Here is a 57,671-nt window from a genome sequence, read left to right as displayed (position 1 = left end):
GCCCGTCGTCCATGAGGAATCAGACGGCGCAGACACGGCGGCATGGCTGCGGCAACAGCCCTGGTTCGCCGGCAACCTAGCCACACTGGGGGGGTCCTACTTCGGCTTCACACAGTGGGCGCTGCTGATGGACCCGCCGCCGGAGCTTGTCACCTCCGTCATTTGGGCAGGTCCAGCCGACTTCAGGCGAGCCCTGTACGCCCAAGGCGCGTTCAACCTTGAGCTAGCCCTGACATGGAGCGAGCAGCTCGCACATCAGGAAGACTTCTCAACGTTGCGCTCAATGGTCCGGGGTTCGCGCGTCGAGCGCCGTGTCACGCCCGCACTTTCGACCCTGCCCCTAAAGGAGGCGGCGGACGAGATCACGGGACACCGCTGGTCCTGGTTTAGCGAGTGGGCGACCCGGCGCGATCCGGACGACTCGTTCTGGTCCAGTTACAACGTAAACAGTGCGCTAGACCGGGTCTCCACTCCCGTGATGCTCGCCGGCGGATGGCAGGACCTCTTCATAACCGACACCCTCGAGCAGTACCAACACTTGCGTCGCCGAGGTGTCGATGTGGCTATGACGGTGGGTCCCTGGACTCACGGTGAGATGGGCACCAAAGGGGTGGCCCGCTTGTTGGGCGAGGCTTTGGACTGGTTGGACAAACACATGATCGGAGCTACCTCGTCGCGTCCCAGCCCAGTGAGCATCTGCGTCGCCGGGGACAACACGTGGCGCAATCTGGAAGCGTGGCCGCCTCCGACGACCGCACACGTTGTGCACCCGCACGCAGACGGAGCCTTGGCGCTCACGCCAGCGGCCGCCGGCGAAGGCGCCACGTTCTGCTATGACCCATCGGACCCGACCCCCGCTCTGGGCGGCAGGATGCTCACGCCGTCTCGCTCGGGTTACCAGGACGACAGTGCCCTTGCGATGCGCGATGACACGGTCTCGTTCACTGGCGCGCCCCTGGACTCGGCCCTCGAAGTCATCGGAACACCGTACCTCGAGGTCAACCACACGAGCGACAACCCACACTGCGACCTCTTCGTCCGGGTGAGTGACGTGTCACCCGACGGCAAATCACGCAACGTCACCGATGGATTCGTCCGATTGGACCGACTCCCCAACCATCCGTTGGTCCTTCACCTCGACCCCACGGCCTACCGCTTCGAGGTTGGCCACCGACTACGCCTCCACATGGCAGGAGGGGCCTTTCCCCACTACGAGCGACACCTAGGCACCGCTGAGTCGCTCGGATCAAGCACCACGCTGGTGGCCACCCACCACACCATCGATCTTGCATCGGCCCGCCTCGTCCTGCCCGCCGTCCCGAGCAAGCCCGGCGGGTCCGACGACTCCCACGTTGCATAATCGTGGCACCCTGAAGGGGATTACTTGTGCTCAGACTTCCGTCTTCTTGGACCTGGGACTTCTGGTTGATCCGAGACGAGTCGACCTACCATCTGTTCTTTTTAAAAGCATCGCGCGCCCTGCATGATCCCGACCGTCGGCATCTGCGCGCAACCATCGGGCACGCGATCAGCGAAGACCTTCGCTCATGGACGGAAGTCGCGGACGCACTCGTCCCATCCGACGCTCCGGCAGCAGACGACCTCGCCGTTTGGACGGGTTCGGTCATCCGGGACGACCAAGGCGGATGGTGGATGTTCTACACCGGCGTGGCCCGGCGCGAGCACGGTCTCGTCCAAAAGATCCTGGCCGCCACCTCGACCGACCTGATGACATGGCACAAACGTCCCGGCCTGGTGCTCGAGGCCGATGCCCGTTGGTACGAGAAACTCGATGACGACGGGTGGCACGAGGAGGCGTTCCGCGACCCTTGGGTTGCGCGCACCTCTACCGACGGACCCTGGCAGATGCTGATCACGGCGCGCGACAAGGACGGAGCGCCCGACAATCGAGGCGTGGTGGGGGTCGCAACCTCTTCCGACCTGAGGAGCTGGCAACAACAAGCCCCGCTCACTCTGCCCGGCGCCGGCTTCGGACACCTCGAAGTGCTCCAAGCTGAGGTCGTCAACGGCCGAGCAGTCCTCATCTTCTCGTGTCCCACAGCAGCCCTGAGCGGTGAACGCCGCGCGAGGGGCCAACGGGGCGGGATTTGGTACGCGCTCACTGACGGCAAGCAAGCCTTCAATATCGACGAAGCACGGCGCCTGACCAACGAGACGGTCTACAGCGGTCGCCTCATACAAGATCCGACGACGGCATGGTCCCTGCTGGCCTTCCGCAACCTGGACGAGAGCGGTGCCTTCGTCGGGGAGCTCGCTGATCCTGTCCGGGTCGCCTGGTCCAACGACGGCGCGCGCCTAGAGCTGATCGACGCCCCGGACGACTGGTTGCCACAACGCCAGCAGCGGTAATTCACGTACGCGTGTCCTCAGCGAGGCGCTGCCCCTCGGCAACATGTCGCGGAGCAGAATGAGCACGAATCCACTCAGCCACCGGGCTCGAACCGGCGCCCACCCACCTCGACCGAAAGAAGTTTCCGTGTCCAAGACCGCCCCGACCAGCGCCGACGTGGCGCGGGAGGCCGGCGTGTCGCGCGCGACGGTGAGCTACGTACTAAACAATCGCAGCGATGTGCGGATCACCCCCGCCACCCGCGAGCAGGTCCTTCTGGCGGCCCGTCAGCTCGGCTACCAGCCGTCCCCTGCGGCCCGGGCTCTACGCGCCGGCCGCGGTGACGTTGTGCTCTTCCTCCTCCCGGACTGGGACACGACGGGTGAGCTCGGCCATTTTCTAGAGGAAGTTGGAACTCTGATTTCCAAGGAAGGCTTCGTCTGCTTGAGGTACGAGGGACCACAATGGCACGGACACCTGGGGTCGCTGCTGGGCAAGGTGACTGCGGCCGCCGTGGTCACCTTTTCTCCCTTGTCTGACGCTGACAGGGATGCGATGGCGATGTCCACCATCCCCGAGGTCCGCGCCTGGCTACTGGACGGACCCGAAGGACACACCGTACGCATCGATCAAGCGACCGTCGTGCAGCTCCAGCTCGACAGGCTCATCGCCCGTGGCTACCGCAGAATGATCTACGCGGTCATCCGCGACCCGCGCAACCAGCGATTCATCGACGCACGTGTCAGGGCGTTCCGAAACCTCACCGTCGCCGCCGGCATCGGTGACGCAGATGTTGTGGTTCTCGACGGCGAACTTGACGGGTTCGTAGACGCGCTGACCGCGGCGCGAGCAGTGAACGAGTCCCGCATCGGAGTCTGCGCCTGGAACGACATGACCGCCGTCGGCATCCTGAGTGCCGCTCAAACCCTGGGGATCTCCGTTCCCGAGGATTTAGGCGTCATTGGCGTTGACGACACACCTATCGCTTCGCTCACCGCACCTCCGTTAAGCAGCGTCCGGTTCGACTTAACCCAGGACGCGGCCGTCATTGCGGCGAACGTGGCCGAGACGCTCGGCGTGGGCAGCAAACAGCCTGCAATCACTAGCGCACCCGTGACACTCATCGCGCGCGCGTCCGACTGAACAGAGCAACGGCAGAGCGCAACCCGAAGCCTCGCGCAACGCGAGTAGCCCCCACACGAATCGGCCCCATCGGCTGCTAGCTGTGCCAGCAACTGGCCCGGGTGCTTGCGCGGCACTGGACACCCTCGTTGCGCCTTCTTCTGAATCAAACAAAGTGTCGGAGAAGGCCGATAGCGACACTAGGGCTGCAAACCGTGCACGCCCGCAGCCCTGGATGGAGTCCGAAACCATGACGGATCGACAGCCGCCCCCCGGACGAGCGTCTTGGGCAACGCCAGCGAAGACCGGTTGGTCCGTGGTTCAGTCCGCCATACGTGTGCTTTGCCAGGACTGCGGAGAACGACTTGAACGTTGCGCGGGTTGCTCAGAAAACCGATGCCTAACGTGCGAGCCATACCTCTCGGACGACTGCCGATGGGTCCTATGAGTGGCGGCGCTGAGCACGCGGTGCGCTGATGAGGTGAAACGCAGCAGTGACCTCCGAACGGAGGTTAGCGATCGTTAACCTCCTGGCTACGGTTCGGGTATGTCCTTCGAGTTGTCCCGCGAGCACGAAGATTTCCGTCAGAGCGTGCGCGAGTTCGCGCAGGCTGAGATTGCGCCTCACGCCGCGCGCTGGGATCGAGAGCGCCACTTCCCAGTAGATGTGGTGCAGACGATGGGCAGACTTGGCCTCTTCGGCCTGACCGCTCCCGAAGAGTACGGCGGTGCGGGAGAAGACGGCGACTTCACCAGTCTGTGTCTTGCGATCGAAGAACTCGGCCGAGTCGACCAATCGATAGGCGTCACCCTGCAGGGCGCAGTCGGTCTAGGCATCAACCCGATCCTGACTTACGGGACCGCCGAACAAAAGGACCAGTGGCTCCCCGACCTGGTCGCTGGGAACACGCTGGCAGGGTTCGGGCTGACCGAGCCGGGCGCGGGATCCGACGCTGGCGCCACCAAGACCAAAGCCGAGTTGCGTGACGGCCAGTGGGTGGTCAACGGCTCCAAGCAGTTCATCACCAACTCAGGCTCCGACATCACCAGCCTGGTGACGGTCACAGCGCGTACGGGGACACGCGATGACGGATCCGCAGAAATCTCGGCCATCATGTTGCCCACTAAGACTCCAGGTTTCGTGGCGGAAAAGGCCTACGACAAGCTTGGTTGGCACGCCTCTGACACGCACCCCCTTTCGTTCCAAGACGTCCGCGTACCCGCAGACCACCTGTTGGGTGACCAGGGCCGCGGGTACGCCCAGTTCCTTGCGACACTCGACGACGGCAGGGTCGCCATCTCCGCCCTGAGTGTCGGCTGCATTCAAGCGTGTCTCGACATGTCGCTGCAGTACGCCGGGGAGAGACAGACCTTCGGAGGCCCGATCGGCCGCAAGCAGGGCGTCGCGTTCCAGATTGCCGACCTCGAAGTCATGCTGCAGGCAAGCCGCATGCTGACCTACCGCGCGGCAGCCATGAAGGATGCTGGAGCGCCCTATGGCGAGTTCAAGCAGGCCGCCTCGGTCGCCAAGGTTTACGCCACTGAGTCAGCCGTCACCGCGACCCGGATCGCTACCCAGGTCTTCGGCGGCTACGGGTTCATGGAGGAGTACCCGGTCACTCGCTTCTACCGCGACGCGAAGGTGCTGGAGATCGGCGAAGGCACTTCGGAGGTTCAGCGCATGCTCATTGCGCGCGGTCTGGGTCTCCCTGTCGAGTAGGGCGAGTGGACTCTCCCTTGAACTGGCGCATTACGCACAACGAGGAGCAGGGATGACACAGGACGACGCGGGTCGACGAGTGGTGCTTCAGCGTGGACTTTGGTTCGAGGAGTTCGAGGTGGGCACCACCTATGAGCATCGACCTGGGCGCACCGTCACCGAGGCGGACAATGTCCTCTTCACGACGTTGACGATGAACACGCAACCACTCCACCTCGACGCGGCGGCTAGCGCTGAGATCGGCCCTTTCAACGAGAGGCTGGTCAACTCCATGTTCACGTTCTCGACCTTGGTCGGCCTATCTGTAGCCCAATTGACCCTGGGCACGATCGTGGCAAACCTGGGCTTCACGGAAGTTTCCTTCCCGGCGCCGGTGCGTATTGGAGACACGCTCTACGCGGAGACGAAGATCCTGAACAAGCGCCCCTCTGCCAAACGCACCGGCGAAGGCATAGTGGAGCTGGCCCACACCGCCCGGAACCACAAGGGCGAGGTCGTGGCGCTTGCGACTCGCAGCACGTTGGTCCGGATGATCCCCGATGAGTGAATGGCGGCCCGGCCCAGCCTGGTTGTTCTGCCCGGCAAGTCGCCCCGACCGTTATCGGAAGGCGCTCAGCCTAGCCGACGTCGTCATCCTGGATCTTGAGGATGCCGTGGCCCCAGAGGACAAGGCTGCGGCTCGGATTCAAGTCCAGCTCCTGGCAGACGCTGGCGCCCTTGCGGTCGATCGGACCGTGCTGCGACTGAACGCTGCCGGCACTGCCGATCATGCCGCAGACGTCAAGCTGGCAGCAGCGGCGGGCGTGCGCGTGGTGATGCTCGCCAAGACTGAGAAGCCGGAAGACATCCTCGCGCTCGACCACGACGTCATAGCGCTCGCCGAAACCCCGCGTGGTGTCGAGTCCGTGGCTTCGCTCGCTGCGCCGGACAACGTCGTGGCCGTGATGTGGGGCGCCGACGACCTCGTCGCCGGGCTGGGCGGAGTCAGCAGCAGGCATCCTGACGGGACCTACCGGGACACCGCTAATTACGCACGACAACGAGTCCTGATCACTGCAAAAGCCCACGGACGCTTGGCCCTCGACGGGGTGCACATGGACATATCGGACCTCGACGGGCTTGCAGCAGAGTGTGAGGACGCCGTCGCTGTCGGATTCGATGCCAGCGTGGCCATCCACCCGTCCCAGGTTGACGTCATCCGGGCCTCGTACGCCCCTTCCGCGGACGCGCTGGCGTGGGCGCAGCGACTCCTTGCCCATGTTGGCGGCTCCCGGGGCGTCGCCACTTTCGAGGGTCGGATGGTGGACGGCCCCATCTTCAAGCAGGCCGAGCGGGTGCTGCGGCGCGCAGCTTTGGCGGGACAAGCAGAAGATGACCATGAGTGAAGCCCGCACGATGCACGAACTGGTCGCCGACCTCAGGGAACGGCTGTCGGTCGTTCGTCAAGGCGGCAGCGAGACTGCCCGGACCAAGCACGCCGACCGCGGCAAGCTGCTCGTGCGTGTCCGCATCGACCGCCTGCTCGACCCCGGCAGCCCGTTCCTCGAGCTGAGCTCGCTCGCCGCCAATGGAATGTACGGCGGCGAAGTGCCTAGCGCAGGGGTCGTCACTGGCATCGGTCGGGTGCAGGGCCGCGAAGTTGTCGTCGTAGCCAACGACGCGACCGTCAAGGGAGGCACCTACTACCCAATGACGGTGAAGAAGCACCTTCGCGCGCAGGCTGTGGCCTCCGAGAACCGCCTCCCTTGCATCTATCTCGTCGACTCCGGGGGCGGCTTCCTGCCCCTGCAGGACGAGGTCTTTCCGGACCGGGAGCACTTCGGCCGGATTTTTTACAACCAGGCCAACCTGTCGGCCCGCGGCATCCCCCAGATCTCCTCGGTGATGGGGTCTTGCACCGCCGGAGGCGCCTACATCCCCGCCATGAGCGACGAGACCGTCATCGTTAAGGACCAAGGCACGATTTTCCTCGGCGGTCCACCGCTGGTGAAGGCCGCGACCGGTGAAGTGGTCACCGCCGAAGACCTCGGTGGCGGCGATGTCCACGCCCGCAAGTCCGGCGTCGTCGACCACCTGGCCGACGACGACGCCCACGCCATCGCCATCGTCCGCAGCATTGTGGAGACCCTGCGACCCGTTGCGGGCGCGCCGTGGGAAGTCCGCGAGCCCGAGGAGCCCGCGCTCGACCCCGTGACCCTCTATGACGTCGTCCCCACTGACACCCGAACTCCGTACGACGTCCGCGACGTCATCCGGCGCATCGTCGACGGCAGTCGCTTTCATGAGTTCAAGGCCCTGTACGCGGAGACGCTAGTGACCGGCTTTGCCCACGTGTGGGGTCACCCGGTCGGCATCGTCGCCAACAACGGCATCCTCTTCAGCGAATCGGCACGAAAGGGCGCGCACTTCATCGAGCTCTGCAACCAACGCGGGATTCCCATTGTCTTCCTGCAGAACATCACCGGCTTCATGGTCGGGCGCGAGTACGAGAACAATGGGATCGCACGTGACGGCGCCAAGCTCGTCACCGCCGTGGCGTGCAGCGTCGTTCCAAAGTTCACCGTGGTCATCGGCGGCTCTTTCGGCGCCGGAAACTACGGCATGTGCGGGCGCGCCTACGACCCGCGCTTCATGTGGATGTGGCCCAACGCACGCATCTCGGTGATGGGCGGCGAGCAGGCCGCCTCGGTGCTTGCCACCGTCCGCCCTGACCTCCATACCGACGAACAGGTCGAAGCCTTCAAGGCGCCGATCCGCGAACAGTACGAGACCCAGGGCTCGCCCTACTACGCCACTGCCCGCCTGTGGGACGACGGCGTCATCGACCCCGCCGACACCCGCCGCGTGCTCGGCATGGGCCTCGCGGCCGCCGCCAACGCCCCCATCGCGGCCCCCAGCTACGGCATCTGGAGGATGTGATGACCACCATCAAGACGCTGCTCGTCGCCAATCGCGGAGAGATTGCGCTGCGCGTGTTCCGAACAGCATCGCGCCTCGGCATCCGCACCGTCGCGGTCTTCACAGACCTTGACGCAGCCGCCCCCCACGTGCGTGCCGCCGACGACGCGATCCGCGTGGACAGCTACCTCGACGTGGCCGCCGTGGTTGCCGCCGCACGCGCCGTCGGCGCGGACGCTGTCCACCCTGGTTACGGCTTCCTGTCCGAACGCGCGACCTTCGCGGCCGCCCTGGAGGACGCCGGTGTGCGGTTGGTCGGGCCGAGCTCGACGATCATGGAGCAGATGGGTCGCAAGGACGCAGCTCGTGAAATAGCCCTCGCAGCCGGTGTGCCGGTGGTTCCCCGTGGCGAGGACGCAGGCTTCCCCGTGCTGGTCAAGGCCGCAGCAGGCGGGGGCGGAAAAGGCATGCGGGTCGTGCGCGACGAGGCCGATCTCCCCGAGGCCACCGCAGCCGCGAAGCGCGAAGCCAAGGCCGCCTTCGGCGACGACACCATGCTCATCGAGAAGTACGTCGAGCACGGCCGACACATCGAGGTCCAAGTCATGGGCGACGCCCAAGGAAACGTCCTGCACTTTTTCGAAAGGGACTGCTCCACCCAGCGCCGGCACCAGAAGGTCCTCGAGGAGGCCCCTGCACCGACCCTGGATGAGTCCACGCGTCAGCAGGTACGACAAGCAGCGGTCAACCTCGCAGCGCATGTCGGCTACACGAACGCCGGCACCGTTGAGTTCCTGCTGGACAATGCCACCGGCGAGTTCTACTTCCTCGAGATGAACACGCGCCTCCAGGTCGAGCACCCCGTCACAGAGGCAATCACGGGTCTCGACCTTGTGGAGCTGCAACTGCGGATTGCCAGCGGCGAGCCCCTGGGCCTCACACAGGACGACATCCACCTCGACGGTCACGCCATCGAGGCCCGGGTCTACGCCGAGGACTCCTTCGGCGGATTCTTGCCTCAGGCTGGCGCCGCGTCCATCGTGCGTTGGCCGACCGGCCGACCCGGTATCCGCGTGGACCACGCCCTCGAGTCGAACCAAGTAGTCTCGACGTCCTTCGACCCCATGCTTGGCAAGGTGATCGCGCACGGCCCCGACCGCGAGAGCGCCCGCCTAGCTCTGGTCGGGGCGCTGGACGCCACATCGATCCTTGGCCTGACCACGAACGCGGGATTCCTCCGCGCCCTCGTCGACTCCGTGGAGTTCCGCGACGCCACCATCGACACCGCTTGGCTCGACACCGCGGAGGTCCCGGAACCCTCGAACCAACTCCCTCGAGCGCTTGTTGCATGGGCATCCGCCACCAAGATCGCCGTCGGCGGGCCACATCCCTTTCAGCCGGACGGCTTTCGACTCGCCGCGTATCCGGCGCCGATCCTGGTCGAGCTGGACCAGCCAATCATGGTGGATGTCGGCGCGGGCACGGTCGACGGACGGGCCGTGCAAACCCTTTCTTTGCACTCCCACGGCCACGACCTGGACCTGCTCGTGGATGGTCGGCGCGTGCGCGTGGTAGTTGATGTGCGAGCGGGATTGCTCGAGATCGCCTGGCAGGGACATCGGCACGTATTCGTCGCCCCCGACCGCCTTGCCGGTTCGGTGCCAGTCGGGGACGGCATCATCAATGCCCCCATGCCTGGCACAGTCCTGGATGTCCGTGTCGTGCATGGGGAGCACGTCGATACCGGAGCGGTGCTAGGGGTCATGGAGGCCATGAAGATGGAGCTGAGCCTCAGAGCTCCGTTCGCAGGCACCATCTCAAGTGTCGATGCGATGGTGGGAGCGCAAGTACCTCTCGGTGCTGCGCTCTTCGTGGTCCTCGAGGAGGAGTAGTCATGGACAAGGTTGTGAAGAACGCCCACACTGCCGTGGCTGACATTCCGGACGGTGCGAGGCTCGCGGTTGGCGGTTTCGGACTGTGCGGCATTCCGTCGGTCCTCATCGAGGCGGTGCTGGAGGCCGGCACGACCGACCTGGAGGCGGTCTCGAACAACTGCGGGGTGGACGAGTGGGGCCTCGGTCGGCTGCTGTTCGCGAAGCGGCTGCGGCGGATGATCTCGTCCTACGTCGGGGAGAACAAGGAGTTCGCCCGGCAGTACCTCTCCGGTGAGCTCGAGGTCGAGCTGACGCCGCAGGGGACCCTGGCCGAGCGGATGCGCGCGGGAGGTTCGGGCATCCCGGGCTTCTACACCGCGACCGGTGTCGGCACGCAGGTCGCCGAGGGCGGCCTGCCGTGGAAGTACGACACCGAGGGCAACGTCATCGTCGCCTCGCCGCCGAAGGAGACGCGCGTCTTCAGCACGGCCGAGGGTGAGCGGGAGTACGTCCTGGAGGAGGCCATCGTGGCCGACTTCGCGCTGGTGCGGGCCCGGAAGGGCGACCGCCACGGCAACCTCGTCTACCGCGACTCCGCGCGCAACTTCAACCCGCTCGCCGCGATGTGCGGGCGGGTCACGATCGCCGAGGTCGAGGAGCTCGTCGAGCCCGGCGAGCTCGACCCCAACGACGTACACACCCCGGGGGTCTACGTGCAGCGCGTGGTCGCGCTGACCCCGGAGCAGGCGAAGGACAAGCGGATCGAGAAGGTCACCACGCGGCCCCGACCCGAGCCCGCGAGGGCTGGTTCGGCCGGGGACGCCCTGGTCGACGACGTTGCGACGCACGGACTGGGAGGCTGATCCGGATGGCAGGGAGCACGGGCTGGACGCGTGAGGAGATGGCCGCACGGGCGGCCTCCGAGCTCAGGGACGGGTCGTACGTCAACCTCGGCATCGGCCTGCCGACGCTGGTGCCCAACTACGTCGGCGACGACGTGGAGCTGGTGCTCCAGTCGGAGAACGGCATCCTCGGGGTGGGGGCGTACCCGTTCGAGGGTGAGGAGGACCCCGACCTGATCAACGCGGGCAAGGAGACGGTGACGCTGCGCAAGGGGGCGTCGTTCTTCGACTCCGCGCAGTCGTTCGGAATGATCCGCGGTGGCAAGATCGACGCCGCGATCCTCGGCGCCATGCAGGTCTCGGCCGCGGGCGACATCGCGAACTGGATGATCCCCGGCAAGATGGTCAAGGGCATGGGCGGCGCGATGGACCTGGTCCACGGCGCCAAGCGGGTGATCGTGCTGATGGAGCACACCGCCAAGGACGGGTCGCTGAAGATCCTCGAGGAGTGCGACCTGCCCTACACCGGCAAGCGCGTCGTGCAGCGGATCATCACCGACCTGGCGGTCATCGACGTGATCGACCCCGCGACCGGTGAGGTCGCGCCGTCGGGCACCCTCGGCGACCGCGCGCTCAGGCTCGTCGAGCTCGCCCCCGGCGTCACCGAGGACGAGGTGCGGGAGAAGACGCAACCTCTTTTGGTGACACCATGATGTCCCCGCAAAGCATCTCCACCGCAGTTGCGACAGCACCCTTCTCGAGCGCACACGCAATCGACGGTCATGTCGTGAAGATGCCGGTACCGCCTGTCCACGGCAAGGAGATGGGCACCACGATCACGCTGTGTGGAAAGTCCGCGCTGTCGTGGAACAAGTTCTTGACCCTGCCATTCGAAACACTGGAGGGTGAACGGTGCCCACGATGCGCGAGCGCTGCCGAAGCACCGCCCAAATCAATGGGGCGGCGCGTCTGATCGGCGACGATTTCGGGTTGCTCAGGCCTAGCCGATCCAGCCAGCATCGCGTGCGTAGGCGATCGCTTGCACCCGGTTGGCGCATCCCAGTTTGCGCATCAGGTCTTGCAGGTACGACTTGACCGTGTTGGGGAGCAGCCCAAGATGCTCCGCTATCTGCCGATTCGTGTGCCCGCGCGCAGCCTCGACCAACACCTGCATTTCCCTGCGGGTCAACTGCGTCCCATCCGGCAGCACGGCGCCGCGACGCACGGAAGGACCACCTCCCAGTCGCTGCCGGATCAGCTCTAGCCGCGCAGCGACGGCAGGGTCGGCCAGTTCCTCAGACAGATCCCCAAGCTCCCGGACGACAGCAGCAAGCTCGGCGGCCCCCGGTCCCGACTGCGGGGGGACTTGGGTGGCCATCTGTGCCAGGCGAGCGTGCACCGCATCCTCGACGAGGATCTCGTGCTGAAGGCGCCGCCGGAGGGGATCGAGAGCGTCGAACCAGCGATCACCCAGGGAGAGCTCGGCTGTGCTGCACAGGTATACGACCGCCCGCGGCCTTCCATCGACCACGATGGGAACCGCCGCCGCCGTGACCAGGTTTTCGCTGCGCACCGCATGGTCGTAGTGGTGAGTGATACCTCTTGCGGACTCGTAGCGGGCCACGCTCGTCGGCCGCGATAGGGCCAGCGCCCTTCCCCCGAGCCCCGTGCCTGTGACTATTTCCAGGTTATTCAGCGCCTGCGTCTTCGCGCCTACAACACAAAGGATCCGGCCTGTTCCGGACTCTGGGTCGACGATGCTCCCAAACGCCAGGTTGGTCCCAGCGACGCTGCGCCACGATGGCAAGGCCGGAGCCAGACGGGTAAGTACCAACTCGATCGCCGACGGCACAGGCACGCCTCCTTCCTAGCCCAAGGTTGTGTGACAGGCGCCACGTCAAGCATGCAACATCGCGGCCTCGACCGCACCTCTGATCGGAGGTGTCTCCGCATCATGGTCGTATCTAAAGTCCAGACATGACGAACAATCCGGCCTACGAGAGCGCTCTGGGTGAGGGTCGCCTTTTGGAAGAAACCATTGGTGCCAACTTCGAGCGGACGGTCGCTGCGCACGCCGACCGAGAGGCACTCGTCGAGGTGGCCAGCAATCGACGCTGGACATGGGCCGAACTCGACGCCGATGTGAACGCCTTCGCCCGTGGACTGCTGGCCGCCGGCATCGAGAAGGGCGACCGGGTCGGCATGTGGGCACCGAACTGCGCGGAATGGACCATCGTGCAGTACGCCACGGCCAAGCTCGGCATCGTGCTGGTCAACATCAATCCCGCTTATCGAACCCACGAGTTCGCGTATGCAGTCAACCAGTCCGGGATGCGGATGCTGATCGCCGCGACCGGATTCAAGACCAGCAACTACCGTGCGATGGTTGAAGAGACCAGGAACGAGTGCCCCGCCCTCGAGAGGGTGGTGTTCCTCGACACGGCGGACTGGGCAACGCTTGTCGCAGAAGGTTCCTACGTCGGGGACAACGCGGTCGCGCAACGCCTCGAGTCGCTTGAGGCGCACGACCCCATCAACATCCAGTACACCTCAGGAACGACCGGTCGCCCCAAGGGCGCCACCTTGAGCCACCGCAACATCCTCAACAACGGCTACCTAACGACCGAGCTCATCAAACTAGGACCGGAAGATCGTCTCTGCATCCCGGTGCCCTTCTATCACTGCTTCGGCATGGTGATGGCCAACCTCGGGTGCACGTCCCACGGCACAACCATGGTGATTCCAGCGCCAGGCTTCGACCCGGAAATCACTCTGCGGACCATCGCGACAGAGCGATGCACCGCCGTGTACGGGGTCCCCACCATGTTCATCGCGATGCTGAACCACCCCACCTTCACCGACCACGACCTTTCCTCCCTGCGTACCGGCATCATGGCGGGCTCCATCTGCCCGGCGGAGGTGATGAAACGCTGCGTCGACGACATGCACATGAGCGAAGTGGCGATCGCCTACGGCATGACCGAGACATCTCCGGTGTCATGCCAGACCCGCGTCGACGACGACCTCGACCGACGCACAGCCACGATCGGGAAAGTCCACCCGCACCTAGAGATCAAGATCATCGACCCCATCTCAGGAGAGACGGTCGAGCGCGGCCAGGCGGGGGAGTTCTGCACCCGCGGCTACTCCGTGATGCTCGGCTACTGGAACGACCCCGAGAAGACTGCAGAAGCCATCGACTCCGAAGGGTGGATGCATACCGGAGACCTCGCCGAGATGCGAACGGACGGCTACTGCAACATTGTGGGTCGCATCAAAGACATGGTCATCCGCGGTGGCGAGAACATCTATCCGCGTGAGGTCGAAGACTTCCTCTACACCCACCCCAACGTTGAGGACGTTCAGGTCATCGGCGTGCCGGACGAGAAGTACGGCGAAGAACTCTGCGCCTGGATCCGGCTCAAGGCGGGCGCACCCGCACTCGACGCTGCCGGAGTTCAGGCGTTCTGCCACGGCAAGCTGGCGCACTACAAGATTCCTCGCTACGTACGAGTGGTCGAGGACTTTCCGATGACGGTGACCGGCAAGGTGCGCAAGGTGGAGATGCGCGAGACCTCTGCGCAAGAACTGGGATTGTGATCGTGACCTCTCCAGCTGCAACAGGCGTCGTCCCCTCCCTGGTGATCGACCTGCGTGACGAGGTGGCCTCGGTTTTGCCCATTCTCGACGGACTGGCACGGGCCGACTGGCAGACACCCACTCCCGCGGTGGGGTGGAACGTTCACGACCAGGTGTCGCACCTCGCTCACTTCGATCACCTGACCCGGCTCAGTATTCAGAGCCCTGTCGAGTTCGCCTCGCTCCGTGACGGCCTCACGGACCTGCAGGCCTACATTGACGGCATCGGTCGAGGCAATCAGTGGCGTGACGGAGAAGCGACCACTGCTTGGTGGCGCTCGGAGAATCGAGAGCTCCGCGACGCCGCGACCGTCGCGGAACCGTCGACGCGAGTGCCTTGGTTCGGACCGCCGATGAGCCTGGCATCCAAGCTCACGGCAAGGATTGTGGAGACCTGGGCGCACGGCCAGGACGTCGCCGACACGTTTGGCGTCACTCGCGAGCCAACCGCGCGGCTCGCACACGTGGCGCGCATCGGGGTGCTTGCCTTCGCCAACAGCTTCAGGACGCGCGGGTTGTCTGTTCCTGATGCCAACATCCGCGTTGAACTGTCGGCTCCTGACGGCTTCTCTTCGTGGTCCTGGGGACCCGAGGATGCAGATGAGTCCGTGGTCGGGGACGCGAAAGAGTTCTGCCTCGTCGTCACGCAGCGCTGCCACATCGCCGACACCGCTCTAGTGGTGAGAGGTCAGAACGCCCAGCGGTGGATGACCATCGCTCAAGCCTTCGCGGGCCAGCCGGGCGTCGGGCGGTCGCCCAACAAGACAGTACCGAAAGCTTGACAGATCATCCACGCTGCCCGACCTAGGCGTTTACCTAATTGCGTAGCTCCCTGCTCGGGGCTTCCAGAATGGACGCAGCCCCGACACCCACATGGCGTGGGACCATGTTGAAGTGCACTTCACCGTCGATTCTCTGATCGAGGACCCATTGGTCCGCACACGGCTCGTCGCCGGCGGAAGCGGGCGCAACCGGCAGGTGACGTGGGCACACACCTGCGAGGTCGAGGATCCTTGGAACTGGCTCGGCAGTGGGGACCTGTTGATGACCGACGGGTACAGCTTTCCATCTGATCCTGATGGCCAGACGGACTTTGTCCGTGAGCTCGCGCAGGCCAACATCGCGGGATTAGCCCTTGGTGAGGGTTTCGTCGCACCGCCTCTGACGAGTGAGGCCCTCAGGACAGCAGACGACCTCGGCTTCCCCATCCTGCTCACGGCTCGAAGCGTCCCGTTTGTCACGATCGCACGCCTCGTCGCAGAAGCCAACGGAGGCCAGGGGAGCTCGCGTGCCTCACGGGTGCTGCGGCTATACAACATTTTGCGCCGCACGCAGATGGCGGGTGCCGGAGACGACCTTCTCGACCTGTGCGCCGCTGAGCTGCGTGCGGACCTCAATGTGTTGGATCTCAAGCGAGGCCGTCAACTCCTACCGAGCCGCAGCGACATTCCAGAGACACTTCGCATGGAAGTGCTGGATCGTGTCGCGCGGCAGGACGGCAAGTTGTCTGCGTTCAATCGCATCAAGGACGGCCAAGTCTCCGCTCTGCTGGTGCCTATCGGCACGAACGATGCGGCTGCTCTTGTTTTGCGGACAGCTGAGACCAGAGAAGCCCCAGACCTCGTCCTGGCCCAGCATGCAGCGACTATCGCAGAATTCGAGGTCGAGCGGCGGGCTGCGCGGGCGTCGCGGGTGAGGGCTCGTGCCGCGGGACTTGCTCGAGACATGTTGAACGGGACCATCGCTCCCGAGGCGGCCGTTTCCCAGATGGCAGCGCTTGGGCTTGGTGCAGGACCGTGGCGAGTGACGGCATGGCGAGCAAGAACGGCTTCGGAGGGCCACGATCCCTCGTCCAGCCCCGTCGTGGATGCCTTGGCGTTCGTCTCGTGGCCCCATCTTTATGCCTACGTCGACGACACTCATCTCGTTGCCGTTCTGCATGAGCAGTACGAGCAGGGGCTCGACTTCGAGAACCTCGGCGCAACGCAGGGCGTCAGCCAACCGTTCTCGGCCGTTTCTCGCTTCGCGGACGCGTTCCGGGAAGCCCGATGGGCACTAGAGAGTGCTAGGCAGGCCGGAACCGATTCGGCGGTCTACGGGTCACACGGGTCCTACTTCATGCCTAACACGGTCGCAGAGGGTGAGCTCGTGGTGCGACGCCTTCTTGGCACCTTGATTCAGTACGACGACGAGCACGATGCGGAGCTGGTTCGGTCGTTGCAGGTCTACTTTGAGGCGAATCGATCATGGCAGGAAGGTGCCAAGCGCCTGGACATTCACAAGCAGACGCTCGTGTACCGAATCAAAAAGATTGAGAAACTCACGGGGGCCGACCTCCAAGACTTCGGAGTTCAGGCCGAGCTTTATCTGGCGCTGCGTACCTTGAGCCTTCTCAGGGCCGAATGAGCCACCTGCGGAGTTCACCGTCTTGCTAGTTCTCACCCAAGACAATGTGTGCTCCCGCCGCAGCGTTCACGGCGTCCGGGTACCAGTCCGTTTCACCGTTTGGGGGATCCCACTCGGGCGGGATCGTCCACCTGTAGCTCATCGGAAAACCACTGTTCTCGTGCCATTCATCAAGACCTTGTGCTCAGCGTGCGCCATCACAGCTCGTGCCAGAGCGAGGGCTTCCAGGTCTCGACCGACGGCGGTCAGGTCGGCTGCCGAGTGCAAGTGATCGACGCGAATGAAGTCCTGCTCGATGATTGGCCCCTCATCCAGGTCACCTGTCACGTAGTGGGCCGTCGCGCCAATGACCTTCACCCCACGTGCGTGCGCCTGAAAATACGGGCGAGCACCCTTGAAGCTAGGCAGCAAGCTGTGATGGATGTTGATGGCTCGGCCGGCAAGATCCTTACAGAGCTCGTTGGAGAGGATCTGCATGTATCGGGCAAGGATGACCGACTCGGCGTCATAGGACGACACCAGCTTCCGTAGCTCCGTCTCCGCCCAGTTCTTGGTCTCGGGCGTGACCGGGACGTGGTGAAAGGGAATGCCATGCCACTCCACCAGCTCTCGGAGGTCGTCGTGGTTGGAGACCACAGCAACAACGTCGGCTTGCATCGAGCCAGTCCGGACGCGGTGCAGCAGGTCGTTGAGGCAATGACCCTGCCGCGAGACCATGACGAGCACCCGATGTTTGTGACGGGGATCATGGATCGCCCAATCTGCCTTAAGGACCTCGCCAACGGACTCACCGAACTCAGCTCGGACCTGATGAAAGTCGATGGGCCGGTCTGGGAGAAGTGCCGCGTGGACCCTCATGAAAAAGAGGTTGGTCTCCTCATCACCGAACTGCTGGCTGTCGCGGATGGTGAAACCCCGGTCAGCCAGGAAGCCTCCCACCATGGCTACGATTCCCTGCCTGTCGCTGCAGGCGAGGGTCAGGATCAGATCGTGCATCAGCTCTTGGGCCTTTCGGACTTGGGGTCGTACATAGGGCTGAGAGACGCCCGGGCCGGTACTCGTCGCCCACCCACTTCGATCTCGTACGGCTGCGCCTCGAACCAACCGCGGGGGACGATCTCAGGAGCTTGGACCCAGCCGAGCGCCACAGCACCGCCAAGGGCGTGTCCGTACTGGGCTGATGCCACTCGTCCGACCAGGTGGCCCTCTCGATAGATCGGCTCGTCGTGGAAGAGGAGGGCATTGGTGTCTTCCAGCAGGAACTGCACGAGACGTCGGTCAACGCCCTCGCTCTTTACCTTCAAGAGGGCCTCTCGGCCAACGAACCCAGACGGCTTGTCCCACTTCACGGTGAACGACAGGCCGGCCTCAGTCGGGTTGTCAGCGGCGGAGATGTCGTGGCCCCAGCTGCGGTAGGCCTTCTCGAGCCGCAACGAGTTCATGGCGTGATATCCGACGGGCGACAGCCCGTGCGGTGGTCCAGCATCTTGAAGCACATCCCAGATGTGGCGGGCACTCTCAGCCGGAATGAGGAGTTCCCATCCCAGTTCGCCGACGTAGGTCACTCGGGTGGCACGCACGTAAGTCAGGCCGAGGTCGATCTCACGCGACGCACCGAAGGGAAAGTTTTCGTTGGACAGATCGGCGTCGGTCAACGGCGCGAGCAGGTCGCGTGCGAGCGGTCCCATCACCGCGAGCATGGCCAAACTGCCACTTATGTCCGCGACGGTGCAGTACTCATCCCCGCGGATGTGCCGCCGAAGGTGCGCACAATCGCGGTTGATCGTGGCAGGCCCCGACAACACGAGAAACTGGTCGTCAGCAATGCGCGTAATCGTGACGTCGGCCTCGATGCCGGCGTGCTCGTTGAGCCACTGCGTATAAGTGATACGACCTACCGAGGTGTCAACGTTATTCACCGAGAGGCGGTTGAGAACGTGGACCGCATCTCGACCCTGGACGAGGAGCTTTCCGAAGGACGATGTGTCGATCATGCCAACGGACTCACGGACGGCACGGTGTTCCCGCGCCGAGTGGTCGAACCAGTTGGGACGGTCGAATGAGTACTCATAGCGGCGTTCGATGCCAGCCGGCGCGTACCAGTTCGCCCGCTCCCACCCGGCGAGCTCGCCGAACACCGCGCCCGCCTGTGACGTCGGCTCGTAGAGCGGACTCATCCGCAGCGGTCGGGCGGAGGAGCGCTGCTGGAACGGCCAATGAATCTCGTATGCAAGATCCAACGACTCGACGACCCGCTTTTCTAAGAAGCGACGATTCGTCTCATGGCGCTGGACGCGACCCAGATCAGTCTCGGGAAGGTCCACCGGGCTGCGCCCGTCGACGATCCAGTCCGCCAAGACCGAGCCGGCGCCGGGTCCAGACAAGAAGCCGACAGAGTTGAAGCCCGCAGCAACGAAGAAGTTGCGCAAGTTTGGAGCCTCGCCAAGGTGGTACTGCCCATCAGGGGTGAAGCTCTCGGGTCCGCAGAAGTGCAGTCTGATGCCTGCATCGGCGAGGATCGGGACACGTTCGATCATCTTCTCGTAGAACTGTCCCAAGTGATCCCAGTCCTCGGGGAGCTGGATGTAGCCATCCGTCACCGGGATCCCACGCGATGCCCAGGGGTAGCTGCCCGGCTCGAAGAAGCCGACCATCAGTGCGCCAGCCTCGTCCTTGACGTAGGAGTACTCGTCACCACTCTTAACAGTGGGCAGGTTTCGCGGGAGGTCCGGAATCGCCTCGGTCACGACGTAGTAGTGGGCCAGCGCTTGGAGTGGAACTTCTACGCCCGCCATCGCACCGAGTTCCCGCCCCCACATACCGCCCGCGTTTACGACGTACTCGGCCTCGATGTCGCCCATGGTCGTGCTAACGCCGGTGACCCGTCCACCAGCTGTCTGCACGTCCGTCACGACGGCTCCTTCGATAATCCGCACACCTCTCTGAGCAGCCCCTCGCGCCAACGAGATGGTCGTGTCCGTGGCACTGCCCCGCCCATCCTCGGGGAAGTGCAGGCTGCCGTGGAGCCCGTCAGGGTTCAGGAGAGGGTGCAGCTCCAGAGTGCGGTCCGTGTCGAGCAGCTGGACATCAATGCCGTTGCCGCGCACGACACTGGCGAGGTGCTTCATTTCCTCAAGCCGGTCGGCGGACGTCGCCAAGTTGATGGTTCCGGTTTTGACGAAGCCCGTCGAGAATCCGGTGTCCTCCTCCAGTGTCCGAAACACTTCGAGGCTTCTCTGCACGACCTCACGCGTTCCCCAGCTACCCCGCGCCTGGGTCACGAGACCGGCTGCGTGCCAGGTCGTACCTGATGTCAATGTGTTGCGCTCGAGGAGGACTACGTCGGTCCACCCCCGACGAGCGAGGTGATAGGCGGTGCTGGTCCCGATAATGCCCCCGCCCACGATCACGACCTGCGCCCGGCCAGGCAGTTGCTGGGTTCCCATGAAGCCACCTTTCGTTACGCGCACGGTGCCGCACCAAAACGCCGCTCGCCATGCGTCGGTGCATCGACACGAGGCACCACGGCTGTGCCATCGAACAATGGTGCAAACGCGTCGAATCAGGAACGGTGAACCATGCTCGTGCCGGGTCGCGCCGGTAACTCGGCACGCGGGAACAGGGCGCAGCGCGCCTTCATCCTTGATTGCTGTCCACTGGCACGGTGTATCAGAAAGGCCCAGACCTGATGGACCGAAAGGCCCTCGTCCTGGACGGTAACCTTGCAGCCGGAGGCGTTAAGGACTCACTTGTGCCGCGGATTGCCGCCGTTGAGGCGCTCGGTCAACGCCCGGGTCTTGGAACGATCCTCGTCGGAGACGACCCCGGCTCGCGCTCCTATGTGGGCGGCAAGCACCGCGACTGCGCCGAAGTGGGCGTGGAGTCGATCCGTATCGACCTCCCGTCAGATGCTTCCCAGACTTCTGTGCTCGACGCAGTGAAACAACTGAATGAGGACCCGCGGTGCACCGGGTTCATCGTCCAACTTCCGCTTCCCTCGCACATCGACACGCACATAGTGCTGAACGCGATCGATCCAGAAAAGGATGCTGATGGGCTTCATCCCGTCAACCTTGGTCGATTAGTTCTCAATCAGCCTGGGACACTTCCCTGTACGCCGCGTGGGATCTTGGAACTGCTTCGAGGCAACGACGTGCCGATCACGGGATCACAGTTCTGCGTCATCGGGTGCGGTACTACGGTTGGTCGTCCACTGGGGTTGATGCTGACACGTCCGAGCGAGCACGCGACCGTCACCATGGTCAACGAAGCAACGGTTGACGTGGCCGCGCACACCCGCGTGGCGGATGTCGTAATTGCTGCCGCCGGTGTGGCCCACCTCGTGCAGCCCTATTGGATCAAGCCTGGCGCCACCGTGCTCTCCGTAGGGATCACGCGAACGGTCGAGGGCATTCTTGGCGATGTGCATCCGGACGTTGAAGGTGTCGCGGGACGCTGGACTCGCGCAACGGGCGGAGTAGGACCTATGACAAGAGCCATGTTGCTGAAGAATGTCGTTGAGCTAGCAGAGCGCCGAGTCGGTATCGCAACGCCGCTCGTCGCGATGGCTTCATCGGTCTCTCGATCCGCCTGACGAGTCCGGTCGTTCGCCACCTCGACGTTCCACGGCCGTCGGCTGCTTAGTGTTGCGTCGGCTGGTGAGTACTGCGCCCGCCCGCGGCATCAGTCTCCATCGCTACGGCCCACAGCTCTGAGGTCTTCCCACGTCAGCAACTTGACTCGGCTGCGCCCTTGGCCGCGCCCAGCCGCCAACTCGGTCTCATCGATCCGCTGCCACCCAGCAACGTCGAGCACGTTCGGCTGCCGTTCCCGTATCAAACGCACGAGCGCACCAGTATCGTGAGTGGGCGCCTTGAGATTTCCCCTCTCGAAGTCTTCGAGCAACGAAGTCACAGTCTCCGCGGAATCGACGCGGTTTGTGCCGATGACCCCAGATGGACCGCGCTTGATCCATCCGGCGCAGTAGATCCCGCGAACAGGGCGACCGTTTTGCGGATCCACGACGCGACCAGCGTTGTTCGGCAGAACTCCTCTTTCGATGTCGAAGGGCATCCCTGGCACGGGGCGCCCCCGAAAACCTACGGCACGGATGACGAGCGACGTCTCGAGCTGCTCGGACGTTCCGTCGGGGCCAGCAACCACCAGACCTGTCACTGCTTCGTTACCTAGTAAAGCCGTCGGTGAAGCCCGGTAACGCATGATGATCCGTCTCGGCTGCGTCGGCGTGCGGTTTGCCGCGTCGTCGATGATTGCGCGGCGTCGCGCCAGAGCCCATGAGCGGCCGGAGAGCGCGGCTGCTTCAAGCTCGTCGTCGGTGACGCCGACCTCGCTTGGCTCAGCGAGCAGGTCCACCTCGGGCAAACGCGTCAGTGCCGCCAGCTCAGCCGTGCCGTACGCGGCAAACACTTGGGCCCGCCGCCCGATGACCATCACCTCGTCGATCGTGCTCGTCGCCATCGCCTTCAGCGCATTGTCCGACACAGACGTTGTCGCATATGCGAGCGCTGGCTGGACAAGCAGGCGCGCAACGTCCAAGGCTACGTTGCCGTTGCCAATGACGATCGCGCGTCTGCCGCTCAGACTGTAGTCACGGGCGGCACTATCAGGGTGGCCGTTGTACCAGGACACGAACTCCTGCGCGGACACTGAGCCGACGAGATCCTCGCCGGGAATGTTGAGCTTGCGATCCGCCGATGCGCCGGTCGCCCACAGTACTGCGTGGTGATGCTCCAGTAGCTCGGCCGCTGACACGTCGCGTCCTACTTCGACATCGAACAGGCATTGAACGTTGGGTCGGACCAGAACCCGGCCCAGCCGCTCAGTGATGCTCTTGGTCGCGTCATGGTCGGGGGCCACTCCCGCGCGCACCAGGCCGAATGGGGTGGGGAGGCGCTCGAACAGAGTGACCTCGACACCATTCAGCTCGCTCAGTTCGATCGCTGCATACAGCGCCGCCGGGCCCGCCCCGACGATGGCAACTCTCAACGTCGGGAGACCGGGCGGCAGACGATGACGAGCCACGGGAAGCGGGCTCACGTCAATTAGGGGATGGGCCGCAAAGTACTCGGCATTGATGGCGCTGAAGTCAGTCAGCGCTGGCGGCAAGTCACTTTCTGGGAAGATGGCGTCCACCGGGCACGCGGTTGCACAGGCTCCGCAATCAATACAGCTCAGCGGGTCGATGTAGAGCTGCTCTGTGCTGCTGAAGTCAGGGTCCCCCGGACGAGGCCGTATGCACTGCACGGGGCAGACAGGAACGCAGGCTGCATCGTCACAGCACCTTTGCGTGATGACGAAAGTCACCGTCTCAACTCCCTCGACCAAGTGTTGGTTGCGCGACGGCCCCAGCCCCGCCGCCGACGACATTCTTAACCCAGCCGCGCAACCTGCGGCGTTGCTGATAACCAACAAACAGGCGAGCAACTTTGCATGCCACAGTGCAGGTCCTCGGCTCGCCGCGGTCCTAGGTTGGCCAGATGAATGCCACGTTGCGGTTCGTCGTCCGCCACGTGGGCCCAGCACACGCGGTCGCACGTTCCGGCCGAGCTGCCCGGTGAGTCAGACATGGAGAGTCCCGCAGGTTCGCGCTCTGGATAGTGCGGACGCAGGAGTCCGATCGTTCTGGATGGCCGACGCGCTTGTCGATGAGGCCAATCTCCCAAAAGCGGAAGCGCTTACCTCGTCGGCAAGGGCCGACGTGTGCATCGTGGGTGGCGGGTTTACTGGCCTATGGACGGCAATCGAGCTCAAGTCACGCATTCCCAGTATCGATGTGGTCGTCCTCGAAGCCGGACTGTGCGGTTGCGGCGCCAGCGGAACCAATGCAGGTATCTTGATGAACCTGTGGCCGAAGCTTCCCGCGCTTGTGCGCGCTGGAGGCAAGGACGAGGGCGCAGACGTTGCCCGGGCTTCGGTGGAGGCGATTGATCACATCCGGCGCTTCTGTCTTGAGCACGGAATCGACGCACAAGTGGAGCCAAATGGTTGGCTGTGGGCCTCAAACAACAGCAGTCAGGACGGCGCTTGGGTCGAGACCCTAGAGACCGCGGCCGCCCATCGGGATTCTCCGTTTGTCGAGGTGGACGCGGAAGAAGCGACCCGGTTGGCGGGCGCTCCGGCGCGCGGCGGTGTCTTCGACCCGACTTGCGTTGGCCTCCACCCCGCACGCCTGGTCCGAGGTCTCCTGCGAGTGGCTCGGGCCCTTGGGGTCATCGTGCATGAACACAGCCCCATGACGGGCTTGACTCGAGAGCACGCTGGTACAACGGTGTCCACCAGCACAGGCTCGGTCCAAGCCTCTTCCGTGATTCTGGCGATCAACGCGTGGTGCAATCAGTTCCCCCAGCTCCGCGCACACTTGGTGACCACTGCATCCGACAACGTCGTCGTACGCCCGCGGCGGACGCTGGGTGAGCCGCCTTTGACCAATGTCTCCGACGCGGGCCGCCTCCTGGACTACTGGCGGCCAATGACGGGAGGGAATGTTCTCTTCGGCAAGGCCGGTATGGGACTGGGTTGGGGTATCCGCGGCACCAACACGCTTTACGCCTCCGTCCCCCGTCCTGATCGGCTCGTGACGCAGATGACCCGCGCCGTGCCTAGCTTGAAGGACTCCACGGTCCTGTCGTCGTGGCGAGCGCCCGTCGAGTACTCCTTGTCCTCACTGCCCTTTTTCGGCGAGCTCGGCGGATTCCCGGGCGTCTACTTCGGCACGGGGTACTCAGGGGACGGCATCGGACCGTCAGTCATCGGCGCCCAGATCCTGGCAGGCCTAGCCACCGAGACCCGTGACGGAATGACCACGTCCTTCTTGGCGAGGATGCCGTCGGGACGGGGACTCCCGCGCGAACCCATTCGCTACGTCGGCGGCCAACTGGTCAAGACGGCCATGATCCGTCAGGACCTCAAACAGGACGCGGAAGACAAGGTCGATCTGGCAACTCGCCTAACGGCTCGCATCGACCCCACCAGCTTCCTGGGATAGCCGACAGCAAGGAGACAACCCGTGCGAGACATCTTGGATCACCTCGTCACATGGTGGGAGAGCGGAGACTCGATCGGCCTGGCCACCGTCGTTGACACCTCAAAGTCCGCGCCCCGTGAGCCCGGCGCGGCGATGGGCGTCGGCCCTGACGGGTCCGTCTTTGGCTCTGTCTCGGGTGGCTGCGTTGAGGGCGCCGTCTACGAGATTGCACGCGAGGTCGTGGTCGGTGGCATTCCGGTGCTCGAGCACTACGGGTACTCCAACGATGAAGCGTTCGCGGTCGGCCTCACGTGCGGAGGAGAACTCGACGTCTTCATCGAACGACTGGACCGTCAAACATTCCCGCAGTTCTCAGAAATCGCCGACGACATTCGCGGCAACCGACCTGTGGCGTTAGCGACGATCGTGGATCACCCGAACCCGTCGTGGCGCGGTCGACGGATAGTGCTTCACCCGGAGGAGTCAGGCCTGCCAGTGAGTGGCACCTTGGGCAGCAGCCGGGCGGACTCGGCAGTCGTCGACGACGCCCTCGGTTTACTCGCAGCCGGGCACAACGGCATCTTGAGCTACGGCCCCGACGGTCAGCGGCTCGGCGACGGCATGCGCGTATTCGTGCAGACCTTCGCGCCGCAGCCTCGCCTGCTCATTTTCGGTGCCATCGACTTCGCGGCGGCAGTGGCTTCTATTGGCTCCTTTCTTGGCTACGCGGTCACTGTGTGCGACGCGAGACCTGTCTTTGCTACGCCGGCGCGGTTTCCCCAGGCAGACGAGGTCGTCGTCGACTGGCCCCACAGATACCTTGCGGAGGAACATCAGGGCGGTCGAATCGACCGGCGCACAGTCATCACGGTCCTGACTCACGACCCCAAGTTCGACGTGCCCCTTCTGACCGTCGCCCTCACACTTCCGGCCGCGTATGTCGGGGTCATGGGCTCACGCGTCACCCACGAGGACCGCCTTGCACGCCTGCGAGAGGCGGGCGTCACGGAGCACCAGCTGGATCGGATGTCGAGCCCCATCGGTCTAGATCTGGGCGCTCGTACCCCCGAGGAGACAGCGGTGAGCATCGCGGCCGAGATCATCTCGACACGTTGGGGTGGAACAGGGGTACCTCTGGGCGCAACGGCTGGCGCCATTCACCATGCGGCACATGGAGCTACGCCATGATTCCGGGAGACCTACTCGACTCCCCGGATGATGTGAGGCGGTTGCTCGAAGGAACCGGCTACTTATGTTCCTCTGAACTAGCAACCGTTGTGTTCTTTGCGATGAAGATGCACCGACCGTTGCTCCTCGAGGGCGAGCCGGGTACGGGAAAAACTGCCCTGGCTGAGGCCGTAGCGACCGCTTGGCAGCTGCCGCTCCTGCGACTTCAGTGCTACGAGGGCATCGATTCCACGCAAGCCCTCTACGACTGGGACTTTCCTCGTCAGATCCTGCACCTGCGAGCCCTGGAGGCGGCGGGCGCTGTCGACGCATCGGCAGCAGAAAAGGGACTGTATGACGAGCGCTTCCTTCTTTCGCGTCCCGTGCTCAAAGCGCTACAGCAGGCCCCCACCGTATTGCTCGTCGACGAAGTCGACCGAGCGGATGACGAGTTCGAAGCCTTCCTACTCGAAGTCCTGTCCACGTACCAGGTGAGCGTGCCTGAGCTCGGGACGGTCCAAGCTGTCATTCCGCCGATCGTGGTATTGACCTCGAATCGAACGCGTGAGCTCCACGACGCCCTCAAACGTCGATGCCTCTATCACTGGATCGAGCACCCTGGACCGGAACGTGAGCTGGCCATTCTCCGGTCCCGAGCTCCGGAGGTCCCTCACGCGCTTGCGACGCAAGTCGTGGGCGTAACGCAGGAAATTCGCAACGAGGTACATGGGCTCGTCAAGCCTCCGGGCGTCGCGGAGACCCTGGACTGGGCACGCGCGCTGAAGCACCTGGGGGCTGTCGAGCTTGACCTCAAAGCAGCCGCAGCGAGCCTGGGCGCACTGGTGAAGTATCGCGAGGACGCGGAACGTGTGCACCACGCGATCAAGCAGATCCTTTCCTGAGACTGAATGCACCCCGCCGACTTACATCCGATCTCAGGTGGCGAGCTGGACTGGATCCCCTACCTTCACCCGCCCTGATAGCACTACGTCTGCGTAGGCCCCGAACAGCACTGACGGGCCCCACCGGCTCGGGGTTGCACCCCGGACCTCTCGGATGCGTCGCTGGACCTGGAGGGCCCTGTCGCCGTCATGGGGACGGTTCTCGACGGCCACACATCGCGGGATTCCACCACGGAGTCGTAGAACACAGTTTCCGACTGTGATCGAGCGCCCCGTCCACGTGTCTTCGCGAAAGGGAGTCGTTCCGACGTCCAGCGTCAGATTCAACCTGAACCGACGTACGTCCACAGGCTGGCCGTCTGCCTCCGTGCCTAAAGACGCCAGGGAGGCAGTGGACAGGATCGTGACCGGGTGGATGTCCCCGCCGCCACCGGGGCGTGCACATCGCACGAGCCGCAAGTTCCGTCCGGCGACATCGGAAATGAACGCATCCCACGGACCTGGGACCCACCTGCCGTCGACCGTGCGCTCGTCGAATCGAAACCGGCGGACCGGACCCGCGGCGCGCACCTGGTCGGCGCACTCGATCGCCGCTCCTCGACCCACCTGGAACAGGTTAAGCAAAGGGTCATAGGACGTCCAGTAGCCCAGAAAAATGGGATCTCGAGGAACCGAGTACAAATGCTCGTCGACGTCGACTAGAAAGAAGTCTCGATTTCCGACAATTCCCGACGGTGTGACCTGAATGCTTTGAGTCTCACGGAGAGCAAACCCCTTGGTCACGGCCGTGTGCAACTGAGCGACCGTGCCGACGGTCTCCATCTGAGAGTTCACCTGACCCTCGATCCTTGAATGGACGCGCAAAACGTGAATAAAGGCTTGCAGCAAGTCGCTGGCGCACGCCGCTAGGCTTCATGCGTTGCGAGCGCCCAGTTCTAACGCAACTACACCGCTGACGATCAGAGCCATTCCCAGGACTTGTGCACCAGTGAGGCGTTCGTCGAGGAACACCGCTCCGATGACGGCGATAGCGACGATTCCCGCCGCGGACCACAGTGCGTAAACGACAGCCACGTCCAGACCTCGTTGAAGCACCAAGGACAAGAGGATGAACGAAAAGCCGTATCCCCCTAGCACCAAGAGACTCGGCACAAGCTTGCTGAAACCTTCCGACGCGCGCAGCGACAACGTAGCCATGACCTCCACCGCTATGGCCAGTCCCAACAGCAAGTACGTCGCCATCTGTCTCCATCCTCGTTCCAAGTGACACCGCCCTGTCGGACGGACGGCACGACCGTAAGCCTGCGTCAGACTCTCGTCTTCGCTGCTCCTGTTACAAACGACCGGCGGACTTGACGCTTTCCGGCAACTGGCTCAGCGGGCAAGCCGCTTGTCCGCCAGCTCGCGTCTCTGCCCGCCACGTCGTCCGGTGGGTCACAAAGGCGGCGGCCGCACCGACCGCACAACTCCTGTCATCGACGGCGCATTCCATCCGACCGGGCCTCCGTTGAAGTCGTGAGCTCCGTCTTCGACAACCGGCCACCGTCCAGGAGGGGGTCGGGTCGAGCGCCTGCTGCAGCTTTAAGAAGTGGTGGCGCTGCGCGATCTGTGTCCGCGCACATCGCTCAACGCGTTGTTCGCATTAAACACAACCTCGGGGCTGGACAATATCAATCGTCACGCGGTCATCAAGGCCGCCCAGCGAGGTCAACCTTCCGCGTCGGCTCCGAACTCAGCCAGGTCGGCAGCTTCGTCCAAGGCCTTGCGAGCGGACTCGACGATCTGTTGGTACCCGGTGCACCGACAGAGGTTGCCGGAGATCGCATCCCTTATCTCGTCGTCGGTGAGTCGACGCGCCTCGTTGTAGATCGGCAACAGGGTCATGAGCATTCCGGGCGTGCAAAAACCGCACTGAAGGCCGTGGCAGGCCGTGAACGCCTCCTGCAGCCCGTGCAGGTTCTCCTCGCAAGCCAGGCCCTCAACCGTGGTCAGACGGCGCCGATCGCTCTGTACCGCGAGCATCGTGCAGGAACGCACGGGTTCTCCGTCGAGAAGCACGGTGCAACTGCCACACACGCCGTGCTCACAGCCGACGTTGGTGCCAGTGAGCCCCAGTTCATGGCGAAGGAAGTCGGAGAGAAGCATGCGCGGCTCGACGTCACGCTCGTATCCCTCGCCGTTTACGGTCACGTGAGTCTTCATGCCGATCTCCTCTCGTCCTGAGTTCCACCGAGGTCGAACGCTTGATGAAGGGCGCGTCGCAGGGACTCTGCGACCACCGCCCGTCGGTATTCCTTGGAGCCGTGGACGTTGCTCTCTGGGCTGAGAGACCGTTCGCACTGGGCAACTGCGGCGTCGACGGCAGACTCGTCGACAAGGTGACCGACCAAGGTTTCCTCGAGACCTTCGGCCGAGGTCGGACCGGGGCCGGCAGCGATGAGCCCTGCGCGTACGGAGGTGCACTCGCCGTCTTCGTTGAGTCGAGCACTCACGGCGGCCCCACCGATCGCGTAGTCGCCCTTGCGCCGCGCAAATTCCGAGAATCCCCACCGGCTGAACCGATCGGCGGTCGGGACCTCCACGGCTACGACCAGTTCGCCGTGCTGGAGAGCGGTTTGGAAATGTGCTCCGAAGAACTGTGTGCTCGGGATGCGGCGCTCACCGCTGCTAGAGCGAGTGACAATCGTGGCCCCCATTGCAAGAAGCGCCGCTGGGAACTCGGCGGCGCTATCGCTGTGGGCGACTGCCCCGCCGAACGTGCCCCGGTTACGGATCTGCGCGTGAGCAACCCATCCGGCAGCCGCGGAGAGCAGCGGTGCGCATTCTCGAACGACAGGGAGCCGTTCGATGTCGGCGTGACGAGTGGAAGCGCCGATGTTCAGTGCATCGGCCACGCTACGGACGCCTCGAAGGACTGAGAGGCGAGAGATGTCCACCAGAAGCGTGGGTCGGGCAAACCTCAAGCTGAGCAGGGGAATGAGGCTCTGCCCCCCTGCTATGAACTTCGCGTCCTCGTCGGAGCTAACTAGATCAATAGCTTGGTCAAGTGACGTGGCGACAACATAATCAAAGGGCGGTGGCTTCACGGGCGTCCCTCTCGCGGAAGGTCGTGAGGGGTGCGACGCAGGTACGCGCTACCCATGGACGATCCATTGTCTGACGACTGTCCAAAACAGTTTGTGACCCTGAAAGCGAAGTGACCACTACGCAGTCAGGCAAAGTCATCCGCAGCTTGGTCGACACCTGACAAGACGGTGCGCATGGGTCGTGTCAGGGAGAGCCAGCATCCGGGTCCGGCCCAAGTCCCGCGTCTGCATGCTCGTCGAGGTCTTGCAGCTCATTGTCCGACGCCTGGTTGAAGAGGTTCGCGAGCCGAAGAGCCACGGCGAGTTCGTCGCGGCGATCGCTTATGGTCACTCCCAGCCGGGACTCAATGGAGCGCAACCGGTAGGCAACCGTCCGTTCGTGGACATGGATGGCTTGGGCAGTAGACGCTGCATTTTGTCCGCACTGGAAGTAGGCCTGCAAGGTGGCTTTGAGAAGTTCGCCTCGCGAGTCTTCCTCGTGGAGTGCACCGAGCTCGCGGGAGACGAAGTCATGAACGGCTTGGCGATCCTTGAGCACCAAGGATTCCAAGGCAACGTCGCCGTAGCGGACGACTCCCGAGGCGCGCAATCTGCCTACCCTGTAGGCCTGCCACGCTTGGCGGTGGCTCAACCGGAAACCTTCGATCCCATGCTCCACGTCGCCCAGCGCCAGATGCGTTTCAGGCATGGAACGAATACTCTCCGGTCGCGCTTCCAGCACTCGATACAAGGCGGAGGAGCCCAGCCAGCCCAGGTACGTCCCGGAGGTGCCGCTCACGGTCAGATGTCTCGCATCCAGGGCAACAGCCAGGGCTCGGATGTTGGCCTCGGGCGAGCGCCCCCATGCGACGACAGCCAAGTGACCGGCGCGCAGGCTGTATCCCAGTTGTTGGACGTCGGCAGGCACTCCACGCAGGATGTCGCTCACCACCGCCCGCCGCTTCCGATCTTGGCTCCTGAAGAAGTAGGCGTTGTGCTCAGCCTGATAGGTCGCGATGACGGACTCGGTCACCTTGTTGTTCCACGCGTACTGGTAGTCCGAGGCTTGCCTGAGGATGGTGATGCGCTGCTCATCCGAGTCGACCGCACGGAGCGTCTCCTCCAGGATGACGTCCCAAAGGATCGATTGACCCACACGGTAGGTGCGCAACAGCGAGTGCAGATCGATGCCCGCTTGTGCCGCCACGCGTGCCTCTTGAAGTGCCGCGTCAGAGGCACGGTCGGGCGGACGTCGTCCCCGCGCTAAGCCATCAATGATGCTGGTCAACGCAGAGATGATGCTGGGACGTTCTGCCTCGGCCAGGACCGGATCATCCTTTTCGTGGATCTCGGGTACCTCTTGCAAAGACATCCGCTCGATAGCAGACACAAGTTCCGGAATGCGTGCGCGGACTGCATCAGCCACGGCCCGCAGGTCCGTCTCGATCGTCATTGGGCGATCCTAGGCCCGCTCTGTAAACACGTTGCTGGCAGGCGCTCGCCGCACCTGCCAGGGGCTGCTACGCATCGACGGCGTCAAGAACTGCGTCCGCCCATGACTCGTCGTATTGCTCGAATCGGGGGAATCCCTCGCCTGGGCGGGCCGTCCAGTGGTAGTCCACCCCGGGATTGTGCTCGGCGTAACGATCCTTCACGAAGATGTGCGGGCTGCCTTGCACGGGTAAGGCTTCAGCTGTACGCCAGTGGGTGAACACCGTCGCATAACCTCGCCCCTCCTCGAGAGCCGATTCCAGTGCTGGCAAGTACAGGGACGGGCACCCTTCCGCCGCGGCAAGAATCTCCGAGTGGACGCTGATCGACCGACCGCGTACATAAAACGCCTGACGCAAAGCATGGTCGAGCTCGTCGCTGGCACGCAGACCTCCGACGCTGAGTGCCTTGGCAGCCTGCACAGCCGCCATCGCTGGGACGGTAGACACTGCGTACTGCCAATCCGGCGCGCTCCAAGGCTGCCAGCCCAGCGCAGGCACGAGGCCGGCGATGGCCGTCACTTCCACATCGACGATCCCCTTGGGAGTACCACGCTTGTTGAAGAGCTCCAGGGGAAAGGCTCGGTGGTCGATGATGACGTCGACGTCCCGCTGAAGCACGCGTGAACGCAGAGTGTGGAGTGCCAGGCTCGCCCACGGACAGCCGATGTCTGACCAGACGGTGACAACCCCGTTGCTGGGGTTGATCAGTTCTGGGTCCTGAAACGGATCGGTAGGGCGCACAGGATCGTGATCGTCCGTGGCGAGCACCATCAGGTGGTCCGCCGGCGGTACAGAACGGTGGCCAGTGCGACTCCAGCAATGAGAGCACCGCCGTTCACGTAGTCGTTGACATAGGGGTCGACTCCGGAAAGGTTTAGCCCGTTATTGAGGACGGCCAAAAAGTAGACCGCGATGATCGTGCCCCACACGTTGAATCGCCCCGGGCGGACCGACGCAGCGCTGAGGAAGGCCGCCGCAAAAGCAGGCAGCGTGAACGTCGCGCCCACGTTGGGCGACGCTCCCCCGGCGCGTGAGACATAGAGCAGCCCGCCCAGCCCACAGAGAAGGCCGGCCGCCACGAAGGTGGCAGCACGCAGCCCGTCGGTTCGGAGACCGACGAGCTTTGCTGCCTCCATATTCGACCCCACCGCATAGATCTGGCGACCCAGGGACGTGTGGCTGAGCACGAAGTAGGTGATTGCAGCGATGACCAGCAACGTGATGAAGATGACCGGGACGCCGGCAACCAGCCCCGTCCCGAAATTCGTCAGCGACTGCGGGATGTTGCTTGCAGGCGCAAGCCCGCCTGTGCGCTGCAGGATGATGCCGCCCAAGATTGTCGACATGCCGAGTGTCGCGATGACACCGTTGACGTGCAGGCGGGTGACGATCAGCGCGTTCACGCCCCCGATCACGAGACCAATGGTGAGGGCGAGTGCGACCGCCGCTAGGACGTTGCCGCTCTCGGACACGGACGCAGCGACCATGATGGCGGCGAGCCCGGCGATGTTGCCCACGGAGAGATCAAACTCCTGGCAGAGCAGGGGCAGAAGTAGTCCCAGCGAAATCACACCGATCACCGCTTGGCTGGCGAGCAGGATGCGCATGTTTGCGAGGGTCGGGAAGGTCGAGGATGTCTCTGACCAGAAGCAGAAGAACACCGCAATCAGAGCCAACAGGACCAGAAGCGCGTAGGCCTCTAGGAAGTTGATAAGGCGAGCTTTCCCCGTACGCGACTTTGCGGCCTTGAGCTTCTGCTCCGTCTCAGGGGATGCAGTTGGAGATACCACCGTGGTGGTCTCCGAGGCCCCCCCGGGTCCACTCGTTTCTTGGATGTTGCTCATAGTGACTTCTCCTGTGCGTATACGACGTCATTGAGGATGTCCTCGGTCAGCGGACCGTCGATGCTGTCGACGATCTCGCTGCCGCTCATTACTACGGCACGGTGAGCCAGCGACGCCAGCTCCCCGAAGTCCGAGGAGACCACCAGCACGGCGGTCCCGGCGGCTGCTGCGGCGCGCACGAGCTCATGGATCTCGTTCCGCGCACCGATGTCGACGCCTTGGGTTGGCTCATCAAGGAGCAACACAGTCGGTCGTCGTTGCAACCACCTGGCCAAGATCACTTTTTGCTGATTTCCTCCGGAAAGGGCTGTCAACGGCGCTGACGCACTCGGCGCTCGCACGCCGAACTCCTTAATCAACCGCTGAGCGGCCTTTCGCTCTCGGGAAGGCTTGATCCATCCAGCACGCGAGTGGTCGCTCAGGCACGTCACCGAAAGGTTTTCTGCAATGCTCAACTCCGGAAGAGCCGCCTCACGCAAGCGATTCTCCGGAACAAAGGCAATACCTTTCTTCATTGCGGCTCGCACGTCGGACGGAGGCACAGGACCCGAGTTCAGGGTGACTTCAAGGTCGTCCCGCGGCACAGCACCGAAGATCTGCTTCAGGAGGCGGGAACGACCGGACCCGAGCAGACCTGCGACACCGACGATCTCACCGGCGCGGAGCAGCAGAGTTTCATCGTCGACCTCTGTGAGCGACGGGCGGCGGAGCGTCAGCGCCGTTTCGCGAAAACCCGCCACGTGGGACAGGTGGACCCGGCTGTCGACGACCCCGCTGCCACGAGGAACCGTTCCGGCCTGCTTGGCCGCGACCGACCCGGTGATGCCGGCTACCAACGAGTCGTGACTGATCTCGGCGCCCACCAGACGCGATGCCACACGACCGTTGCGTAGGACCGTGACCTCGTCGGCGATAGCGGTGACCTCTTCGAGACGGTGCGACACGTAGATGATCGTTTGGCCGTCCGCGGCATACCGTCTCAAAGCCGTCAGCAGGACGTCCACCTCGTGCTTGGGCAAGCTGGCAGTCGGTTCGTCCAGCACCAGCACGCCGCGCTCATCGGTCTCGTCCTGGTCCTGAAGGGCACGGGCGATGGCAACCATCATCTGAGCTGCCGGAGACAAGCGGACCATGTGGGTGTCGGCGGCGACGTCGATCTCAAACCGGTCCAGAACTCGCCGAGATCGTGCCTTCTGGGCCTTCCAGTCGATCGACTTCAAGGTGGTCGACTCGAAGCCACGCCCCAGCGCGAGGTTCTCGGCCACGGTCAGGTCAGGAAAGGTCGAGTTCTGCTGATGGACGAAGTGCAGCCCCGACGCCTTTGCCCGTGCCGGCGTGTGCGACCGCGCTTCGATCCATTCCCCCTGAAGCGCCAGTCGTCCCTGATCGGGCGTCACGACTCCGGCCAGCATCTTGATGAAGGTGGACTTGCCCGATCCGTTTCCGCCCATCAGACCGTGGATCGCACCGGATGAGACCTCAAGCGAGACCTCGTCAAGTGCGCGCGTCGCACCGTAGGTCTTGCTGATGTCCTCAGCAGCGAGCGCCACCCTGCTGCCGGGTTCGGCGCTGGCGGACTCACTCCTCATGTGTTCGTTCATCGCTACTCCTGAATGGGTCCCAGCTCAGCGGACGGTTCGCAACCGGCTTTGCCAGTCGCTCGGCGTGGCCGGCGGGACGGACGAAGCTAACGGAACTGTGCTGCCGAGCCAGTCGGTGGGGCTATTCGATTCCGGACAATGCGCGAGCACCCTTTGGCACCATCCGGGTGTTTCGACTCACATGGATCGTGCGTCGACGTCCGAGTTGGGATGGGACCTGCGCCACAGGGTCTCGGGGGTGACCGGCACCTTGGTTGTGATCACACCTTCGCCAAAGGCGTCGTCGATGGCACCGGCCACGGCCGCACCGACGGCGATCAGACCTACTTCACCAAGTCCCTTGGCCCCGAACGGGTTGTTCGGCGTCGGCGCGTCTTCCGTCATGAAGAAGTCGATCTCGGGGACGTCCAGAGAGGTTGGTAGCAGATAGTCCATGAACGATGTGGCCAGCGGTTGTCCGGACTCGTCATACAGGAACTCTTCGTAAAGCGCCCCACCGATACCCTGAGCTGCTGCCCCGATCACTTGACCGCGCGTCGTCATCGGATTGATGGCTCGCCCAGCTTCGGTGCTGGTGACGAAGCGACGAAGTGTGTGCCCGCCCGTGGCGGGATCGATCTCGATCTGAACCAAGGTCACGCCATAGGGATAGTTCATGTGCTCGTCGAGGTAGACCGCTTGCGCGCCCAGCCCAGGCTCGTCGTAGGCCAGGCGTGCCGACCAACCGTCCCATCGGCCAGCGATCTCGGCGAGGCTGAGCCCCTCGTGCGCTGCCCCAGAAACCACGATCCGGCCGTCGACGAGGATCAGGTCGTCGACGTTCGCCTCCAGCATCTCGCCGGCGAGCCTCTTGGCCTTGGCCAGGGTGTCAAGCGCGGCCTGGCGAGCTGCCCCACCCGCCAGCACTGTGGAACGACTGGACCATGACCCCACACCCTCCGGCACGAGCTCGGTATCGCCGTGGATCACGTCAATCAGGTCAGGTTCCACCTGTAGCTCCTCGGCGACGATTTGCGCGAGAACCGTTTCAATCCCCTGGCCTACAGAGGACGCCCCTGTGCGCACCCGAATGCGGCCCGACGGATCGACGTCCACCGCGCTCGTCTCGTAGAGCCCCAGGCCGGCCTTGTCCATGAGCATGCCGATGCCGTTTCCGACCAGGCGCCCTTGGGCCCGCAGGTCGGCCGCTTCCTGCTCCCAGTCAGCGAACCCCGCTGAGTCGAGCGCCTTGTCGAGGTGGTCCACAACGTCACCCGAGTCAAAGTGGTACGGCTCGAAACAGATGTCCATGCCCGGCACAAATGGAAGATCAGCCGTGGTCAAGAGATTGCGGCGGCGAATCTCGACCTGCGAGAGGCCGATTTGCTCGGCAGCCTGGTCGAGGAGGCGCTCGCGCGCGAATGTCCCTTCGTACCTCCCCGGAGCGCGGTAGGCCGACAGGGGAGTCTTGTTGGACACCACTACATGCAACAGTCCGTCGTACGCGGGCACACGGTACGGACCGGGCACCATGCCAACGGTGATATCGCTGACGAGTGGCTCTGCCTGCCGAATGAACGCTCCATGGTTGTGCCAAATCTCGTCCGTTAACGCCAGAAGCATTCCGTCTGCGTCGAATGCAGCCGTCATCTCATGAACCTGTTCGCGTGCATGTGCGGTCGCCACCATGTGTTCGAGGCGGTCCTCGGTCCACTTGACTGGTCGACCGAGGTGCATCGCGGCCCAGCCCACCATGATGTATTCGGGAAAGACCCCGCCCTTGACGCCGAAGCTGCCCCCGATGTCGACGTGCTTCATGCGCAGATTGGCCAGTGGCATCCCAAGCACCTGCGCGATCAAACGCTGGCAGTCGTGGGTGTGCACCGGCCCCCACATGAACAATTGGTTCCGCCCACGGTCAGGTTCTGCGATGCAGCCCCTGGTCTCCATCGGCACTCCGGAGTGGCGACCTACGACGTAGCGGCCCTTGACGACGTGAGTCGCCCTCTCAAACGCTCCACCCACGTCTCCGTACGACTTGACTATGCGGACGGCCTCGTTCGGCTGCCCCTCGAACAGAAGCTCCGCCTCGTCCGTCAACGCGTACTGCGGATCAAGCACGGGAGGGAGGCTGTCGTAGGTCACCTCCACCAGCCCTGCCGCATCCTCGGCCAAGTACGGAGTGTCAGCAATGACCGCGGCCACCGGCTGACCCACGTAGCGGACTCGATCCGAAGCGAAGACCGGATGCAGGTAGTCGTCAATCTGTGGATAAACCTCGTGGTAGCCGATCTGTTCCAGCGGTACCTCGGCAGCAATGTCTTCCGCAGTGATGACCAACCGGACGCCGCGCGCTCGCCGGGCCGCTGACGCATCGACGGACACGATGTGCGCATGTGCCTCGGACGACCTGACCACGCTCAAGAACAGCTGACCGTGAAGGTCGACATCGTCGACGAAACGCGCATCACCTCGCAGTAGTCGCGGGTCCTCACGACGACGCACCGATTTTCCCACGAACCGCTTCGCTGAGGGTCCGAGTCCGCCGGAAGCTCCAGGTTTACCCACTGTTCGTCCTCACTCCGTTGCGATGTTCAAGAGCCGCAGTGTCGTCGCTGTGCCGCTTTCCTCGCTGCTCGCTGGGCGTAAGGCGCGCCACTCAAATGGGCAGAACCTGTACACGAAGCTGCTCTTTGCTAGGTGGCGGCAAAGAGACCCACTGGATTCGCGGAACATGTAGACCGTGAACGGGCCCGCACTCGCGAGGATGCTGCGACCCCGAAGGATGGAGAAGAGATGACGACCGAGACACCGCAGATTCCGACGGCGGAGGAGGAGATGCTGAACTGGGGCCGCCTGCTCATGGACGGCCTGCCATTTGCCGATCTGCTTGCCGCCCAGCGCCGGGACTCCGATACGTCATGGTTCGCGTTCTGGATGGCGAAAGCCGATGACTACGAGTCGATGGGCGACGAGGCGCTCAGGGATGGAAACACGCTCACTGCGGGCTACTGGTTCTGGGTGGGATCCATGGCTGCGCAGTACGCGCAGTTCCTGTGGTTCGACGAGCGTCGCCCTCGCGGTCAGCTCCGCAAGGCGGAGCTCTACCACCGAGCTGCCCCCCTGCTCGATCCCCCGGCCGAGCGGGTCGACCTGCCAATCGATGACACAGTCATCATCGGGTACCTGCGGAGGCCGAAGGGAGCGCAGGGACCAGTGCCCTGCGCCGTCCTGCTGGGAGGACTGGAGAGCACCAAGGAGGAGAGCTACATGTTCGAGAACCTCCTTCTCGAGCGAGGTGTCGCAACATTCACCTTCGACGGCCCGGGACAAGGGGAGATGTTCGAGGACGTGGCCCTTGCCGACGACTACCACCGATACAGCTCGCGGGTCGTGGACTACCTGGAGACCCTCAGCGACACGATCGCCAGTGACCAGATCGGCGTGCTGGGACGCAGCCTGGGAGGGCATTATGCGCTCCGCGCAGCCGCGATGGACGGCCGATTCAAGGCATGTGTCACATGGGGCGGCTTCGTGCAGATGGATGACTGGGACTTTGAGTATCCGATGACGAAGCTCAGCTGGCAGTACGTCACCAAGTCGCCTGACCTGGCGACCGCCCAGCGCCGCGTCCGTGATGCCATCGACGTCCGGCCGGTGCTCGCCGGCCTCAAGGTCCCGACCTACGTCCTGCACGGCGGCAAGGACGAGACCCCCATCACGGAGCTCGACCTTCTGCAGGAGTACGCCGTGAACGCCGACATCACCCTCGATCTCGAGCCGGAGGGTGATCACTGCTGCCACAACCTCGGCCCCGCTCCCCGCCTCCGCATGGCCGATTGGCTCACGCACCAGCTGCACCCCTGATCGGGTCCGCGCGGCGTGTGTTGACGCGGCGTCGCGCGGGCCACACCATTCCTCAACAGCAGCCAGCCGGCTGCGGAACGGCAGGAACCTCATCATGGACGAAATCAAGGTAGTGGAATCCGCCACCGTGGAGCTCGAGTCGTGGCAGCCGGAAGGCGTAACTATCCTCGACGGAGACCCCGCAGGGCGCGGCTATACCTTGTTCGAGGACTATGACAAGGGCGCGCGGGGGACCGGAGTGTTCGAGTGCGAGCCGTCGAAGACCACGTACACACTGGAGTTCAACGAGATCATCTACGTCCTTGAGGGCGAAGTGACAATTGAGCTGGAGAACGGCTCCAAGGTCGACCTGAAGGCGGGAATGCAGGCCTTCCTGCCTGCCGGACACACGTCGACGTGGACCTTTCACACCAAGTTCCGCGAGGTCTGGGTGCTCGCAGACTGACACTGGAGCATCCGGCGTCGCGCTGCCCTAGTCCTTGAGTTCGTCTCCGGACGAGGGTAGGGCAGCGCGAAGTCATAGGTCCATCAGCGCGATCAGCTCAGCGACGAACGCCTCATACGTGGTGCCGCTAGACACCAACCGACGCACCCGGCTCGGCTCCGTGAGCACCACCACCAATTGGTCGAAGACGTCCCGAAAGAGCTGGCGTTCATCCGGGTTGAAGGCGATGAGTGCTACTAGGTTTACGGGCGTACCACCCCAGTCGATCGGATCCTTCGAGACCAGCACGGCGATCGCGCTCCGATCCGCGTTCATGGTCATGGAGTGCGGAAGAGCGACAATGTCGTTCAATGCGGTCGAGGACATGCGCTCCCGCTCCTGAACCTCTGCGTGGAAGCTCGGCGGGACCATGCCAGCCTGTTCGAGAGCGGCGGTGAGTCGCAGGAGGACTTCGTCGCGCGTGCTTGTGCCCGAATCGGGGAAGAAGATGCTTCTGTCCATGAGTTGCTGGACCTGCGTCACGGCCCTGACGAACGTCGATCGGCGTTCATAGTCGCGCACCTTCGCTTCAATCCGGTCGATGTCGTGACGCGTCAGCATCGGGCTCACGATCACGGTGCGGGTGAGGTCGAAGCCTTTGAGCTCGACAGGCGAGACGACGATGTCCGCGGTGATGTCGGCGGGGGTGATGTCGACGGTCGGGAAGACCTGGACCAGCCGGGCTCGGTGTTCCAACGCGCGAAGGATTCGGAAGGACAGCTTTTCGTGGTACCGCACGGTTGTCGCTTCCAACGGTGGAACGCTGTGAAAGGATGCCCATGACTCGCCGCTGCGTGACCGTAGGCTCGGTCGTAGGTCTGCACGCAAGGCCGCCACGTTGATCGCCGAATTCGCGGCTAGCTTCGACGATGAAGTTCACCTGGCCGTGGGTGACAAGGACCCGGTCGACGCTCGCTCACCGCTGCTGATTATGTCGCTCGGGGTCGGCTTCGGCGAGACCGTCGAGGTGATCGGCGACAGCCCCGGAGCTGTCGATGCCATCGCGACCTGATCACTCTCGACCTTGACACGTGACGATTGGGTGGCAACGGACCCGTGACGTCACCACCGCTGCTCGTGAAGAACCTCCGGTGCCTGAGCGCACGCTTCCCGTGATGGTCACGGTCTACTGTCCGACGCGGGCTCAGTAGCCGAGCGTGGAAAGCCTGCGGTCGGCCAGGACCGGAAAATCCGCCCGAACCCTCTTCAACAGATCGAGATCAAGCTCTGCGACCAGCGCGCCTTCACCACTTCCGAGCTCGGCAAGGACCTCCCCCGTAGGCGCGACGATCTGACTGTGCCCCCCCATCTCCACACCGCTGTGCGTGCCGGCCGTGTTGCACTGGAGCACCCACGTTTGGTTTTCGAGGGCGCGCGCGCGACCCAGAAGACGCCAGTGCTCTACCCGGGGCATGGGCCACGCCGCCGGCAGGAGAACCACCTCCACGCCTTGATCTCCGAGCTGCCGGAAGAGCTCAGGAAAGCGCAGGTCGTAGCAGGTCGCCATGCCCACCCGGACTGATCCTGAGTTGGCCTCCAGATCCACGACGGCGAGGTCCGTGCCGGCTTCCAGGAGCCGGGGTTCTCCATCCCCAAAGCCGAAGCGGTGAATCTTGCGGTATGTCTTGTGGACCTCGCCCTGCGGGGAAAGCAGCACAGAGGTGTTCCAAAGCCCCCGGCCCTCAGACCCGCGGTCCGCGCCCTCATCGGCCTTCTCGATGACGGACCCCGCATGCAACCACGTCCCAGTCTCGCGGGCGACCGATGCCATCTGGGCGATGGTTTGTCCACTTACGAGCTCCGCGGTCGTGCGCCACGACGCCGACGCGAAACCGCCATGAGCCCACAACTCCGGGAGAAGTACGAGGTCCGTGGGTTCCAGACCGCGGACCCACTGGCTGACTCGCTCGACTCGGTCACGCAGCGGCTCGTCATCGCCGTACGAGACCTGAAGCAGAGCCACCTTGAGTCCGTTCACGCGTGTCCCGTCTCGCCCTGCGTCGACGTCGCTTCCTGCTGCGCAGTCGACAATTCACCAGACATGGCTTTAAGCACCCTCTGGGGTGTCAGAGGCAGGTCTCGCAGAACCACGTTGAAAGGTGTCAGCGCGTCGTTCACCGCATTCAGCACTGCGGCGGGCGCTGCAATCAGTCCTGACTCCCCCATTCCCTTCACCCCCGATGCAGAGTGCGAGGAGGGCGTCTCGAGGTGGTGGATCTCGAACGGAGGAGCGACGTCCATGGTTGGAAGTCCGTAGTCGAGGAACGTGGTGGTCAGAATCTGACCTGACTCGTCGTAGGCGAGTTCTTCGAAGACTGACGCTCCTATGCCCTGGAGGACGCCACCGCGGATCTGTCCTTCCACGATGTTGGGATTGATGACCGTTCCGCAGTCCTCCACAGAGTAGACCTTCTCAAAGCGAACGAATCCCGTTTCCGGGTCCAGCTCGACGAGAATGGCGTGGCCGCCGTTGCTGAACATCGCCTGAGCCGGGTCGTATGCCTGAGTGGCTTCGAGCGAGGGCTCGAAGTCCTCAGGCCATGAGCTGGTGTCGAAGTAAATCGAGGTCGCAACGTCGGCAATTGACACAGAGGCATCAGCGACGCCCTTGACGGAGGCGAGACCGTCGGTCAGCTGGATGTCGTCGACCGAAGCCTCCAGCATGTTGGCAGCCACGAGCCGCACCTTTTCCCGGACCACGTCGGCGGCTCGCGCGACCGCTCCGCCCGCAACAACGGCTCCTCGGCTACCGATGGTGCCGGAACCGTAGGCGTGAGAAGTCGACCGCGCTGTTTGGACGCTGACGTGTTCGACGTTTATCCCCAACGTGTCCGCGGCCATCTGTGCCATCGTCGTGGCAAGCCCCTGACCCTGCGCCGACAGACCGATAGTGACGTTGGCGGTGCCGTTCGGATTCAGGCGGACGGTAGCTGTGTCGTGGTAGACGTCGCCCAGACCGTGCTCCTGGCTGGTGGCAGTGCTCTCGCCGCTGCTCTCGACGAAGACACTCAGTCCCAGACCGATGTAGCGACCCTGTTCCCGCAGCTCGGACTGCCGCTGGAGGAACGCTGGGTAGTCGACCATCTTCTCCAGCACGTTGATCGTCTCAAGCCAGCTGCCCTCCTGGTAGACGATGTCTTGTGCGTTGGTCCAGGGAAAGTCCCGCACCACGTTGTGTCGGCGGAACTCGAAGGGAGACATTCCCAAAGCGCGAGCAGCGTCGTCGGCGAGGCACTCTCGAGCGAGCGTCCCAGCCATGTAGCCCACCCCGCGATAGGCCCCCACGGGGGTCTTGTTAGTGGCCACGGCCGAGTAGGTGTACTCCGCTGCCGGGATGTCGTAGATGCCGGTGGGTGTCATCACGACTGCGCACCAGGGTTCAACGGCCATCGACCACGGGGGCATGTGGTAGGCGCCGCCGTCCCCCAGGGCGTCAGTACGCACGCCCGTGATCTTGCCGTCGGCATCAAGCGCATAGGCGATGTCAACGAACTGCTCGTGTGCGTGAGCGCCGGCGATGAGGTTCTCTCGACGGTCCTCGATCCATTTGACCGGTCGGCCGACCTCCCTCGCCAGCAGCGGGAGCAACATCTCCTCGGGATAGACGTGCGCCTTCTGGCCGAACCCGCCCCCAGTGTCTGGCGTGATGACCTCGACACCTTGTTCTGGGAAGCCGAGGTAGGCAGTGAGCATGTACTTGAGGTAGTGCGGCATCTGGGTGTTGGACCACAGGCGTAGTCCCTTCGACGCCCACTCGTAGTCGGCGATCACGCCGCGTGTCTCCATCGGCGCTGCAGACACGCGACAGGTGTAGAAGCGTCCCTGCACCACCTGATCGGCCTGTTCGAAGGCCTCAGAGACGTTGCCGAAGCTTGCTCCTCCCTTCAGGCCCAGGTTGTCGGATAGCTGAGGATTGGCGACGGGACCACCGGCCAGTGCAGCGTCCGCGTTGGTCACTGCCGGCAGCTCCTCGAAGTCCCAATCGATGAGCTCGCAGGCATCCTCAGCGGCATACCGCGAATCAGCGACCACGACCGCGATGGGCTCACCGACGTACAGGACCTCGTCCTTGGCAAGGAGCGGCATCGTGGTCGGGAAGCATCCCTCGACTGCCATCTCACCGACAAGCCCCTCGCAGAGGGGAGCGACGTCTTGTCCGGACCAGGCCAGCGCAACGCCGTCGGCGTCACGGATGGCTGACAGGTCCATGTGGATGATCCGCGCGTGCGCGACTGGACTCCGAACGAACGCCACGTGGAGCTGGCCGGGAAGGTTGATATCCGCGATGAACTCGCCTCGGCCGCTGAGCAGCCGCGGGTCTTCCGACCGCAGCACGCGTGTGCCGACCGAACGAGCCGCAATCACAGGCGTTGTCATGTGCTGGTGACTGTCGAGCTTCTTCACTGGGCCCCGTCCTTCGCGTCGTCGTTGCCCTCGGCACCGTCGGCAGCTGCTTGCTCGATGGCGGCGACGATGGTCTCGTATCCGGTGCACCGACACAGTGAGCCCGAGACCGTCTCGACGATGTCCTCTCGTGTGGGTGCCGGGTTCTCCTCCAACAGCGCTGTGGCTGTCATGAGGAAGCCAGCAGTGCAGAAGCCGCACTGGAGGCCGTGCTGCTCACGGAACGCGCGCTGAAGCGTGTTCAGCTCCTGGCCGTCGGCCAGGCTCTCGACCGTGCGGATTTGGCGCCCCTCCGCCTGAACAGCAAGGGTGAGGCAGGAACGCGCCGGAAGATCATCGAGCAGCACGGTGCACGAGCCGCAGACACCGTGCTCGCAGCCAAGCTTGGTGCCCGGAAGCTGGGCATCCTCACGGATGAAGTCGGCCAGCGTCTTTCGTGCCTCGACGCCGGCGCGATACCTACGTCCGTTGATCGTCATAGCGACATTGAGGCGCTCTTCGGGGGTGATGGACACGTCAGGCTCCGTTCTTGAGTTCGACTACGGCGCGGCGAACGAGTGATGCGACCAGCTTGCGGCGGTAGTCACTGCTGCCGTGGATGTCTGAGATTGGCTTCACCGACTCGGCCGCGGCCACGGCTGCCTCTTCGGCGAGTTCATCTGTAAGAGGTTCGTCAGTGAGGATCCGCTCGACCGCGACGAGCCTCGTCACCGAACCGACCGCCGCGCCCACAGTGACCCGCGGATCGACGAGCACGCCACCTCGAGGCGTACCGGTAGCCGCGATCAGAGCCAAACCATAGTCACCCTTCTTCACCGCCGCCTCCTGGAAGGACCACGCGGTGCGCGTCGTAGGAATCGACACGTGGGTCAGGATCTCGTCGTCCCGCAGCGTGGAGGTGAACGGCCCCACGAAGAAGTCGTCCGCTTCGATCGTCCTGTTGCCGTGGGGACCCACGGCCTGCATAGTTGCTGAAAGTGCAAGAAGAATGGTGGGCCATTCTCCGGACGGGTCCGCGTGAGCCGTGCTGCCGCCGAATGTCCCCCGGGAGCGGATCTGCGGATGGGCGATGTGAGACGCCGCCGCCGACAAGATCGGCAACCGGTCCGCGAGCAGCGCTGAACGCTCGATCTCGCGATGCGTCACGCGAGCTCCGATGCGGATGTGGTCGCCGCGGTCCTCGATGTCGCTGAGGTTCGGCACGTGCTGAAGATCGACCAAGATCGAGGGAGCCGCTAGGCGCATAGCGAGCAGCGGCATCAGGCTCTGACCACCTGAGAGCACCTTCGCGTCGGGATCAGAAGCCAGGTGCTTCAACGCATCGTCGAGCGTCGTCGGTGCTACGTAGCTGAACTTGGGTGGTTTCAAGGCCTACTCCCTCAATCAAGGTGAACGATTCGATTCAGCGATTTCCCGAGCGAGCCCGCGCCGAGGCGTAACCCGCTGCAAAGACACTGATTAACGCAGCCACGACGCTGACAAGCGTTCCCCCGGCAGGTAGGGCCTTGGCCCATGACATGCCGCCCGCAAGAGCCAGGACATCGAGCACCTCGTCGTCGCGGTCAGGACCACGCCGAGCCGCCGCCGCCGGTGACGGTGACGGTGACGCACTGAGCGGCGCCGAGCTCATATTGGATCCCTGGTCTTGTCCCTGGTCTACGTCGTGCGCCGCGGCGGAGTTGGACCCCGCGGAAGGCACTGGATCCGATCCGCCCTCCGCTGCCACCATCTCCTGCAACCGCTGGGCAAACATCGTCATAAGCGCCCCACTCACATCAGCCAGCACGCCTCGCCCGAACTGGGCCACCTTGCCGGTGAGCGCCAGCTCGGTCTCGACCAGCACGCGAGTGCCACTGCCCTTCGGGACCAGCGTCGCTCGGACGTTGGCAGTTGCGTCTCCCTGACCGCGGGAATCCTTGCCTCGCGCGAGCAGCACGGCGGTGTGGGTCTTCTCGTCCAGCTCGGTGAACTGCGCGATGCCCTTGTACTCCGCTGTGATGGGGCCAACCTTGATCTTGGCGCGGCCATGGAAGTCGTCACCCTCGACCGAGGTGATCGAGGCGCCAGGAAGGCACGGAGCCACCTTCTGTAGGTCCGTAAGCAGGACCCACGTCTCCTGCGGTGAGAGCGCTACCTCGAACTCGTTGAGCAACTGCATCGGGTTTCTCCTTCTGCGCTAGGCGCGGTAATCCAATAGTGCGTCAATCGCAACCTGCTGGCACCCTCAGGGTGAAGGCGGAGTCAGCATCACGCAGGTCTGGGCAGACCGAACCTGAATTGGGGTGAGCCCGGCGGGAAGTCGCCGCCGTGCTGTAGAGCGGAGGCCATGGCCCGCACCTTGGCCAGATACGCCTGTCCCACGGCCAGGCGTTCCGGTTCCCAAGCTTTCAAGGCTTGGGGGACATCGCCTGAGTAGGCGATCAGTCGTTCGGCGAGAGTCCAGGCATCGGCGGCAGCCTTCGCGGCTCCTGCTGCGGCGTGAGGTCGAGGCGTGAACGCGGCGTCGCCGATTAAGACGAGCCGGTCGAACGCCATCTGGGGGACGTCTGCGTCGGAGACGATCGTGACGAATGGCTTGGCTGCCCCAGTGATGAGCTCTCGGAACGCCGGCGCCAGCTCGTCGGAGGCGCGCGTGCGGAAGGCTTCGAGATTGGAAGCAGCCAGTGCCGGATAGTGGACGGAGACCGGTCGTCGGGCCCCGTCGTTGCCGGTCATCAGAGCGTCCAGCTCGTCTCCCGCCACGTTCCAGTACCACTGGAAGTTGAGCCGGGTAGCGCCCGTCACCTCCCCCTCGGAGGACACGTGGCTGATGGGGTAGGCGATGATGTGGCTGTCGGGTAGCAGCCCATAGGTGAAGGCGTCCTGAAAGAATTCCCACGTCTCATGCGTGACGTCGGCCTCGTCCACCATGCCACGCCACGTCACGTACCCGGCGTACTCGGGGCGCCTGCCGAGCAGCTGCGCTCGAGCAACCGAACCCCCACCATCCGCGCACACGAGAAGGTCAGCGGTGACCTCGGTGCCGTCAGCGAACGTAGCAGTCGACCGCTCCAGTCCCGGTTCCACTGCGACGAGTTCCTTGTCGAGGTGGTAGCGCTGTGTTCCGAACGCGTCAAGCAGCTTTTGGTAGACCGCGTTATAGGCGGTGAAGCGCCATCCAGCGTTGACCCCGCCCTTGCTCTCCCCTGTGGCGGCATCGAAGTACCGCATCCAATGGCTCGGAACGCTGATGTCCTCCAACGTGGTGGGAGTGCGCTCGAGCAGGTATCGAACGAGCTCGGGCTGGACTACGATCCCAGTGCCGAAGCCCGAAAGAAGCGTGCTGCTGCGCTCGTAGACGTCCACCTCACAGCCAGCGTCGCGCAACACATTCGCCGCGGTCAGACCCGCGATCGAACCACCGATCACAGCGATCCTTGGCATGCTCATCCCGTTCCTCCTCATCGCGCCGTCGTCGGGATCAGTTGTCGCGCAAAGGCAGGGCGATGGGGCGCAGCGGCGCTCCACTTGCACCGCGCAGGCGGATCGGCGCCGCGATGAGGCAGAACTCCACTACGTCGTCGCGAGACAGCTCCTCCAGGTTCACCAGCTCGATCATCGGAACCCCGGCCTCTGCCAGGAAGTGACAGTGGCCAGGGAGCCAGTTGTCTTCGTGCTGCGAGGGGCCGACCTCGACACATTCCTGATCGGCAGCGATCGCAGAGATGCTCTGGCTCGTCAGCCACTTAGCGGCTTCAAGGCTGAGTCCAGGGGGATTACCCAGCACCTTCGAACCGTCGGGCCAAAAGCCCATCCGTCCTGTCCGGACCATCGCGACATCACCAGGCTGCAAAGTGATCCCCGCATCCTCGAGCACCTTCTTGCAGTCCTCGACGGTGATGGCGTAGGAGTCAGGCAGGCAGTCGACCCCACGGCTCTTGGCCACGTCCAGCAGAACACCGCGGGTGATGATCGGCGGAATCACTTCTGCCCCACCCTTGGTCCATCCGCGACTGCCCAGGTTGTCCTCGGCCGAGAAGCCGTTGTAGATGTGGCCGTCGACGCCGAAGTGGCTCAGCGAGTCGATGTGAGTTCCGGTGTGGGTGTACATGAAGACAACGTCGCCGGAGTAGCAGACGTGCCGGTTTCCGGCCTCCCCCGCTCCGTTCATGTTGTCGACGACCGTTCCGGACGGCGTATGACTCATGAACAGCTGGTAGCTCGGGTCTCCGGCCGCCTGGAAGCTTGGCATCCCCACGAAGTAGTCGATGCTCAGGTCGTAACTACGCGTGCCGTCGACCCGCGCGAGGATCGCGGCGGAACCCTCGGGGCTCAGGTGGTTGAGTGCCCCGAGCTGATCATCGGGTCCCCAGGGACTTTCGGCGACCTTGATGTCTGCCCTTGGACCCATCAGGACTCCTCACGCACGAAGTCCACGACGGCGCGCTCGGCCAGCTTGGGCTTGAGCTTCGCCACGACCTCGAGGTGGAACTCGTCGACTGAGTACTTCTGCAGGTCATCCCAGGACTCGAAGTCGTTGATCAGCACCCCACTGAAGGGCTGGCCGTTGTCGCCCGGGTCGCCCTCGTGCGCACCGAGCTCCCAGTACTGGATGTAGGGGTACGGCTCACGAAGGGTGTTCAGCAACTCGATGACGTCGTCGTTGCTGTGGCCCTCGGCCACACGCCAGGAAAAGACATGGCGAATCATGGGGAACTCTCCTTTGCTAACGCGTGAGTGCGCGACTGCGCTGCGTCAGTTTGGAAGCCACCCATCAAGAACGCCTCTGCATGCTCCGACAAGATGGAGGGTCGTTTTGTGGGATTGCGGACGTGCTGTCTGCGACTGCGCTCAGTCCCCCCGCAAGCCCAGAGCTTTTCGTGTTGGCCTCAAATGCCTGTCTCGCCAGGGCTGTTTTCACCGATCATGGACAACTGATGGTCACTGGCGTCATGCAGCACCTCGGCGAGACGCAGCGCGACTGCAAGCTCGTCGCGTCTCTCGTTGATGGGGAAGCCAAGCCGTTCCTCGATCGACTTCAGCCGGTAGGCGACCGTCCGTTCGTGTACGCGAATTCGACCAGCCGTTGCTGCAGCGTTCTGGCCAGTCTCGAAGTAGGCCCGCAGCGTTTCTCGTAGGAGTTGTGTGCGCGAGTCGTTCTCACCGATCGGCCCCAGCTCGCTGACCATGAAGTCTCGTGCAGCCGGAGCGTCGCGCAACACGACGCTCTCAAGAGCAACGTCGCGGTAGCGCGTCACCGCGCTGGACCGCAACCGCCCCACGCGGCACGCTTGCCAAGCTTGCCTGTGCCCACGACGGAAACCTTCAACGCCGTTCAACGGTCCACCCAGGGCGACGTAGGTGGCTGGAGGTGGCTGGATTGCCGGGAAATTCTCCTCGAAGGATTCGCTGAGTCGGCTGTTGCCGAGCCACGCCAGGGATGTCCCTCCGGTACCTTCCACCACAAGCAGGGACGCGTCGAGCATGGTCGCCAAGGACTTGAGTGCAGCTCGCGGAGCATTTCCCCAAGCCACTACGGCGAGATGATCAACCTTCAGGTTGTAACCCAGTTGCTCGGTGTCAGTCGGCACACCGTTCAGTAGATCCGTGACGACGGCGCGTCGCTGGCGGTCCCTGCTGTGGAAGAAGTACGCCGACTTCTCCTGCTCATACGTGGCAACGACGTCGTGGGTGATGCGGTCGTTCCAGGCGAAGTGGAATTCTGCGGCCTGCTTCAATACCGCAATCTGGCGAGGGCCAGCAGGGACGACACGAACAGCTGTGTCGAGGATCCAGTTCCAGAGGACGAGTTGCCCGATCCGCCTCGTCAACAGCAGGTCGGTCAGCTCGACACCCGCCTGCGCGGCGACCCTCGCCTCCTCCAGGGCGCCCTCAGAGGCGCCGTCCGGGAGGTGGCGAGCGTTACGCAGCCCATGGATGATGCTCGTAAGGGCCCCGGTGATGCTGGGAAGCTCGGTCTCAAGCAGCATCGGGTCATTACGGCGGTAGTAGTTCGGCGCGCCTGAGCGGCTGCGCTCTCGGATCTCCCCGCTGATGGCGGGGATCTTCAGGATGAGTTCGTCCGCGACCGCTCGTAAGTCGTGCTCGATCGACATATCCGAATTGTAGAGCGCTGCTCCCCGCAGCGAGACGGCGTTTCAGCGAACCAGGGCCCGTGCTAGCAAACGCAGAGGAGGGCACAGGCGCAAACCCGTGCCCTCCCCCCGGCGCCAACGGTCAGGAAACGCCCCACAGCGTCTTGAAGACGGGTTCGTAATCGATACCCGTCGACCAGCCCTCACCCTCCGGCGGCAGGTCGTGGTCGTGGTCGAACATGGAGATACCCACCCCCGAAGGGACACTCTCCTCGCCAGCGAAGAACCGGTTGATCATGTCGGCCGCCGACCAGGCCTCGTACGCCCCGTCGTAGGTCCAGCCAGCATCCTGCCCCTTGTTCCGGCGGACGAGGTCGATGTTCGCGGCGTAACCGCTGCCAGATACGACCTCCATGCTGTCGTTGCGGCCGGATGCCATCACCGCCGCGGCGCCGCCAGACGTCACCAAGTCGTCGTAGGAGAGGGCCATCCCGTTGGCCGCCGGGTTTCGGAGAAGAGCCGTCGAGATCTTCTCCTGCAACACGGGCCCGAAATCGGCCAGCCGGATGTTCAGGGTCGTGACCTTGCAGTCGGGGCACTCCTCCTTCATGGCCTTCTGGAAGCCATCGTGCACGGCTTTGGTGATGACGAGCTCCGTGTTGCTGACCTCGATGATGTCAGCCTTCGATCCCAGCTTGGACAGGAGCCACGTCGCTTCAGCTGCGCCGAGACCCTCGCCCCAGGCGATGAAGTCACCTTCGACGAATTCCAGGCTCCGCTCGTAGTACGACGGCTCACTTGGGTCGACGTCACTGCAGTCGGCGGCTTCTTGAGAGAAGACCGGGATGCCGGCCTTCTTGGCCTCGTCCAGCGCGGTCTTAACCAGCGGACAGTCGATTGAGTACAGCCAGATGGCATCGGCGTCCTGGGAGATGGCCTGACGGATTCCCTCCTGGTACTCAGACGGCTCGTACTTGCCGTCGTACACGGAGAAGTCCCAGCCCAGGAGCTTTGCAGCGGCCTTGGCGCCGTTGGCCATGGAGGTGCCGGTGGGGGATTGGACACCCGAGCTCACGAGCGCGACCTTGTAGCCGGATTGCGCCTCTGGTCCGGTTGACGATGGTTCTACGAAGGTTCCGTCGCCGTAGAGCTTCTCGATGGCGGCGGTTGCGTTCTGCGCCACCTCGTCGTCGCTGGACGCACTAGTGGCCGGGCCCCCGGATTCGGTGCTGCAGCCGCCAGTGGCGCCCAGCACCGCCAGCACGAGGACGGCACCGGTTAGGTGGCGGGCCCGCGAGCCAAATGTTGAAAACATGTCGTTCCTCTTTCGAGTGCTGTGCGGGACAGGTCGGGACCTGTTTGGTGCAGCGGGCTCACACCATGAGATGCGGCCGCTGGTTGGTGCATGTTCCGAGATTCAGACCGACATGGGGGTCAGATAGGTGCTCTGACTCTCGGCCCGCAGCGCTGTGGTGTGTGAGCGCATGGGTTGAGCACGAAGCGGGGATCAGAAGTCTGTGCTTTTGAGTTGGAGTCCCGAAGTCATGTACGGCTCGGGGACGCGGACTTCGACTGCACAGACCTGGTGCGTCTCACGGCTCGTCTTATCGTTCGGTGAGAGACATATTGAGGGCTAACAGTGACGAGACTCGTTGCCGAGATTCGACGAATTCGCCGTGATCCCTGTCACCATCCTGCAATCGACATCGGTGCCGTTGCTCCACGACGCGACGGAGCGCTGTCATACGCCCCCGTTTCCGCAGTGATGCGAGGGCTCGGCTGAGCTTCGCGACCATCGCTAGCCGGCTCGGCGTAGCTGCGCTGACCGTAGATGGTCGACTCAAGTGTCTCGGTAGCGCGCTGTGCCCCTCGTCCGCGCGTGGCCCCGACGTGGTGGTCTCGTTGGATTCCGTGCTGCGAGCCGCTACCGCGGTCATCACAGCGATGGTGTCGCCTACCCCTAGCGTGGTATGCCGCCTGGTGGCATGCATCGAACGCATATCGATTCCTCTGTCTCGTGCTACAGGGCACGGTTCGGCGACCCGAGGCGCGTTGTCGAACGGCGAGGCGCACGTCCGACTGCCGAGTAGTGAAAGGCACCAGTTGTCGCTCGAAAAGCAGAGGTTCAGTCGCTGACTTCCGCTAGAACCCGGTCGGCCGTCTCGAGAGCACCTTCGATGTAGCCGGGGAACTGCAGAGACACGTCTGATCCAGCGAAGTGCATGCGCCCGTGCTGCTCGCCGAGCGACTTGTGAGCGCGAGTTGCCTGACCGATGCGGGGCGACACCCAGGGTGCGCGCACGTGGGGGTCCTCGCACCAGTCGTGGTAGTCGGTGCCCACCACCACTGCGTCGGGCAGGTAGTGGTGCACCGCGGCCTCAATCGCGTCGCTGTCGGTCGGGTCGAAAGAGTTGCGGTCGGTGAACGCGACAAGGATGCGGCCACCGTCGGACGCCGGCAAGTAGTCGTACAGCGTGGGGAAGATTCCATCGCCCGTGCACGAGATGCCTTCGGGCACGCCCTGCGCATGGATGAGGAGCTTCAAGCCTCGCCCTCCGTGACCTTCAGCGACAACATCAGCCCGGGGTCCCTTGAAAGGCGGCTCGAGCTGCAGCTCCCGCATGCAGTTCAAGGGCGTTGCCACGACGATGTGGTCGGCTCGGAGGACTCGTCCTGCACCGTAGGTGACATGGACTCGATCCGCGTCCTGACGGATGGACTGCACAGCTTCGCTCAGGCGGAGGTCGGACACCTCATTGGCCATGGCGGATGTCAGGGCGCCCGTACCGCTGGACATGACCTCGTCGAGGGACAGGATGACGCCCAGGACGGAGTAGTTGTGCGAGGCGATGAACTGGAGGACCCAGAGTGCTGATGCCTCCTCCACGCGCTGCCCCATCATGTTCCAGATCCACGAGCGCAGGAGTTGGCCAGTGACGGGAGGAGGATCCAGGGACTGCAAGTAGTCCCGCGCCGAGATGTCGAGGTCTTCAAGGCCTTGATTCTCCAGGCCAGCCTGCGGATCGATGCGGCGCGCGTCCCTGACAAGGCAGAACAGGATCCGCTCGGCTTCGACGAACTCCTCTGCCGGGATCGGGAAAGCGGAGTTGTGCTCACCCGGCGCCAACCGGTTGCGGAACACCTTGAACGGCGCAGCGGGTTGTGTCTCGATGCGGTAGCGGTCGACCTCAGCGGCAAGACGCGTGTGGTGGTGCCGGTGGAAATAGGCGCCGCCCACCTCCACGATCGTCCCGGGGTCAGTAGTTGACTCACGACTGTAGGCCCGGCCGCCCACGCGGTCCGCTGCTTCGAGTAGGACCACGGAGCGGCCGGCGGCGCTCAGGTCGCGTGCCACCCGAAGGCCGGCAAATCCCGCTCCGACGACCGCGATCTCGGCGCTGTCCACCATGTTGTTCCCTCTCGTTCGCGTGACAGACATCTTGGCGAACCCCCAGGCGATCCCGTTACCCGGTTCTGACGAAACCCACGTGACCGCTATCACCTTCCTGCAATGTTTCCTCGCCGACAACTGTCGAGGCACGCCCTGCGATCGCTCCTAGTCAGCAGGTCACCCTGAGAACGGGCGAGTACCTCCTGTACGAACGGATGGAGCGGTCCATCTATTCATACGGCGCGAGCAATGACGGATCAGCGGCTTCTGCCTAACGTCGATGACGACCCCCTCTTCAAAGGATCAGCATGACCCTGCCGAACGCCGACCGTGCTCGCCACTCCCTGAGCGACTCGCGTTTGCCGGATCCGGCGGGCGCGCGACGAGGAGAAGTCACGCGCGCCGCTACCCCGACTGTTGCCGTGCTGGGAGCGGGGCTGGCTGGACTCGCTGCAGCTACTCGCCTCGTCCGCGAGGGATACGACGTCACGGTCTTCGAGGCCCGCGAACGCGTCGGTGGACGCGTCTGGTCCGACTCGATCGACGGACCCGACGGCTCCCTCGCCATCGAGCGGGGTGCCGAATTCGTGCTCTACGGATACGAAGAAATGCGCGGCCTGTTGGACGAGTACGGTCTCCAACTAGTCGAGACTGGGATGAGCTACTACGTTCGGGAGGTCGGCGACGTCGGTGGCGTCACCACGGACAACATCGTCGCGGCCGGACGGCGGGCCATCCAGCTCGTTGGCGACGACCCCGACGTCCAGACCTCAGCTGAGGAAGTGCTCCAACAGGTGGGCGACGATGAGCTCGTCGACGCCCTCCGGGCGCGCATCGAGATCTCTGCGGCCGCAGAGGCGCGAGAAGTCAACGCTTCTGCCCTCCGTCACATAGCGTCCATCGAACCTCGGCCCAGTTGGCGCGTCGCGGGAGGCAACCAGAGCCTTCCCAACGCAATGGCCGACGCGATCAAGGACCGCGTGCGATTGGGGCAGAAAGTGCTCCAACTCGAACAGGACCCGACAGGCGTGGCGGTCACGACGGATACCGACACCAACCGATTCGACGCCGTAATCGTTGCGCTCCCCTTGGCCACGCTTCGGGGAACGCGATCACCCGTGCTCGATATGCCTGACTGGAAGCGCCAAGCGTTGGACCATCTTGTGCAGGGCCATGCGGCCAAGCTCCACATGCCTCTCTCCCTGTCACCCGGGACATCAGCGGTCATGTCCGTCGGGGATCGTTTCTGGACCTGGACGGCGCGCTCCGAGGACGGCAGCGTCGGGGCAGTCCTCAACTGTTTCATGGGGAGCGCCCCGGCGCTTGCGGCGTATGGTCAAGACGCCCTGAGCGTTGGCTGGGCGGCCGCGGTGCGCGCGCTCCGTTCGGATCTTGACTTCGCGCCCGGGAGTGACGCGGTCCTCACCACGTGGTCGGATGACCCGCTGGCCCGTGGCGCCTACTCGGCCATGGGCGCAGACGCCTCCTCCGCCGACATGGAATCCATCCGACGCCCCGTAGGCCGCGTGTTCTTCGCTGGCGAGTACGCCGACCCGGACTTCACCGGCTTGATGGAAGGGGCAATTCGCAGTGGCCACCATGCCGCTTCGGACGTGGCCGTGGCCCTGTCGGCCCATACGAACCGATCGCTGTGAACGGATTGGACTGTCGATGCTTTCGGTCGCCTCGACAAAGGGCACACTGGCGTGATGACTAGCGCAACCTGCGGCCCGCTGCCGCCGCGCGAGGGTCCGATGCCAGACATCATTGGCCCGGCTCCGCACGCCCAACGGTCGCAGATCGCTCCTGTCATGGTGCAGGAAGAACTGTGGTCACGCATGCGCTCGCTGCCATACGCCTACATGGCCCCGACATTGGTGTCCGTGTCTCATGCACGGGCGCTACATCTCGTCGAGGACTTCGGTTCTGCTCCGCCAAATCGGTTCCAAGGCGGGCGCGAATTCGCGCACCTTCACCCTCATCACGATGGAAGCTTGCATCTCTCTCTTCCTGATTGGGTGATAGACCAGGCAGTTCGTAGCGGGTGGGGGGTCCCTCATCCGGTGCAAGATGCATTCCTTGTCTTCGGTCCTCGGGACCGAACCGAGCTAGAGATCGTGTGGCACCTGGTTCAACTGAGCTATGCGTGGGCTATTGGCGACCTCGTTGCGGACACCTCGCAGTAGTCATCTCACCGGCATGTCGGCGGAGGCATCGCGGATCAGTCGGGTCGCCGTAGCTGTCGCTCCCGGCCCGCTGCGCGGCGACGGGCCGGAGACGTTCTCGTCGTGCCAACGATGCAGAGATCTGGCAGCAGGCTGCACCGCTTTGTCGCTTCGCGACAAGGCGCTGGAGGGAAGTCCGGCTAGCTTGCGGTCATGGCCAGGAAGTCGGGTCTCTAAATTGGAGAGCGCCACCGATGCCGCCTCGGTTCCGCAGAGAAAAGGGGTCTCCTTCATGTCCCTCGCCGACCATCACAAGATCCTGTTCGAGCCGGTTGCCATTGGCCCCAAGATCCTTCGAAATCGTTTTTACAACGTGCCTCACGGCACCGCGTACGGAGTTCTCCGCCCCTCCACGTGGGCGTCGTATCGGGCGGTTCGTGCTGAAGGCGGATGGGCGGCTGTGTCGGCAGAGTTCTCCAGTGTCGGCCCCAGCAGTGATGAGTTTCCGCTGCACTCAAGTGACATCTGGGACGATGAAGACGGCCGGCGCCACAAGCTGATGGTCGACTCTGTCCATCGCCACGGCGCCCTGGCCGGCATTGAGCTGCACCACGGGGGCGCCCACGCGATGCGTCGAGTGTCCCGAGAGCCAGCCTTCTCCGCCTCCGGCCTTGCGCCGGAGCTACCCCCGCCGGCCGGGCCGCTAGGCACCCCGAAGGTCATGACTGTGGACGACATCGAAAGGATCGAGCAGGCCTTCGCAGACGCAGCCGTTCGCGCTCGCGACGTGGGCTACGACATCGTGGAGGTGCTCGCCGGCTACGGCTACCTTTTCGCGCAGTTTCTGTCAACGTTCCACAACCGCCGCACGGACGAGTACGGCGGTTCCTTGGAGAACCGCGCGCGATTCTGGTTGGAGACGCTCGGTCGCGTTCGCGACGCCGTGGGTGACGACTGCGCCATTGCTACGCGCTTGTCGATCGAGACCCAAGGTCCCTGGGGGCACAGCATCGACGACAGCGTCGCTCTGGTCCGTATGGCTGATCCTTTGGTCGACCTCTGGGATCTGAACGTGGGGTCCGTCCTTGACTGGGGCAGCGACATCAGTCCGTCTCGGGTCATTCCAGAAGGGCGCAACCTCGAGCTCTTCGCGCGCGTACGTCAGGCGACGAAGAAGCCCGTGGTGGGAGTGTCGCGGTGGACAAGTCCTGATCTCATGGCGCAGGCCGTGCGGTCTGGGGTCATTGACATTGTCGGATCTGCCCGTCAGTCGATTGCCGATCCCTTCTTCCCCCAGAAGGTCCGGGAGGGCCGCATCGAAGACATTCGCGAGTGCATGGGGATCAACCACTGCATCAGCAGTCTTGACCGAGGCAACATGACTTGTGCTCAGAACGCCACCGCGGGGGAGGAGTACCGACGCGGGTGGCACCCGGAGCGCTTCGAACCCCTTTCCCGTCCTGATGTCAGCGTCCTGGTGGTAGGCGCGGGCCCGGCGGGCATGGAGGCCGCGATCGGTCTGGCGAAACGAGGAGCCGACATGGTGCACCTCGTGGATTCAGTGGATCAGCTGGGTGGACATCTTGGGCCAGTCGTCCGACTGCCGGGTCTGCGAGAGTGGGGACGGTTCATCGATCACCGGATGATCCAGATCGACAAGCTGCCGAACCTGCAGTTCATCCCGTCGACCAGACTGAGCGCCGACGACGTCCGCGACTACGGAGCGTCGCATGTCGTCGTGGCGACGGGCGCTCGCTGGTTGGGCACGGGGCTCACGCCCGGCACGCACGAGCCGCTGCAGGGGGTTGTCGAAGGCGCGAGCTGGGTGTTCACGCCCGACGAATTGCTCGTCCGGGGCAAGCGGCCTGCCGAGAAATCTCACGTCACTGTCTATGACGCTGAGGGCGGCTACATGGGGACCAGCATCGCCCAGCTGCTCGCCGACGAAGGGTACAAAGTCTCCGTTGTCACGCCCCATTCGCAGGTGGCGGCAGAGGGGGATCTCACGCTGGAGGGGCCCGCGGTGCGCGCGTCCCTTCACAGCAGCGGCGTGGCTATGTACCGCGAGGTCTCGTTGACTTCAGCCCGCCCGGAAGGCGTCATCGGAGTGGGTGAGTTCGATCAGCCCTTCTCGTTGAAGAGTGACGCTCTTGTGCTGGTGACGATGAGGTCCCCGATCGACGACCTTTACCAGGAACTCACCATTGACCGTGAGGCGTTGCACGAGGCGGGCATCGAAGCCGTCTACTGCATCGGGGACGCGCTCTCGCCCCGTCCGCTTGCAGAGGCTATGTTCGATGGGCACCGCCTAGCTGTACCCGGCCACGACATTGGTAGCGGCGAGCCTGGTTGAACGAGTGAGAACCTCCGGATGGGATGTGGCTTGTCTAAGGCCCACTC

The 57,671-nt window shown here is 63.9% G+C and carries 48 protein-coding genes (1 of these 48 running past the window's edge); 23 read left to right on the top strand and 25 right to left on the bottom strand.

Annotated features, from left to right (window positions below; genetic code table 11):
• The 10 genes from BM127_RS20900 to BM127_RS20855 form a co-directional block, all read left to right on the top strand.
• On the top strand, positions 1-1,360 hold the 3' portion of the coding sequence (locus tag BM127_RS20900; RefSeq protein ID WP_091201915.1) for a CocE/NonD family hydrolase. It extends 194 nt beyond the left edge of the window; only the last 1,360 of its 1,554 coding nucleotides appear in the window; the start codon falls outside the window, past its left edge; it ends in the stop codon at positions 1,358-1,360.
• 65 nt (positions 1,361-1,425) lie between these two features.
• Complete coding sequence (locus BM127_RS20895; protein ID WP_198554434.1) at positions 1,426-2,370, top strand: glycoside hydrolase family protein; 945 nt, start codon at positions 1,426-1,428, stop codon at positions 2,368-2,370.
• Positions 2,371-2,497: 127 nt separating this feature from the next.
• Positions 2,498-3,493, top strand: a complete 996-nt coding sequence (locus BM127_RS20890; protein ID WP_165357054.1) for a LacI family DNA-binding transcriptional regulator — start codon at positions 2,498-2,500, stop codon at positions 3,491-3,493.
• A gap of 526 nt (positions 3,494-4,019) precedes the next feature.
• Positions 4,020-5,192, top strand: a complete 1,173-nt coding sequence (locus BM127_RS20885; RefSeq protein ID WP_091201909.1) for an acyl-CoA dehydrogenase family protein — start codon at positions 4,020-4,022, stop codon at positions 5,190-5,192.
• Positions 5,193-5,244: 52 nt separating this feature from the next.
• Positions 5,245-5,739, top strand: a complete 495-nt coding sequence (locus BM127_RS20880; RefSeq protein ID WP_091201907.1) for a MaoC family dehydratase — start codon at positions 5,245-5,247, stop codon at positions 5,737-5,739.
• Positions 5,732-6,577 (top strand): HpcH/HpaI aldolase/citrate lyase family protein, encoded by an 846-nt coding sequence (locus BM127_RS20875; RefSeq protein WP_091201906.1) that lies wholly within the window; start codon positions 5,732-5,734, stop codon positions 6,575-6,577. Before BM127_RS20880 ends, BM127_RS20875 begins: the two co-directional genes overlap by 8 nt.
• On the top strand, positions 6,570-8,111 hold the full coding sequence (locus BM127_RS20870) for a carboxyl transferase domain-containing protein (protein ID WP_443678033.1): 1,542 nt from the start codon (positions 6,570-6,572) through the stop codon (positions 8,109-8,111). Before BM127_RS20875 ends, BM127_RS20870 begins: the two co-directional genes overlap by 8 nt.
• Entirely contained in the window at positions 8,111-9,982 is a 1,872-nt protein-coding gene (locus BM127_RS20865) for an acetyl/propionyl/methylcrotonyl-CoA carboxylase subunit alpha (RefSeq protein ID WP_091201902.1), read from the top strand. Before BM127_RS20870 ends, BM127_RS20865 begins: the two co-directional genes overlap by 1 nt.
• Positions 9,983-9,984: 2 nt before the next feature.
• Positions 9,985-10,827: a CoA transferase subunit A gene (locus tag BM127_RS20860; protein ID WP_091201900.1), complete on the top strand. Its 843-nt coding sequence runs from the start codon at positions 9,985-9,987 to the stop codon at positions 10,825-10,827.
• Between the two features lie 5 nt (positions 10,828-10,832).
• Positions 10,833-11,519, top strand: a complete 687-nt coding sequence (locus BM127_RS20855; RefSeq protein WP_091201898.1) for a 3-oxoacid CoA-transferase subunit B — start codon at positions 10,833-10,835, stop codon at positions 11,517-11,519.
• 287 nt (positions 11,520-11,806) lie between these two features.
• Here BM127_RS20855 and BM127_RS20850 read toward each other — a convergent pair whose 3' ends face one another.
• Positions 11,807-12,664 carry a helix-turn-helix transcriptional regulator gene (locus BM127_RS20850; protein WP_129428527.1) on the bottom strand — a complete coding sequence of 286 codons (858 nt, stop codon included), beginning with the start codon at positions 12,662-12,664 and terminating at the stop codon, positions 11,807-11,809.
• A gap of 119 nt (positions 12,665-12,783) precedes the next feature.
• On the opposite strand from BM127_RS20850, the gene BM127_RS20845 reads away from it, so the two are divergent.
• The 3 genes from BM127_RS20845 to BM127_RS20835 all read left to right on the top strand — a co-directional run bounded on the left by BM127_RS20845 (position 12,784) and on the right by BM127_RS20835 (position 16,851).
• Positions 12,784-14,406: an AMP-binding protein gene (locus BM127_RS20845; protein WP_091201894.1), complete on the top strand. Its 1,623-nt coding sequence runs from the start codon at positions 12,784-12,786 to the stop codon at positions 14,404-14,406.
• A 2-nt stretch (positions 14,407-14,408) separates the two neighbouring features.
• Positions 14,409-15,227 carry a TIGR03084 family metal-binding protein gene (locus BM127_RS20840; protein ID WP_175507471.1) on the top strand — a complete coding sequence of 273 codons (819 nt, stop codon included), beginning with the start codon at positions 14,409-14,411 and terminating at the stop codon, positions 15,225-15,227.
• Positions 15,228-15,339: 112 nt separating this feature from the next.
• Complete coding sequence (locus tag BM127_RS20835) at positions 15,340-16,851, top strand: PucR family transcriptional regulator (RefSeq protein WP_165357052.1); 1,512 nt, start codon at positions 15,340-15,342, stop codon at positions 16,849-16,851.
• A 138-nt stretch (positions 16,852-16,989) separates the two neighbouring features.
• On the opposite strand, the gene purU is transcribed toward BM127_RS20835, so the two are convergent.
• Both purU and BM127_RS20825 read right to left on the bottom strand, forming a co-directional pair.
• Positions 16,990-17,847, bottom strand: a complete 858-nt coding sequence (purU, locus tag BM127_RS20830) for a formyltetrahydrofolate deformylase (RefSeq protein WP_198554435.1) — start codon at positions 17,845-17,847, stop codon at positions 16,990-16,992.
• Positions 17,847-20,297: a GcvT family protein gene (locus BM127_RS20825; RefSeq protein WP_091201890.1), complete on the bottom strand. Its 2,451-nt coding sequence runs from the start codon at positions 20,295-20,297 to the stop codon at positions 17,847-17,849. The genes purU and BM127_RS20825 overlap by 1 nt, the downstream gene beginning before the upstream one ends.
• 242 nt (positions 20,298-20,539) lie before the next feature.
• On the opposite strand from BM127_RS20825, the gene BM127_RS20820 reads away from it, so the two are divergent.
• Positions 20,540-21,445, top strand: a complete 906-nt coding sequence (locus BM127_RS20820) for a tetrahydrofolate dehydrogenase/cyclohydrolase catalytic domain-containing protein (RefSeq protein WP_091201947.1) — start codon at positions 20,540-20,542, stop codon at positions 21,443-21,445.
• A gap of 89 nt (positions 21,446-21,534) precedes the next feature.
• On the opposite strand, the gene BM127_RS20815 is transcribed toward BM127_RS20820, so the two are convergent.
• Positions 21,535-23,238: an FAD-dependent oxidoreductase gene (locus BM127_RS20815; protein WP_198554436.1), complete on the bottom strand. Its 1,704-nt coding sequence runs from the start codon at positions 23,236-23,238 to the stop codon at positions 21,535-21,537.
• Between the two features lie 259 nt (positions 23,239-23,497).
• Here BM127_RS20815 and BM127_RS20810 point away from each other — a divergent pair, with 259 nt between their 5' ends.
• The 3 genes from BM127_RS20810 to BM127_RS20800 are packed head-to-tail and all read left to right on the top strand — an operon-like array spanning position 23,498 to position 26,904.
• Positions 23,498-24,856 carry an NAD(P)/FAD-dependent oxidoreductase gene (locus tag BM127_RS20810; RefSeq protein ID WP_091201889.1) on the top strand — a complete coding sequence of 453 codons (1,359 nt, stop codon included), beginning with the start codon at positions 23,498-23,500 and terminating at the stop codon, positions 24,854-24,856.
• Positions 24,857-24,877: 21 nt separating this feature from the next.
• The gene (locus tag BM127_RS20805) at positions 24,878-26,023 is read left to right on the top strand and encodes an XdhC family protein (RefSeq protein WP_091201887.1); all 1,146 of its coding nucleotides are present in this window, start codon (positions 24,878-24,880) and stop codon (positions 26,021-26,023) included.
• Positions 26,020-26,904 (top strand): AAA family ATPase, encoded by an 885-nt coding sequence (locus BM127_RS20800; RefSeq protein WP_091201885.1) that lies wholly within the window; start codon positions 26,020-26,022, stop codon positions 26,902-26,904. Before BM127_RS20805 ends, BM127_RS20800 begins: the two co-directional genes overlap by 4 nt.
• A 33-nt stretch (positions 26,905-26,937) precedes the next feature.
• Here BM127_RS20800 and BM127_RS23180 read toward each other — a convergent pair whose 3' ends face one another.
• The 9 genes from BM127_RS23180 to BM127_RS20755 all read right to left on the bottom strand — a co-directional run bounded on the left by BM127_RS23180 (position 26,938) and on the right by BM127_RS20755 (position 37,403).
• Positions 26,938-27,726 (bottom strand): MOSC domain-containing protein, encoded by a 789-nt coding sequence (locus BM127_RS23180; protein WP_091201883.1) that lies wholly within the window; start codon positions 27,724-27,726, stop codon positions 26,938-26,940.
• Between the two features lie 90 nt (positions 27,727-27,816).
• Positions 27,817-28,146, bottom strand: coding sequence for a DMT family transporter (locus tag BM127_RS20790; protein WP_091201881.1), 330 nt, complete (start codon positions 28,144-28,146; stop codon positions 27,817-27,819).
• A gap of 465 nt (positions 28,147-28,611) precedes the next feature.
• Positions 28,612-29,106, bottom strand: coding sequence for a (2Fe-2S)-binding protein (locus BM127_RS20785; RefSeq protein ID WP_091201880.1), 495 nt, complete (start codon positions 29,104-29,106; stop codon positions 28,612-28,614).
• The gene (locus BM127_RS20780) at positions 29,103-29,990 is read right to left on the bottom strand and encodes an FAD binding domain-containing protein (RefSeq protein ID WP_091201878.1); all 888 of its coding nucleotides are present in this window, start codon (positions 29,988-29,990) and stop codon (positions 29,103-29,105) included. The genes BM127_RS20785 and BM127_RS20780 overlap by 4 nt, the downstream gene beginning before the upstream one ends.
• Before the next feature lie 184 nt (positions 29,991-30,174).
• Entirely contained in the window at positions 30,175-31,422 is a 1,248-nt protein-coding gene (locus BM127_RS20775; protein ID WP_091201877.1) for a PucR family transcriptional regulator, read from the bottom strand.
• A 67-nt stretch (positions 31,423-31,489) separates the two neighbouring features.
• Positions 31,490-32,233, bottom strand: coding sequence for a DsbA family oxidoreductase (locus tag BM127_RS20770; RefSeq protein ID WP_091201875.1), 744 nt, complete (start codon positions 32,231-32,233; stop codon positions 31,490-31,492).
• Positions 32,233-33,306, bottom strand: coding sequence for an ABC transporter permease (locus BM127_RS20765; protein ID WP_091201873.1), 1,074 nt, complete (start codon positions 33,304-33,306; stop codon positions 32,233-32,235). The genes BM127_RS20770 and BM127_RS20765 overlap by 1 nt, the downstream gene beginning before the upstream one ends.
• Positions 33,303-34,907 carry a sugar ABC transporter ATP-binding protein gene (locus BM127_RS20760; RefSeq protein ID WP_091201871.1) on the bottom strand — a complete coding sequence of 535 codons (1,605 nt, stop codon included), beginning with the start codon at positions 34,905-34,907 and terminating at the stop codon, positions 33,303-33,305. Before BM127_RS20760 ends, BM127_RS20765 begins: the two co-directional genes overlap by 4 nt.
• Before the next feature lie 177 nt (positions 34,908-35,084).
• Entirely contained in the window at positions 35,085-37,403 is a 2,319-nt protein-coding gene (locus BM127_RS20755; RefSeq protein WP_231263473.1) for a xanthine dehydrogenase family protein molybdopterin-binding subunit, read from the bottom strand.
• A 279-nt stretch (positions 37,404-37,682) separates the two neighbouring features.
• Here BM127_RS20755 and BM127_RS20750 point away from each other — a divergent pair, with 279 nt between their 5' ends.
• Complete coding sequence (locus BM127_RS20750; protein ID WP_091201867.1) at positions 37,683-38,753, top strand: alpha/beta hydrolase; 1,071 nt, start codon at positions 37,683-37,685, stop codon at positions 38,751-38,753.
• 94 nt (positions 38,754-38,847) lie between these two features.
• Entirely contained in the window at positions 38,848-39,198 is a 351-nt protein-coding gene (locus BM127_RS20745) for a cupin domain-containing protein (RefSeq protein ID WP_091201866.1), read from the top strand.
• Between the two features lie 72 nt (positions 39,199-39,270).
• Here the strand turns inward: BM127_RS20745 and BM127_RS20740 are convergent, their stop codons facing one another.
• Positions 39,271-39,975, bottom strand: a complete 705-nt coding sequence (locus BM127_RS20740; protein ID WP_091201864.1) for a PTS sugar transporter subunit IIA — start codon at positions 39,973-39,975, stop codon at positions 39,271-39,273.
• A 100-nt stretch (positions 39,976-40,075) separates the two neighbouring features.
• Here BM127_RS20740 and BM127_RS20735 point away from each other — a divergent pair, with 100 nt between their 5' ends.
• Positions 40,076-40,249: an HPr family phosphocarrier protein gene (locus tag BM127_RS20735; RefSeq protein ID WP_231263474.1), complete on the top strand. Its 174-nt coding sequence runs from the start codon at positions 40,076-40,078 to the stop codon at positions 40,247-40,249.
• 132 nt (positions 40,250-40,381) lie between these two features.
• Here the strand turns inward: BM127_RS20735 and BM127_RS20730 are convergent, their stop codons facing one another.
• The 11 genes from BM127_RS20730 to BM127_RS20680 form a co-directional block, all read right to left on the bottom strand.
• Positions 40,382-41,215 carry a carbon-nitrogen family hydrolase gene (locus BM127_RS20730; protein ID WP_231263475.1) on the bottom strand — a complete coding sequence of 278 codons (834 nt, stop codon included), beginning with the start codon at positions 41,213-41,215 and terminating at the stop codon, positions 40,382-40,384.
• Positions 41,212-43,641: a xanthine dehydrogenase family protein molybdopterin-binding subunit gene (locus BM127_RS20725; RefSeq protein ID WP_175507470.1), complete on the bottom strand. Its 2,430-nt coding sequence runs from the start codon at positions 43,639-43,641 to the stop codon at positions 41,212-41,214. The genes BM127_RS20730 and BM127_RS20725 overlap by 4 nt, the downstream gene beginning before the upstream one ends.
• A complete protein-coding gene (locus tag BM127_RS20720; RefSeq protein ID WP_091201860.1) occupies positions 43,638-44,156 on the bottom strand; it encodes a (2Fe-2S)-binding protein in 519 nt (172 codons plus the stop codon). Before BM127_RS20720 ends, BM127_RS20725 begins: the two co-directional genes overlap by 4 nt.
• Position 44,157: 1 nt before the next feature.
• On the bottom strand, positions 44,158-45,009 hold the full coding sequence (locus BM127_RS20715) for an FAD binding domain-containing protein (RefSeq protein WP_198554437.1): 852 nt from the start codon (positions 45,007-45,009) through the stop codon (positions 44,158-44,160).
• Between the two features lie 34 nt (positions 45,010-45,043).
• The gene (locus tag BM127_RS20710) at positions 45,044-45,799 is read right to left on the bottom strand and encodes an SRPBCC family protein (RefSeq protein ID WP_091201858.1); all 756 of its coding nucleotides are present in this window, start codon (positions 45,797-45,799) and stop codon (positions 45,044-45,046) included.
• Between the two features lie 89 nt (positions 45,800-45,888).
• A complete protein-coding gene (locus tag BM127_RS20705) occupies positions 45,889-47,070 on the bottom strand; it encodes an FAD binding domain-containing protein (protein ID WP_091201942.1) in 1,182 nt (393 codons plus the stop codon).
• A 31-nt stretch (positions 47,071-47,101) separates the two neighbouring features.
• Positions 47,102-48,031 (bottom strand): cyclase family protein, encoded by a 930-nt coding sequence (locus BM127_RS20700; RefSeq protein ID WP_091201856.1) that lies wholly within the window; start codon positions 48,029-48,031, stop codon positions 47,102-47,104.
• Positions 48,031-48,330, bottom strand: a complete 300-nt coding sequence (locus tag BM127_RS20695; RefSeq protein ID WP_091201854.1) for a Dabb family protein — start codon at positions 48,328-48,330, stop codon at positions 48,031-48,033. Before BM127_RS20695 ends, BM127_RS20700 begins: the two co-directional genes overlap by 1 nt.
• A 179-nt stretch (positions 48,331-48,509) precedes the next feature.
• Positions 48,510-49,736 carry a PucR family transcriptional regulator gene (locus tag BM127_RS20690; protein WP_091201852.1) on the bottom strand — a complete coding sequence of 409 codons (1,227 nt, stop codon included), beginning with the start codon at positions 49,734-49,736 and terminating at the stop codon, positions 48,510-48,512.
• A gap of 121 nt (positions 49,737-49,857) precedes the next feature.
• Positions 49,858-51,030 carry a sugar ABC transporter substrate-binding protein gene (locus tag BM127_RS20685; RefSeq protein ID WP_091201850.1) on the bottom strand — a complete coding sequence of 391 codons (1,173 nt, stop codon included), beginning with the start codon at positions 51,028-51,030 and terminating at the stop codon, positions 49,858-49,860.
• A gap of 810 nt (positions 51,031-51,840) precedes the next feature.
• Positions 51,841-53,124 (bottom strand): flavin monoamine oxidase family protein, encoded by a 1,284-nt coding sequence (locus BM127_RS20680; protein WP_091201848.1) that lies wholly within the window; start codon positions 53,122-53,124, stop codon positions 51,841-51,843.
• A gap of 290 nt (positions 53,125-53,414) precedes the next feature.
• Here BM127_RS20680 and BM127_RS20675 point away from each other — a divergent pair, with 290 nt between their 5' ends.
• From BM127_RS20675 to BM127_RS20670, 3 genes are all read left to right on the top strand, one after another.
• Positions 53,415-54,761, top strand: coding sequence for a flavin monoamine oxidase family protein (locus BM127_RS20675; RefSeq protein WP_091201845.1), 1,347 nt, complete (start codon positions 53,415-53,417; stop codon positions 54,759-54,761).
• A 54-nt stretch (positions 54,762-54,815) separates the two neighbouring features.
• Positions 54,816-55,292: a luciferase domain-containing protein gene (locus BM127_RS23175; protein WP_420811366.1), complete on the top strand. Its 477-nt coding sequence runs from the start codon at positions 54,816-54,818 to the stop codon at positions 55,290-55,292.
• Between the two features lie 271 nt (positions 55,293-55,563).
• Positions 55,564-57,624, top strand: coding sequence for an oxidoreductase (locus BM127_RS20670; protein WP_129428523.1), 2,061 nt, complete (start codon positions 55,564-55,566; stop codon positions 57,622-57,624).
• The last annotated feature ends 47 nt before the right edge of the window (positions 57,625-57,671 follow it).

Origin of the sequence: Nocardioides alpinus, from assembly GCF_900112035.1 — a bacterium.
GTDB lineage: Bacteria > Actinomycetota > Actinomycetes > Propionibacteriales > Nocardioidaceae > Nocardioides > Nocardioides alpinus.
The sequence above is the reverse complement of the archived record's forward strand: the minus strand, read 5'-3'. Positions and strand labels throughout refer to the sequence as shown.

Coding starts and splice junctions, on each gene's coding strand:
- BM127_RS20680 (WP_091201848.1), bottom strand. CDS start 53,124: ATGGTGGACAGCGCCGAGATCGCGGTCGTCGGAGCGGGATTTGCCGGC.
- BM127_RS20885 (WP_091201909.1), top strand. CDS start 4,020: ATGTCCTTCGAGTTGTCCCGCGAGCACGAAGATTTCCGTCAGAGCGTG.
- BM127_RS20800 (WP_091201885.1), top strand. CDS start 26,020: ATGATTCCGGGAGACCTACTCGACTCCCCGGATGATGTGAGGCGGTTG.
- BM127_RS20745 (WP_091201866.1), top strand. CDS start 38,848: ATGGACGAAATCAAGGTAGTGGAATCCGCCACCGTGGAGCTCGAGTCG.
- BM127_RS20705 (WP_091201942.1), bottom strand. CDS start 47,070: ATGAGCATGCCAAGGATCGCTGTGATCGGTGGTTCGATCGCGGGTCTG.
- BM127_RS20815 (WP_198554436.1), bottom strand. CDS start 23,238: ATGTCGTCGGCGGCGGGGCTGGGGCCGTCGCGCAACCAACACTTGGTC.
- BM127_RS20820 (WP_091201947.1), top strand. CDS start 20,540: ATGGACCGAAAGGCCCTCGTCCTGGACGGTAACCTTGCAGCCGGAGGC.
- BM127_RS20845 (WP_091201894.1), top strand. CDS start 12,784: ATGACGAACAATCCGGCCTACGAGAGCGCTCTGGGTGAGGGTCGCCTT.
- BM127_RS20750 (WP_091201867.1), top strand. CDS start 37,683: ATGACGACCGAGACACCGCAGATTCCGACGGCGGAGGAGGAGATGCTG.
- BM127_RS20760 (WP_091201871.1), bottom strand. CDS start 34,907: ATGAACGAACACATGAGGAGTGAGTCCGCCAGCGCCGAACCCGGCAGC.
- purU (WP_198554435.1), bottom strand. CDS start 17,847: ATGCACGATCTGATCCTGACCCTCGCCTGCAGCGACAGGCAGGGAATC.
- BM127_RS20775 (WP_091201877.1), bottom strand. CDS start 31,422: ATGACGATCGAGACGGACCTGCGGGCCGTGGCTGATGCAGTCCGCGCA.
- BM127_RS20785 (WP_091201880.1), bottom strand. CDS start 29,106: ATGAAGACTCACGTGACCGTAAACGGCGAGGGATACGAGCGTGACGTC.
- BM127_RS20790 (WP_091201881.1), bottom strand. CDS start 28,146: ATGGCGACGTACTTGCTGTTGGGACTGGCCATAGCGGTGGAGGTCATG.
- BM127_RS20695 (WP_091201854.1), bottom strand. CDS start 48,330: ATGATTCGCCATGTCTTTTCCTGGCGTGTGGCCGAGGGCCACAGCAAC.
- BM127_RS20700 (WP_091201856.1), bottom strand. CDS start 48,031: ATGGGTCCAAGGGCAGACATCAAGGTCGCCGAAAGTCCCTGGGGACCC.
- BM127_RS20690 (WP_091201852.1), bottom strand. CDS start 49,736: ATGTCGATCGAGCACGACTTACGAGCGGTCGCGGACGAACTCATCCTG.
- BM127_RS20855 (WP_091201898.1), top strand. CDS start 10,833: ATGGCAGGGAGCACGGGCTGGACGCGTGAGGAGATGGCCGCACGGGCG.
- BM127_RS23180 (WP_091201883.1), bottom strand. CDS start 27,726: ATGGAGACCGTCGGCACGGTCGCTCAGTTGCACACGGCCGTGACCAAG.
- BM127_RS20685 (WP_091201850.1), bottom strand. CDS start 51,030: ATGTTTTCAACATTTGGCTCGCGGGCCCGCCACCTAACCGGTGCCGTC.
- BM127_RS20765 (WP_091201873.1), bottom strand. CDS start 33,306: ATGAGCAACATCCAAGAAACGAGTGGACCCGGGGGGGCCTCGGAGACC.
- BM127_RS20860 (WP_091201900.1), top strand. CDS start 9,985: ATGGACAAGGTTGTGAAGAACGCCCACACTGCCGTGGCTGACATTCCG.
- BM127_RS20880 (WP_091201907.1), top strand. CDS start 5,245: ATGACACAGGACGACGCGGGTCGACGAGTGGTGCTTCAGCGTGGACTT.
- BM127_RS20875 (WP_091201906.1), top strand. CDS start 5,732: ATGAGTGAATGGCGGCCCGGCCCAGCCTGGTTGTTCTGCCCGGCAAGT.
- BM127_RS20710 (WP_091201858.1), bottom strand. CDS start 45,799: ATGCAGTTGCTCAACGAGTTCGAGGTAGCGCTCTCACCGCAGGAGACG.
- BM127_RS20675 (WP_091201845.1), top strand. CDS start 53,415: ATGACCCTGCCGAACGCCGACCGTGCTCGCCACTCCCTGAGCGACTCG.
- BM127_RS20825 (WP_091201890.1), bottom strand. CDS start 20,297: ATGGGAACCCAGCAACTGCCTGGCCGGGCGCAGGTCGTGATCGTGGGC.
- BM127_RS23175 (WP_420811366.1), top strand. CDS start 54,816: ATGACTAGCGCAACCTGCGGCCCGCTGCCGCCGCGCGAGGGTCCGATG.
- BM127_RS20870 (WP_443678033.1), top strand. CDS start 6,570: ATGAGTGAAGCCCGCACGATGCACGAACTGGTCGCCGACCTCAGGGAA.
- BM127_RS20865 (WP_091201902.1), top strand. CDS start 8,111: ATGACCACCATCAAGACGCTGCTCGTCGCCAATCGCGGAGAGATTGCG.
- BM127_RS20810 (WP_091201889.1), top strand. CDS start 23,498: ATGGCCGACGCGCTTGTCGATGAGGCCAATCTCCCAAAAGCGGAAGCG.
- BM127_RS20770 (WP_091201875.1), bottom strand. CDS start 32,233: ATGGTGCTCGCCACGGACGATCACGATCCTGTGCGCCCTACCGATCCG.
- BM127_RS20670 (WP_129428523.1), top strand. CDS start 55,564: ATGTCCCTCGCCGACCATCACAAGATCCTGTTCGAGCCGGTTGCCATT.